A 53,585-nucleotide genomic window follows, 5' to 3' on the forward strand; every position below is an offset into this window, starting at 1 on the left:
GTGGCGAACCTCGACGCCATTGCCGAGCTGGCGCGCGATTACGACATCGTCGCCTTGCAGGAGGTTGACTGCGGCAGCCTGCGCTCGGGCTTTCTGAATCAGGCGAAATATCTGGCCACCCATGCCCGTTTTCCCTGGTGGCAGCACCAGGGCAATCGCAAGGTGGGCATCGTGGCCCACGCCGGCAACGGCCTGCTCAGCCGCATGGAACCCAATCACGTCGAGGAGCACCGCCTGCCCGGTGCAATTCCCGGCCGCGGCGCATTGGTCACCCGGTTCGGCGAAGGCGACCGTGCGCTCTGGTTGGTGGTGCTGCATCTGGCGCTGGGGCGTCGGGCACGTACCCAGCAGCTCGACTATGTCGCTTCGCTGGTTCGTCATTACCCGCACGTGGTCGTCATGGGCGACTTCAACAGCGGCCCGGGCTCGCGCGAGGTGCGCGGCTTCTGCGATAAAGCCGGCCTGGAGCGCCCCATGCATCCGGTGCTGACCTTTCCTTCCTGGCAGCCGCAGCGGGCGATCGACCATATACTGGTCTCCCCCGAAATGCGCGTCAGCGAGCTGCGCGCGCTGCCGGTCACTTTTTCCGATCATCAGCCGGTGTCGATGACCCTGGAGCTCGGCGACGATGTCGACCTGCCGGATGCTGCCGGCGACGGCCTGACGCATCACCGCTCCGAACATCCGGCCTGAGGGCCGGATGGAGCAAGGCAGGGCGTCGGCCGGGCCGTCGCCTGATAACGACTCCAGCCACGAGCCGGTGGTGCCGCCGAGACTTGTCAGAACCCCTGTATGACTGCAGGATGATGGCCATGATGAGAGCTTCCAGCACATGAAAGCCAAACTGCTGATATTTCTGGCCTTGCTGGCGTTGGCGCCCGTTGCCAATGTCGCCGGCTCGGAACGCGCGAGCGAGCGCGAGGTCTTCAGGGAAGGCTGGCAGGCGGCCCGGCGCGGCGACCAGGCCGGTATGGTCGCCGCCATCAAGGCCTTGCCCGACTATTCGCTTACGCCCTATCTGCAGTTCGAGCTGTTCCGGCAGCGCATCGACTCGGTGCCTTATCCGGTGATGACGCAGTTTCTGGCGCGCTATCGTGACTGGTCGTTTCATTCGCAGCTCGAAAACGCCTGGCTGCGCAGCCTGGGTGAAAACGACGACTTCGAGCACCTGCTCGCGCATGGTGCCGACAGCAAGGATGTGACGGTACGCTGCCATGTGGCGCGCGCCCGCCTTCGTGAGGGCGATACACAGGGACTGGCAGCATGGGTTCGCGATCTCTGGCTGTCGGGGCGCTCCCGGCCGGATGCCTGCGACGAAGCCTTCGCCTGGTGGCGGAGCGAAGGCCATCTGGACGCCGAAACCGCCTGGCAGCGTTTTCGACTGGCCGTGGATGCCGGCGAGATCGGGCTGGCGCGTTATCTCAAGCGCTTTCTGCCGCGTGATGAGACGCCCTGGGCCGATCGCTGGCTGGAGATGACACAGCGCATCCCGGCGACGCTGCGCGCGGCGCGAAAATGGCGCGACTCGGAAATGGCACGCCTGCTGATCCGTCGTGGACTGGAAAAACTGGCCCGCAGCAGTTGGGAAAGCGCGAGCGGGCTCTGGCACCCGCTGTCTTCCGGGTTTGCCTGGAGCGACGCCGACCGCGCGGCCATTGACCGCGAGATTGCGCTGTTTCGTGCGGTTGACCTCGATTCTTCCGCGCTTGCCGCCATTGACGCGCTGCCTTCAGCGGCGCGTGATCAGCAGATCCTGGCCTGGCGCGCCCGCGTGGCCATGGCACAGGACGACTGGTCGGAGGTGCTGGCGAGCATCGAGGCGATGTCGCTGCGCGACCAGGCCGAGGCAAGATGGCGTTTCTGGCGCGGTCGCGCCCTGGCCGAGCTCGAGCGCCCCGAGGCCATGATTGCCTTCACCTCGCTGAGTACCGAAGCGCATTACTACGGCTTTCTGGCCGCTGCCCATCTGGAGCAGCCGCTGAGCCTGTGCGAAGAGCGGCTGCGCGCCGACGATGCCATTCAGCGACGCTTGCTCGGCGACGCCGAGTTCGAGCGGGTGCTCGAGCTGTTCGAGGTCGGCCTGTCCTGGCATGCCCGCACGAGCTGGCGCCGGCTCTCGCGGCGCTTGATCGATCGCGAAATCGAGCAGGCAGCGCTGATTGCCGCCGGCCGCGGTTGGCATCATCTGGCGATTACCGCGCTCAATCAGGCCGGCCGGCGTCAGGCTTATCCCTGGCGATTTCCGATGGCGGTCAAGGGCACCGTATTGACCGAAGCCAAGCGCTATGGCGTCGACCCGGCGCTGGCCTACGGCCTGATGCGGGCCGAGTCGGCGATGCAGCCCGACGCCCGTTCGCACGCCGGTGCGCTTGGCCTGCTGCAGCTCATGCCGGGAACAGCCCGGGCGGTGGCGCGCCGCAACGGCCTGCGCTACAACGGTGCCGATTCGCTGACCGACCCCGAGGTCAACGTGCCCTTGGGCATTGCCCATCTGGGCGAGCTCTATCAGGAATTCGACGGCCACTGGATCCGGGTGGCCGCGGCCTACAACGCCGGTGCCAATGCGGTCGATCGCTGGCTCGACAAGCGTCCGGACAGCGCGCCGGACGTCTGGATCGAGACGCTGCCCTACTATGAAACCCGGGATTACGTGCCACGCGTTCTGGCTTTTGCCACGATTTACGAGTGGCAGCTGGCCCGTCAGCCGGAGCTTCTTTCCGGCCAGCTGATTCCCGGCGCCGGGCCGGCCGCGGGTTTTGCATGCCCGCCGTGACGGGTGGTCGGTAGAATGGGCGTCAGTTCACTGCTGGAGTAAGCATGAAGGTTCTGATTCTGGGCGGCTCTGGTTTTGTTGGTTCGCACCTGACCCGCCGGCTGGCGCGCGAAGGGCATCAGGTCACGGTGGCCACGCGCTACGCGCCGGGCTGCAAGCATCTGTGGGTGGTACCCCAGGCCACGATCCGGCAGTTCGATCCCTTCGATCCGGAGGCGCTGACCGAAGAACTGCGCGGCCATGATGTGGCGATCAATCTGATCGGCATTCTCAACGAGCGCGGTCGCGGCGGTGCCGGCTTCCGGCGCGTGCATGTCGAGCTGGTCGAAACCATCATTGACGCCTGCGTTGCCGCCGGCGTACCGCATCTGGTTCAAATGAGCGGCCTCAATGCCGGGCGGGGCGAGAGCCACTATCTCAGGACCCGCGGCGAGGGTGAGGCCCGCGTGCGCGCGGCCCAACGTGATGGACGTCTGGTTGGCACCATTCTGCGCGCCTCGACCATCTTCGGTCCCGGCGACAGCTTTCTCAATCGCTTTACCGGCCTGCTGAAGCTCAGCCCCGTACTGCCGATGGCCCGCCCGAATGCGAAGTTCGCCCCGGTTTTCGTCGATGATGTGGTCGAAGCCTTCCTGCGGGTGCTGCTCGACGAAGACAATGCAGGCCGGGTCTACGAGTTGTGCGGCTCCGAGGAATGGTCCCTGATCGATATCGTGCGCTGGCAGCGTGATCAGCTCGAGCTCAGGCGTCTGGTGGTCGGCCTGCCCGATTCGCTTGCCCGTCTGCAGGGCCTGATTTTCGACTTCGTTCCGGGCAAGCCCTTCTCCAGCGACAACTACAAGTCGCTCAAGCTCGACAGCGTCTGCGAGAGCAACGGGTTCAAGAAGCTCGGAATTCGTCCCTGGGGTCTGGCCGAGCGTGCGACCCAAATGCTCAGGCCGGTCGACAAGCAGTCGCGTTATGGACATTTCCGCCGTCAGGCCCGGCGTGAGCGGGGTTGATTCCGGCGCAAACCTGACGGCCGGGCTGAAGATCTATCGCGTGGGCGGTATCGTGCGCGACCGTCTGCTCGGCCGGTCGGCTTCTGACGCTGATTACGTCGTGGTCGGGGCCACGCCGGAGTGCATGCACGCGCGCGGCTTTCGTCCGGTGGGCCGAGACTTTCCTGTTTTTCTGCATCCGGATACGGGCGAGGAATACGCGCTGGCACGCACCGAGCGCAAGGCCGGCCGCGGCTACCACGGCTTCGTCTTTCGCACCGGGCCGGAGGTGACTCTGGAGGCCGATCTAGAACGGCGCGATCTGACCATCAACGCCATGGCCGAAGACGTCACAGGCCGGGTCATCGATCCCTTTGGCGGTCGCCGCGACCTGAAAGATCGCGTGCTGCGTCACGTCTCTCCGGCCTTTCGCGAAGACCCGGTCCGCATTCTCAGGCTGGCGCGCTTCCAGGCGCGCTTTCCCGACTTCGGCGTCGCCGCAGAAACGCTTGCGCTCTGCCGCCGCATGGTGGCCGACGGTGAGGTCGATCACCTGGTCCCCGAACGCGTCTGGCAGGAACTGTCTGCGGCGCTCATGGAAGCGCAGCCCTCGAAGTGCTTCGAGCTGCTGCACGACACCGGCGCGCTGGCGGTGATTCTGCCCGAGCTCGAGCGGCTGTTCGGGGTCCCACAGGTGGCCGAGCATCACCCCGAGATCGATGCCGGCGTGCACACTCTGATGGTGATTGACCAGGCCGCCAGGCTGGGTGGTGATCTGACAGCGCGCTTTGCTGCGCTGATGCACGATCTGGGCAAGGGGTTGACGCCGGCAGTCGAGCTGCCCCGGCATATCGGCCACGAAAAAACCGGGTTGGCGCCCATCCGCGCGGTTTGCGAGCGCCTGCGCGTCAGCGTTGAATGTCGCGACATGGCCTTGCTGGTCGGCGAGTATCATCTCCACGCCCACCGCGCGCTCGAGCTCAGGCCCGCAACGGTGCTGCGGCTGTTCGAGCGGCTCGATGCCTTTCGGCGGCCCGAACGCCTGGCGCCTTTCCTGCTGGCCTGCGAGGCTGACCGGCGGGGGCGGCTGGGTCGTGAGAACGAACCCTATCCGCAGGCCGATTTTCTGCGCCGGGCTCACGCCGCGGCCGCCGCCGTGAATGCCCGACCGTTCGTCGAACGCGGCCTCGAGGGGCCGGCAATCGCCCGGGCAGTTCATGCCGAACGCGTGAGGGAGATCACAAAGCTGAAGCAAGGAAGCTGATTTTGAGAAATCTGACGGCACCAATCGGACTTGCTGTTGTCCACCTGATCATCGACCCTGCGGGATGGCTCCCGCGAGCCGAACAATAAACATAGCGGAGAAACCCACTTGCCTTTGACTCGACTTGGCCTGAGTAATCCGGTGGCCGTGGCCGTCGGCTGCATTCTGCTGGTGATCTTCGGGCTTTTGAGCCTGTCTCGCCTGCCGGTGCAGATGACGCCCAATATCGAGCGCCCGACGATCTCGATCTTTACCGGCTGGCGCGCGGCTGCGCCTTCGGAGGTCGAATCCGAGATCATCGAGCCGCAGGAAAACCAGCTGCGCGACGTGCCGGGGCTGCAGCGCATGACCGCCACCGCCAGCCAGGGTCGCGGTTCGATCAACCTGGAGTTCGACGTCGGCGCAGACCTCAACCGCGCGCTCATCGAGGTCATCAACCGCTTGAACCAGGTGCCGCGCTATCCGGCCGACGTCACCGAGCCGACCGTGCGCGTGGGCTCCGACCGCTTCGGCGACACCGTGGCCTGGTTTGCCATCCGTCCGATGCCGGGCAACAACCGCCCGGTCATCGAGTACCAGGACTTCGTCGAAGAGATCGTCAAAGAGCGGCTCGAGCGCATCCCCGGCGTGTCCTCGGCCAATCCGCGCGGCGGGCGGCCGTTCGAGGTACGTATCACCTTTGATCCTTATCAGGCAGCCAATATCGGCGTGGATCTCACTCGGATCGGCCAGCGCCTTGGGCAGAACAACGATGTCTCCGGCGGCTTCCAGGAAGTCGGGCGACGCCAGTACACGCTGCGCTTTGCCGGCCAGTACGAGATTGCCGATCTCGAGGACCTGGTGCTTGACTGGCGCGAGGGTCGGCCGGTTTACTTGCGCGACGTCGCCCGCGTCGAACGGGTGATGCGCGACTCTTCGGGCGTGATGACGCAAAACGGTGGGCCGTCGATCGCCATGAATGTGATTGCCGAACCGGGCGTGAACCTGCTCGATGTCATGGCCGATATTCAGGCGACCGTCGACGAACTGCGCGACAGCCATCTCACGCCGGCCGGCCTGGAAATCGAGCAGTCCAGCGACGACACCATCTACATCCGCCAGTCGGTGAGCATGGTGGTCACCAACCTGATTGTCGGCATGAGCCTGGCGGTGCTGGTGCTGTGGTGGTTCTTCCGCAAGCTGCGCGCCACCCTGATGGTCGCGCTCGCCATCCCGCTGTGTCTGTGTTTCGCTTTCCTCGTGCTCGATGGGGTGGGCCGCACCCTCAACGTCATTTCTCTGGCCGGCCTGGCCTTTGCTACCGGCATGGTGCTCGATGCGGCCATCGTGGTGCTCGAGAACATCGTACGCCAGCGCGAGCACGGCCGCGACCCGCTCGAGGCCGCCGACCGCGGCACCGGCCAGGTCTGGGGCGCGCTTTTGGCATCGACGGCCACCACTGTGGCCATCTTCTTGCCGGTGATCTTCCTGCAGGACGAGGCCGGCCAGCTTTTCGCCGACCTGGCGGTGGTGATTTCGGCGGCCATCATCTGCTCCTTGCTGGTGGCGATTGTCGTGCTGCCCACGGCAAGCTACCGCCTGCTCGGCGATGCCCGGCTCGAAGATCGCCACGGCCACTGGTGGCGCCGGGCGAGTGACTTCATCATGACCCTGACCGACACGCCCCGCCGCCGCTGGGGCTGGGTCGCCGGGCTGACCATCATCCCCATTTTGATCGGCGTGCTGCTCGTGCCGCCGGCCGACTACCTGCCCGAAGGCAAGCGCAACTTCATTTCCGGTTTCCTGCAGACGCCGTCGGGCATGGGCCCCGATACCGCCGAAGAGGAACTGATCAAGCCGATCAACGAGCGCATGCTGCCCTATATCCGCGGCGACAAAGAGCCGGCGATCGCCACTACCTTTCTCGGGTTTTTCGGCACCGGGGCCTTTCTGGGCATGAGCGCCGTCGACGAGGACCAGGTCGACGAGCTGCTGGCGGTAGTCAACAACGAGATTCTCACCGGCTTTCCCGACACTTTCGGGCGCGCCAACCGCTCGCCGATTTTTGGCGGGCGCGGCAGTCGCCGCATTGATATCGATCTGCAGGCAGCCGATGTTGAGGAGCTGCTCGGGGCAGGACGACTCGCCTTCGAGCTGATTGAGCAGAAAATGCCCGAGGCGAACATCCGGCCACAGCCCGGCCTCGAGCTGGCCGAGCCGGAACTGCGTCTCAAGCCGGACGACCGGCGGATTGCCGAGCTGGGCTGGACCCGCGGCGATGTCGCCACCCTGGTGCGGGCCTTCGGCAACGGCGCGTATCTCGGGGACTACTTCGACGGCGACCGCCGCCTCGACGTGATCCTGCGCGGTCAGGAGTGGGTCACGCCTGAGGAGCTGATGAGCATGCCGCTTTCCACGCCTTCAGGCCGCATCGCCACCCTGGGTGAACTGGCCGATCTCGAACGCACCGCCGGGCCCAACCAGATTCGCCGCGTCGACCGGCAGCGCACCCTGTCCCTGCAGGTCACGCCGCCGTCGGGCATGCCGATGGAGACGGCCCTGGCCTTTCTGCAAGAAGAGGTCGAGCCGGCCATCCGCCAGGCCCTGCCGCCCGACGGCGTGATTACCTACCGCGGAACGGCCGAGGCCCTGGATGAGACCCTGTCGAACCTGATCGGCAGCTTTGTGCTGGCAATCGTGATTCTCTACCTGCTGATCTCGGCGCTGTTTCGCTCCTTCAGGGACTCGCTTCTGGTGCTCATGGCCATTCCGATGGCCACCGTCGGCGGCATTGTCGCGCTGCGGATTACCGGCTGGATTACGGGCCAGGCGATGGACATGCTGACCATGATCGGCTTCGTCATCCTGCTTGGCCTGGTGGTAAACAACGCCATTCTACTGGTCTACCGCGCCCGTGATGGTGAACGCGAGGAGGGGCTGAGCCGGCGTGAAGCGGTGGAAACGGCCGTGCGCCTGCGTCTGCGACCCATCCTGATGAGCACGACAACCAGCGTGTTCGGCATGCTGCCGCTGCTGGTATTGCCCGGTGCGGGCACGGAACTGTATCGCGGCCTGGCCGCGGTGATCGTCGGCGGCATGGCGGTAAGCACGCTGTTTACCCTGGTGCTGCTGCCCTCGCTACTGAGAGCCAACGAAGACCAGCACGCCACCGCCGAGGGCGAGGTGGTGCCGGCATGACAAAAGGACATCGAATGAGAAAATCGATCGCAGCGCTGGCCGCAATGGCGCTGGCCGCACTGATGCTCACGCATCCGGCTCGGGCGCAGTTCGGCGCCGCGCCCACCGTGGAAGTGGTGCCGGCCCAGCAGCGCGAGATGGCGCCGACCATGCAGGTGGCCGGTACCGTGCTGTCGCGCTCGGATGCCGGTTTGTCAGCCGAGGTTGAAGGCCGCCTCGTGGAAGTGGCCGACGTTGGCACGCGGGTGGCCAAAGGCGACGTGGTCGCGCGCATCGAAGACACCACGCTCAAGCTTCGCGTCGCCGAGCTCGCAGCCCAGATCGACCGCGGCGAGGCGCGGCTGGAGTATCTCGACACCGAACTCGATCGCGTACAGCGCCTGGCCGAAACCAACCTGGCAGCAATCAGCCAGATCGACCAGACACGCTCGGAGCGCGATATGGCCGGCAGCGACCTGGCTGTCGCCCGCGCCCGCCTGGCCCAGCTTGAGGACCAGATCGAGCGCACGCGGGTTCGCGCGCCCTTTGCGGGCGTCGTGGTCGAACGCGCGGCGCGGGCCGGCGAACGGGTAGGTGTCGGCACGCGCATCCTGCGCCTGGTCGACCCCGATCATCTGGAAGTGGTGGCGCGCGCGCCGCTGCGCTACTACCGCTATGTGCAGCCCGGTGATGAACTGAGGGTGGATGCCGAGGGCCAGGTCTTCAGCGCGCCGCTGCGGACGGTCGTCAGCGTCGGCAACGAGGATCTGCACGTTTTCGAGCTGCGTCTGGACATTGCCCAGCCGCTGCCGGTAGGCCAGACCGCCCGTTTGACGATTCCAACGGCCCGACTGCGTGAAGTGCTTGCCGTGCCGCGCGATGCGCTGGTGCTGCGCGGCACCGGCACGGCGGTGTTCGTCATCGAAGAAGACGGCACGGCACGGCGCGCCACGGTCTCGACCGGCATTGGTCAAGGCGACTGGATTGAAGTCGCCGGTCCGGTTCAGGCCGGTGATCAGGTTGTGGTGCGAGGCAACGAGCGTCTGCGTGACGGTCAATCAGTCGATATCCAGAAGAGCTAGTGTATCCCGCCACTCATTTTGTAGCATTCAGGCCGCCGGCGACCGCGAATACGCGCTGACGGCCATCGTCGACCAGGCGGACCCGACAGCGATACAGGCGCGACAGGTTTTCGGCAGTGAGCAATTTACTGGCGGGGCCAGCATCCCATTCGCCGTTGCCGTAAAGCAGTAGGACATGTGAGCAGTAGCAGGTAGCCAGATTGACCTCATGCAGTGCCATCACCGCCGACTTGCGCTGCTCGGCGACCTGGCGATGCAGGACGTTGAGAATGGTCACCTGGTTGGCCGGATCGAGGTGGTTGGTGGGCTCATCGAGCAGCATCACCTGCGGATTCTGTACCAGTACAGTAGCCAGCGCCAGACGACGGGATTCACCGCCGGAAAGGTCCATGCAGCTGCGTTCGGCCAGCGCGAGCATTTCCAGATCGGCCAGCGCGTCGCGGGCGCGCTCCTGGTCGGCGCGGGTCTCGCGGGCCCAGGGCTTGATATGCGGGTGGCGACCGACCATTGCCGTTTCCAGGCAGGTCGCATCGAAGGCGTAGTGGGTGTGTTGCGGCAGCATGCCCAGGCGGCGTGCGATATCGCGGCGGTGGCGCTCGTCCATGCGTTGTCCGTCGAGGCGAATGCCGCCGCGTTCGGGCTTGAATACGCCGGCCAGCGCCTTGAGCAGCGTGGTCTTGCCGACCCCGTTGGGGCCGAGCAGGCCCCAGAACTCACCCCTTCCGACGGCCAGGTTGAGATCGCGTACGACGCTGACCGAGCCAATGCGCAGGTCGAGATCCTCGACGACCAGCGGGCTGTTGCTCGACGGATAGATGGTCATCTGATCCTTGCTGCACGATAGAGTAGAAGCAGAAACAGCGGCACGCCGATCAATGCAGTAAGCACACCGACGGGCAGCTGGCGTGGGCCGAGCAGGCTGCGTGCAGCCGTGTCGGCCAGTACCAGAAATCCACCTCCGAACAAGGCCGAGGCCGGCAGCAGTACCCGGTGGTCGGCACCGACCAGCAAGCGCATCAGATGCGGCACGATCAGGCCGACGAACCCGATGGCACCGGCCAGGGACACCGCCAGCGCCGTCAGCAGCGAGGCGACCACATAAATTTCCCAGAAGCGCGCGCGCGCGGACTCGCCCAGCAGGGCGGCCTGCAGCTCGCCGCCGCTGAGGACGTTGAGGCTACGCGCGCGCAGCCATAGCAAGCCGATTCCAGTCACCAGTGGCAGCAGCCACCAGGCCGACAGGCTGGTGTAGCTCAGATCTCCCATCAGCCAGTAGAGCATCGAGCGCAGGCTGCCGTCCGGCCCGGTTGCCAGAATCAGCGAAATGACTGCACCCCAACCGGCGGCGACGACCACGCCGGTCAGCAGCACGCGCGTTGTGCTCCAGGCGCCGCGACCGCGCGCGAGCACGAATACGATGATCATGGTCAGCAGCGAACCGGCAAAAGCCAGCACCGGTATCGGTAGAAAGCTCAGGCCCAGGCTCATCCCGATCAGGGCAAATGCCGCCGCGCCGCCGGACAGGCCGAGCACGTAGGGATCGGCCAGGGGGTTGCGCAGCAATACTTGCATCAGACAGCCGGCCTGGGCAAGCAGGGCACCGGTGACCAGCGCCGCGATCGCCCGGGGAATGCGCAGCTCGCCGATGACGCGCTGCATGGCCTCGTTGGCCGCGAAAGGCCAGACCCAGCCGCTGCTGCCCCAGCTGGCAGCCAGCAGCAGGGCCGCCGGCGGCAGGGTAAGCAGCGCTGCCCAGGCGATCAGCTTTTTCGTGACTGGTGCGCGCGCCATGAATTGATTACCATTCGAGACAGTTGAATACTTTAGCGGCCCGGTATGATAGCTGGCCGCGCGGACCATCACCATGATCGATCCGGACGGTTTCAGGCCCAATGTGGGTATTGTGCTGGCTCGGGAAGATGGGCGTGTCTTCTGGGCGCGCCGTGCCGGCAAGGATGGCTGGCAGTTCCCGCAGGGCGGCATGAACACCGATGAGACGCCCATCGAGGCAATGTACCGTGAGCTGGAAGAGGAAACCGGGCTCTTGCCCGATCACGTCGAGTTGCTAGGGCAGACGCCGGGCTGGCTCCGTTATCGCTTGCCAAGACGTTACCGGCGGCGTCATCAAAGACCCGTGTGTGTCGGGCAGAAGCAGGTCTGGTTCCTGCTGCGCTTTCTGGCCGGAGATGAGGCCTTTGATCTGGAAGCAGCGGACAAGCCAGAGTTCGACCGCTATCGCTGGGTCGATTTCTGGTATCCGGTACGCCACGTGATTCCGTTCAAGCGTCGGGTCTATGTCCGCGCGCTTGAACATCTCGAGCCGCTGTGGTCGGAAATCCCCAACCTTCGGCAGCGGGTTTGAGGCCGGGTCGAGTGGCCGGGACTGGCGGCGTCGCCATCGCCCGCGACGCCCGAATTTGCTCTGGATATTGATCCGGCCCGCGGCCCCCGATCGTCTGCCAATTGATTGTTACCCAAGGAGTTGTTGACATGAAACGCATGCTTTGCATGACCGCGGCATTGTTGCTGGCCGGTCCGCTCGCCGCCGAAACCTTTTCCGGGCAGGACCTGGCCGTCGCCGCCGAGCTGCGCGAGGCCGGTCTGGCTGGCGACGGCGGTTTCGAGATCGTGGCCGACCTGACGACGCGCATTGGCCCGCGCATGGCCGGCAGCGATGCCGACGCCCGCGCGGTCGAATGGGCCGTGGACCTGTTCGAAAGCATGGGTTTCGACCGAGTATGGACCGAGCCGGCGAGATTTCCCGTCTGGCGCCGCGGCTTCGAGCGCACTGAAATCGTCTCACCGGCACCGCAGCAGCTGGTCAGCCTGGCGCTGGGCTTTTCACCGGCCACGCCAGCCGGTGGCGTCGAGGCCGAGGTGGTGATGTTCGATGACCTCGCCGCGCTGCAAGCGGCCGATCCGGCCGAAGTGGCCGATCGCATCGTGTTCATTCGCAATCGCATGGAGCGTACCCGCTCGGGCGCGGGCTACGGTCCCGCCGTGGCTGCGCGCTCGATGGGCAGTCGCGTGGCCGCCAGCAAGGGCGGCAAGGCCCTGGTCATCCGTTCGATCGGCACATCGGACAACCGCTTCGCTCACACCGGCATGCAGCGCGTTGACCCGGATGAGCCGATGCTGCCCGCGGTTGCCGTCTCCAACCCCGATGCCGATCAGCTCGAACGCCTGATGGCGGGCACCGAGCCGGTGCGCCTTCGCGTCGAAGTCGAGGCCGAGACCGCCGATTCATATACTTCGCAGAACGTTTTTGCCGAAATCACCGGCGCGAAGCACCCCGAACAGATTGTGGCCCTCGGGGCGCACCTGGACTCCTGGGACGTGGGCACCGGCGCGATTGACGACGGCGCGGGCGTGGCCATCGTGACCGAGGCCGCGCGGCTGATCATGGCCGCCGATGCGCAGCCCGACCGCTCGATTCGCGTGATCCTGTTTGCCGCCGAAGAAATCGGCCTGTGGGGCGGTCGCGCCTGGGCAAAAGCGCGCGAGGACGCCATCGCCGATTACCAGCTTGTTGCCGAGTCCGATTTTGGGGTCGGCGAAATCTACGCCATCAGCGCCCGGGTGAAGGAAGCCGCCTGGCCGGTCATCGAAGCCATTCAGGCCGAGCTGGCGCCGCTGGGAATCGAGCTCGGCGGCCGTCAGGCTTCCGGCGGGCCTGACTTCTCGCCCGCCAGCCCTCTGGGGGTGGCGGCGATCGATCTGCACCAGGACGGCACCGACTATTTTGACTACCACCACACCGCCAACGACACGCTCGACAAGATCGACCCTGAAGCGCTGGCGCAGAACGCTGCGGCCTATGCCGTACTGGCGTGGCTCGGCGCGCAGGCCCCGATGAGCTTCGGTTCCGGTCAGACCATTCTGTCCGAACAGGGCGAAAGCGCGGAATGAAAACGAGCGCTTGCCCTGATCGACGCGGTTGATCCATGTCTCGACTGCTTCTCAACCTGCGGAATGTGCCCGAGGATGAAATCGAGGACGTGCGCGAGCTCATGGCCGCGCACGGCATCGAGTGCTACGACACCCCGCCGGGCCCGCTGGGCATCACCGCCGGTGGCATCTGGCTGCGGCATGCCAACGACTACGCTCGGGCGCGGGAGTTGATGGATGACTATCAGGCGCAGCGCCGAGTCCGCGCCCGGTCGGAATGGCAGGCGGCGCAGGCACAGGGCAGGGCCGATACGCTGCTCTCGGCGATCCGGCGCCATCCACTGAAGGCGCTGCTGGTCATTGCCGGCAGCGTGTTCATTCTGATGGTGCTGTTTGCCCCGGTGGTGGTGTTTTCCCGCGCCGGAGGCTGAGAACGGGGGGTTGAGTGCCGTCAGCTGACGGTCGCCAGCGTTTCGATCACCGCTTCACCGTAGCGGGCGAGCTTGTGCTCGCCGACCCCGCTGATGCTGGCCAGCTCGTCAAGCGTTTGCGGGCGCGACTCGACGATGGCCGCCAGCGTTGCGTCGTGAAAGATCACGTAGGGCGGCACTTCTTCCGCGCGGGCAGTTTCCAGACGCCAGCGCCTGAGCGCCTGCCACAGCGGTGATTCGGTATCGATATCGACCGGCTTGCTCGAGCGGCTTTTGCGGCGGCTGGAGGGCACCGTATCGCGTCGCATCTCGATGCTGGTCTCGCCGCGCAGCAGCGCGCGGCAGTCAGGGCCGAGCTGAAGCCCGCCGTGACCTTCCGGATCGGGCACCAGATGGCCGGCGGCCAGCAGCTGGCGCAGCACCGAATGCCAGGTGGCGCGGTCGATGTCGCTGCCGATACCCCAGGTGCTGAGACGATCATGGCCAAGCTGCTCGATGCGTTCGCTGGTTTTGCCGCTGAGCACGTCGATCACGTGGCCGGCGCCGAAACGCTGTCCGGTACGGAAAACGCAGGACAGCGCCATGCGCGCCGGCTCGGTGGCGTCCCAGGTCTCCGGCGGGTGCTCGCAGTTGTCGCAGTGGTTGCAGTTGCCGGGATGAGCTTCGCCGAAGTAGCCCAGTAGAGACGGGCGCCGACAGTCCGCCTGCTCACAGTAGGCCAGCAGGGCTTCGAGTCTTTCACGTTCGAGCTTTTTCTTGTCGTCGCCAGCGCTGGACTGGGCCAGGAGTTGGCGGATGCGCACCACATCCGACAGGCTGTAGACCATCCAGGCATCGGCCGGCAGTCCGTCACGGCCGGCCCGGCCGGTTTCCTGATAGTAGGACTCGATGCTTTTGGGCAGGTCGAGATGGGCGACAAAGCGCACGTCGGGCTTGTCGATGCCCATGCCGAAGGCGATGGTAGCGCAGATGATCAGGCCGTCTTCCTTGATGAAGCGATCCTGCGCCGCCTGGCGATCACTCGATTCCATGCCGGCGTGATAGGCCAGGGCGTCCAGTCCCTGCTGCGCCAGCCAGCGGGCAGTTTCCTCGCTCTTGCGGCGGGAAAAGCAGTAGACAATGCCGGATTGACCGGGATGGCGGCGCTGGATGAAAGTCAGCAGCTGCTGGCGGGCGTTGCGCTTGAGGCCCACCGTGTAGCGGATGCCGGGCCGGTCGAAGCTGTCGACAAAAACGCGCGCGCTGCGGCCAAGCAGCTGCGCGACGATTTCCTCACGCGTGCGCTCATCGGCAGTGGCCGTCAGCGCAATTCGCGCAACCTCCGGAAAGCGCTCCGCCAATATGCCCAGCTTCAGGTATTCGGGGCGGAAGTCGTGGCCCCACTGCGAAACGCAATGCGCTTCGTCAATGGCGAACAGGTTGATCCGGCAGCGTGCGAGCAGGTTCAGGGTGGATGCGCGCAAAAGACGCTCGGGCGCGATGTAGAGCAGATCGAGACGGCCGTCGACCAGCGCCTGTTCGGTTTGTTGACGGGTCTCGGCGTCGAGCGAGGAGTTGAGCACCGCGGCCGCCACGCCGTGATGGGTCAGCGCCTCGACCTGGTCGCGCATCAGCGCAATCAGGGGAGAAACCACGATCGTGGTGCCGGGCTGCATCAGCGCCGGAATCTGATAACACAGCGACTTGCCGCCGCCGGTGGGCATCAGTACCAGCGCGTGCCCGCCGACGCTGACGTGTTCGATGATCTCGCGCTGACGGCCGCGAAACGCCTCGTACCCGAAGACCTGGCGCAGCAGCTCCTCGGGCGAATGCGACGAGGCTTCCCGGGCGACGATGCTCATCGATTGATGTGCGAACAAAAAGTGATCATGCTGACTGACAGCCTGCCACAAAGCACGGCGTCGAGGGCTGGCAGTTTTCCCCGCCGCGGGGTGCGATTCCGACGCGGTCGAACGTCAGCCTTGCTGGCGAGTCAGGCCAAGCCGCTCGGCTGCCTGTCCGGCGCGTTCGATGCGCGCGGCCAGTTCCGATTCGCCGGCGTCCCGGCCGCCGGCGAACTCCGGCCAGCCCTGACCGTGACGGCGACACAGCTCGGCAAGCGCCTCGACGTGTCCGGATGACTCATTGAGGCAGGGAATGTAGTCCAGCGACTCGCCCCCGGCGGCAATGAATTCCTCGCGTCCTTCGAAAGCGATTTCATCCAGCGTTTCAAGGCAGTCGATCGAGAAGCCCGGGCACACCACCTGCAGCTTCTTGACGCCCTGTTGGGCAAGCCTTTCGAGCGTCTTGTCGGTGTAGGGTTTGAGCCATTCGGCACGTCCCAGCCGCGACTGGAAGCTGACCTCCCACTCATCGTCAGGCAGCTGCAGTCGCCGGGCAATCTCGCGGGCGCTGGCCTGACACTGGCAGTAATAGGGGTCGCCGGCCAGCAGGTTGCGCTTGGGAATGCCGTGGAAGGAAAACAGCAGCTTGTCGGCTTTTTCATTGCCTGCCCGAAAGCGGCGAATCGACTCGGTCAGCGCCGACAGCCAGCCCTCATCGTGGTGGTAATTGTTGATGAAGCGCACTTCCGGCAGCCAGCGCAGACGCTTGAGCGAGTCGGTGACCTGATCAAATGCGGCCGCGGTGGTGGTCGCCGAATACTGGGGATACAGCGGCAGAACCAGCAGGCGCTGAATGTTCTGACGCCGCAGCTGATCGATCGCCGAATCGATATCGGGCTGACCGTAGGTCATGCCCAGCAGCACCTTGACGCGCGGCAGGTCGCTCTGGAACCGGGCCGCCAGGGCGTCGGCGAGCTTGCGGTTGTTGATCAGCAGGGGCGAGCCCTGATCCGTCCAGATACGCGCATAGGCTTGCGCCGACCGCGGCGAGCGAAACGGCAGGATATAGCCGTGCAGGATGAGCCACCAGAGCAGCTTCGGTGCTTCGATCACGCGGCGGTCGGAGAGAAACTCCTTGAGATACGGGCGCAGCGCCGCGGCCGTGGGCGCTTGCGGCGTACCCAGATTGACCAGCAGTACCGCCGCGCGCGCGGCCTCGCGGTGGGCATTGACCTGGCGGGTCGCATCGATCGTGTTGACCAGTGAATCGGTGGCTGGGGGCATGGCCTTTTGCGAATCCTTTGATGAAAAGCTTTGGCGAGATTGTAACTTTTGCCGCGTGAGGAGGAGACAAGCCGTGCGTGCCGGGACGTCGTGGCAGGTATCGACGCGGTTCAATTAAGGTCGCTGCCGCGTGACAGATATAGCCATAAAAATATGCTTTTGAGATTAGGTGTGCAGATTAAATTGGGGCTGTCGGCACTTGCAGAGGGGGCGGCAGGAATCGGCTTTATCCGCGCAAAAGCCCGTAGTGACGGGGGTTGAGGGAAATTGAAAGTCGCCCTTGCGTTCTCGGATCAGACCTGCGTAGAATGTTTTCCCTTTCGGGCACCCCTATTGGGCAGCCTTTCGAATCTGTCAACTCAAACCACACGATGATCTGGGCATGAACATACTGAGCAAACGATATTTCCCCGGCCTCGGCAGCGCCATCACCGGAGGCCTCCTCCTGCTGGCAAGCCTCAGCGTTTTCGCGCAGGAGGTCGAGCCGGTAATCGAGACCAGCCGCCAGATGGCGCAGGCGACCAGCCAGTCTCAGGAGCGCATCGACGACATCGACGAACGCACGCAGGAGTTGATGAATCGCTACCGCGCCAGCCTCAAGCAGCTTGAGCAGCTCGATCGCTATAACGAATCGCAGCGTCGCCAGGTCGAGGCGCAGCGGCGGGAGATCGAGTCGTTGACCAACGATATCGACAACATCGCCAGCCTGCAGCGCGCGGTACAGCCGCTGATGGAAGACATGGTCAAGGCGCTTTCCAGACTGGTGGCCGCTGACCTGCCTTTCCTCAGAGACGAGCGCCATGACCGCGTCGAGCGCCTCGAGGAAATAATGAACAGCGCGTCGCGCTCGCCGGCGGAGCGATATCGCCTGATCGTCGAGGCCTACCAGATCGAGAACGAGTACGGTCGCACCCTCGAAGCCTACCGTGACGACATCGAAATCGACGGCACACAATACGAGAACGTCGAGTTTCTCAAGGTGGGCCGGGTGCTGCTGGTCGTGCGCAGTGATGATTGGCAGATGCTCAAGCGCTATGACGCCGATAGTGACAGCTGGGTCGATCTCGACAAGTCCTATCAGCCCGCGATTCGTGACGCGATCCGCATCGCCAACGAGCAAACCCCGCCGGACCTGATGTTCATTCCGGTCACCGCGCCCCAGGCCGCAGAGTGAGGGAGGCAGACTCAATGTATTCCGACGACAAACAAGCCAAATCCGTAGAAACCGGCAGGGACACCATGATTTCCAGATTCACGAATCGCACGGCCAGGCTCGGCATGGCCGCACTGATCGCGCTGGTCGGCCTTGCCCCGGCCGTGACGATGGCGCAATCCGGGCCGCAGACGCTTGATGACGTGCTGCGTACCATGCAGCAGGAACGTCAGCAGGTGGCCGAGGCCAACCGCGAGCGCGAACAGCGCTTCCGCAACATGCAGGCCAATCGCGAGCAGGAGCTCAACCGGGCGCAGAATCAGGTCGCCGAAGCCGAAAACGAAGCCAGCCGCCTGGAGCGTCTGCGCAACGAGCTCGACCGTGAGATCGATGAGCTCCGTGCGCAGCTCAACGAGCGTCAGGGCGAGTTCGGCGAGCTTTTCGGTGCCGCGCGTGCCGCGGCTGCCGACATGGACGAGCAGCTGGCCGATTCGCTGATTTCCACGCAGTTCCCCAATCGTGGCGAAGAGCTCAGCGAGATCGCGCAGGCCGACTCACTGCCCACCATCGAGCAGCTCGAAGGGCTGTGGTTCACCATGCTTCAGGAAATTGGTGAGCAGGGTAAGGTCGTGCGCTATGACGCCTCGGTGATTGGCAACGACAACCAGTCCAGGCAGGAAGAGGTGGTCCGTATCGGCCCGTTTGCGGCCTTTACCGAGCAGGGTTACCTGATCAACAACAACGAGGCCTTGCGTTATCTGGCGCGCCAGCCCGGCGGCGGCGCCGTAGCCGCTGCCAAGCGCGTCTACAACCACAGTGGCTCCGGCGTGGTGCGCGGCATGGTCGACCCCTCATTGGGCAGTCTGCTGGGCCTGGTCATCGAAACGCCCACCCTGCGTGAGCGCGTCGATCAGGGTGGCTGGATCGGCTACATCATCATCTTCGTGGCCATCTTCGGTATCCTGCTGGCGCTGGTGCGCTGGGGCATGCTGATGATCACCTCCATGCGGGTCAAGGCCCAGATGCGTTCATCCGAGCCGTCCAGCGGCAACCCGCTGGGCCGCATCATGGAGGTCTACCAGCGCTACAAGGGCGAAGATCTCGAAGCGCTTCAGCTGCACCTCGACGACGCCGTTCTCAAGGAGATTCCCAAGCTCGAGCGTGGCCTCAACCTGATCAAGGTGCTGGCCGCGGCCTCCCCGCTGATGGGGCTGCTGGGTACCGTCATCGGCATGATCGTCACCTTCCAGGCCATCACCCTGTTTGGTACCGGCGATCCCAAGCTCATGGCTGGCGGTATCTCGCAGGCGCTGATCACCACGGTTCTGGGTCTGATTGCCGCGATTCCGCTGCTGCTGCTGCACGCCTTTGCTGCCGGGGCATCGCGCCGCCTGTCGCAGACCCTCGAGGAACAGTCGGTCAGCTACGTGGCCGAAGCCGGCGACCGCAAGTAACGCAGTCAACAGAGAGGTTTCTGAACCGTGTTTTCTGAACTGCTGAATCCCGCTACCGCCCTCGAGGTGCTCCGTGAGTACCTCGAGGCCGGCGGGCCTGTGGTGCTAGCGCTGCTGATCAGTACCCTCGTGCTGTGGCTGTTGATCAGCGAGCGCTTCATCTATTACTTTCTGACCGCGCCGCGCTACTGTCGCAGCCAGGTCCAGCGCTGGCAGGATCGAAGCGATCGCAGCAGCTGGAGCGCTCACATGTACCGTGAACGGCTGGTGTCCGAAGTTCAGGTCGAGAACGAACGCAACCTGAGTGTGATCAAGGCGCTGATCATGATCACCCCGCTGCTCGGCCTGCTCGGTACCGTCACCGGCATGATCGAGGTGTTCCAGGTGATTACCGACACCGGGGCATCGAACGCGCGCTTGATGGCGGCCGGTATTTCGCGAGCCACCATCCCGACCATGACCGGACTGGCGGTATCGCTGACCGGTGTGTTCGCGATGAGCTATATCGATCGCCGCAACGAGGCCGTGACAACCAACATCTCCGAAGACCTGAATGTGGATTCGGCGATGGGGCTGGGCTCCTCGCGACGCCTGAGTGGCGAGGAGATGGACGACGCGGAAGTCGATATCACCCCGCTGCTCGATATCGTCTTCATTCTGCTGATCTTCTTCATCGTCACGACCACGTTTCTGGATGAGTCGGGCCTGAGCCTGCAATCACCGCAGGACAATCCGCCCGATGAGCCGACGCGACCGCCGCCAACCTTGCTCCTGAGCGTGCAGACCGACGGCTTTGTGCGGGTGGACGATGCGCGCACCATCGACCCGCGATCGGTCAAGTCGGTGATCGAAGCGTTCAAGGCTGAAGAGCCCCGCGGCGTGGTGCTGCTCAATGCCGCACCGGAGTCGGAAGTCAGCACGACGGTACTGGTGCTCGATCAGGCTCGCCAGGCCGGTGTGGATCCCGCCATCGCCATTCAGGGCGCCAGCCAGTAGATCAGGTGAGATTTTATGAGTAGACGTACACGCAGGGCCGGTTCCGGTGGTGATGATGACGTCAACGTCACGCCGCTGCTGGATATCGTGTTCATCATGCTGATCTTCTTCATCGTGACGGCAACCTTCATCAAGGAGCCGGGCGTTGAGGTAGAGAAGCCGTCAGCCCAGACGGCCGAAGACCAGCGCCTGGTCTCCGTACTGGTCGCGATCAACGAAAGCAATGAAATCTGGATCAACAACAAGGAAGTGCCCCTGGACGGGGTGCGCGCGGCCGTCGAGCGGCTGCGCCGCGAGAACCCGCGCGGCAGTGCGGTGATCCAGTCCGACGGCGCTGCTCACAGCCGGTACCTGGTAGAGGTGCTGCAACAGCTGCGAGCCGCTGGTGTTGACGATACTGTTGCAGTTTCGACAAAGAAGTCATGAATAACTTCCTACGCATTGCGATCGGCTCGCCGGTTGCCATTCTCGTCACCGTAGCGCTGTTCCTGCTGCTGGCCTCGGTCATTTCGACCCAGCAGGACGTTCAGCTCAGCGAAGACAAATCGGTGCAGATCAACATCACGCGTCAGATCAAGGACACGATCCAACAGGCGCAGCAGGACATCGAACGTCCGGTGCTCGATCAGCCGCCGCCGCCGCCGCCGATGGTGACGGATCAGAGCTTCCGCCCGGAAATTTCCGGCCAGGTCGGCGAGCTGCCCGATCTTTCGAACGTCGACGTTGATATCGGCAGTGGCGGCTTCAACCCCGACCGCGACGCTCAGCCCCTGGTGCGCATTCCGCCGCAGTATCCGCAGCGCTGCATGGCGCGGGCCGATGCAAGAGAGACGGTGGTGGTGGAGTTCGACGTGACCCCGGAAGGCCGCGTGGTTAACGCCGAGGTGATCGACAGCACCAATTCGTGCCTGAATCGCGCCGCCGTGCGAGCGGTCGAGCGTTGGAAGTATCAGCCGAAGATCGTGGATGAAGTAGCGCAGCCGCGTTTTGGCGTGCGTACTGCACTCGATTTCACTCTGGAGGAATAGCGTGAGCTTGCTATCGAAAGGACTGGCGCGCTGCACCCTGCTGTGCATCGGGCTCATCATGCTGGCCAGCCCGGTCTGGGGGCAGGAAAAGCAGACCCTCAACCCGCGCGTTGCCCAGGCGCTGTCGGATGCGTATGAATTCTTCACTGAAGAGGAATACGATCAGGCGCTGGAAGCCCTGAACAAGATGATGAGCCGCTTCGAGGACATGAAGCCCTTCGATCGGGCGACCGTGCTTCAGGTGCGTGGCTCGACCAACATCAACCTCGAGAATGTCGACGCCGCTCTGAGTGATTTTTCCGAAGCGCTGCGCCTGGACGCCCTCAACGCGGAAACGCAGAATCAGCTGCGCTTCAACGTGGCCCAGCTCCATTTCGTTTCCGAGCAGTATGAGGAAGCGATTCGCTATTTCGAGGAGTGGATGGCCGGTGAAGGTGTGTCGCCAAAGCACAGCGCGTACTTCATGCTCTCTGCCGCTTACTACAACACCGACCAGACGCGCGAGGCGCTGCCGCACATCAGCCGGGCGATCGACATGGCTCCGGAGCCGGAAAAGCGCTATTACGATCTGAAGAACGTGCTGCTTTCGCGCCTGGACATGCCGGCAGAACGAGCCGATCTGCTGCAGGAAATGGTTTCGATCTGGCCTGACAGCCTTTCCTACTGGCGTCAGCTGGCTTCGATCTACACCGAGCAGGGAGAAGACGAGAAAGCCTTTGCTACGCTCGAGGCCGCCTACCTCAACGGCTTGATTGAAAGCGAAAGCGACATCATCGTTCTGGCGCAGTACTACTCGACCTTCCAGAATGCGTATCGGGCCGGGACGCTGCTGGAAAAGGAAATGGAAGCGGGCAATGTCGAGGAAAACGTCGACAACCTGGAGCTGCTTTCCCAGCTCTGGGCGCAGGCACGAGAGCACAAGAAGGCCATTCCGGTGCTGCGCCGGGCGGCGCGCATGTCGGAAGACGGCGATCTCTATTTCCGTCTGGGGCAGTCGCTGCTCGCCAGCGAGGACTATGAAAAGTCCGAAAACGCTCTGGTTCAGGCCCTTGACAAGGGCGGGCTCGACGCTGACAAACGCGCAGAGGCGTGGTTGCTGCTGGGCACGGCGCGCTTCAATCAGGCCGAGCCGGGCGAGCGGGCACAGCGCATGCGCGCTGACGAAGCTTTCGCGCAGGCGGCAAAAAGCCAGTCCACCCGACGGCAGGCGCAGGAATGGCGCACCTATATCGATGCCATCAACAAGACCGAAGCGCGCCAGGCGTCGCTGGAAAAAGAACAGCAAGCAGAGATCGCGGCCAGCGCTCGCGAGCGCCGGATTACCGGCTGCCGTGCCCGCCAGTTGGCCGGCAATGAGTTGAGCCAGTCCTGCAAGGAGCTGCTTGCCGAAGTCGAAGCCGAGGAAGAAGCCGAACGCAACGGCAACAATGAGGATTCAGAGTCCGACAACGACTGATTCCCCAGCGTTTACTCTGCCGGCTTCAAGTTCCACTGATGTAAGCGAGAAAGGCCCGATCCGACACCGGATCGGGCCTTTTTCTTGTATCACCCCCGCAGACCTGATAGTCCCTGAACCGCCGGGGCCGTATTCGCCTGGCAGACTTGACTTGGACATACGGTTGCTGGTGGTATGGCGCCATGTTGGCGTACAGGCACCCGAACCCCTTGACTTCATTTTGTGGCGTCGTCAGATGCTTCGCACTGACGCTGCTGGTCTGGTCGGCGTCGGTCGGCTGGGTCTGGGCCGTGCAGCAGGGGCCGGTCTTTCGCAGCCTCAGCGTCAACGAGGGCCTGCCGGATCGCTCGGTCGAGGCCATTGTCCAGGACGCTCATGGCTTCATCTGGATTGGCACCCAGGGGGGGCTGGTGCGCCTGGAGGGCGGGCAGATACGCGCGATTCCTGGCGACCCCGAGAACCCCGCGCCGTTGCCGGGCCGCAACATCATGTCGATGATGGCTCACAGCGATGGCTCGATCTGGGCTGGCGTGGAACATCGCGGCCTGACCCAGATCGGGCCGGACCTGGCGCGGCTGACCCATCTGGATACGCGCAGTAATGGCGGGCCCCTGCCTGATGAGCATATCTGGTCACTGGCGGAAGACTGCAGCGGCCGGGTCTGGATGGCGTTCATGCGCGGCGGAGTGGCGGTCTACGACCCCGCCAGCGAACGGCTGCACCACTACCCTCAAGGCCCTGAGGCCGGTCTCAGCCCTGACGGCTTTCAGTTGCACCTGGAAGTCGATTCCAGCTGCCGGGTGTGGCTGGTCCAGACCAGCCAGATCGCCAGTTTCAATACCGAGACCGACCGCTTCGAAACCCGGCATACGCCCCGCGAAGGCGTGTTTACCATCTATCTGACCGAAGCGAGGGGCCGCATCTACTTTACCGAAGGCATGCGCTTGTATGACCTGGGCCCCACCACCAGCGCCAACCGTGCACAGCCTCGGGAGCTGGTCGACATTGGCTACGGCATTACCAGCGTAGCGGCTGATCCCAGCGACGAGTATCTGATCATCAGTTCCGTCGGAGGTCTGCACTGGATGGAAGCTGAATCCCCTGATTCGCTGAAGGTCGCCCGTCATCTCCCCGGGCTCACCGACAGCGTACCCTCGAACACCCTCACCAGTCTGCTGGTCGACAATGAAGGCGGCTTGTGGGTGGCCAGCAGCCACAGTGGCGCAAGCTACCTTCCCCCCGGCTTTGATGCCTTTGAAAGGTTTCAGCCCATCCCGGGGGCAACGTCGCCGCTGGCACGCAGCCTCGATCAGGTGATGAGCCTTGCCTGGGATCCCGCGAGAAAGGGCTTCTGGCTGGGTGGCCAGCGTTCGGCGTTCGGGCTTCTCGGAATCGATGGAAAACCGGTGGAATCAGCCGGTCTGCCTGACGATGCCCGGCAGGTGCTGTACCAGACCGCCATCGTCGACCTTGTGCATGAACCCGACCGCCTTTATCTGGTGGCGCATGAAGCCGTTCTGCGTCTCGACCCCGAGCAACCCGAAGACTATCAAATCGTGGTGCGCCGCGAGAATCCGGGTGCCGGTAGCTACCGTGGCGTGCAGCGCAAGGCAGACGACGAGCTGTGGATCCTGACGCGGGACGCCGGCCTCTGGCGGCACGATGAGAAAAGCGAGGAGTCGGAGCAGTTTCATTCCGCCGGCGAGGGGCGTCGGCATCTGCCGCTGGATGCGCCCCGCGACCTGTTCCAGGACGGCCAGGGCCGATGGTGGCTGCTGGGGCCCGACAGCCTGTTTCTGTGGAGCGAGAAGCACGGGTTCAGGGAACAGTCAATCCAGTCGGAACAGCCATTTGTCACCGGGCTCTGGCGGCGCGGGGACCTCTGGCTGGCAACGACTGACGGCCTGCAACAGTGGCGGCCGGAGGCGGACGGATTGCGTCGACAGCGGGTCATTTCATTGCGCGAGCGCGCCCAGCCGGGATACGTCATGGACATTCTGCTTGATCAGCATGACGACCTCTGGATGGTGCGTTCCGGCGGCCTGTCGCGCTATCGCCCGTCCGCAGAGAGCCTGCGCCATTTCTCGCGACACGACGGCCTGGCGGCAGTCGAGTTCGGCAAGGGCGCCTCGGCCCTGCTCGGCGACGGTCGCCTGGCATTTGCCGGCCGGGGCGGCATTGTCCTGGTGGACCCGCAAAGGCTCACTGACGTTGACCAGCCGCCAAGGGTGCATGTCACCGCGCTTGATGACGGCCAAACCAGCTACCGCTTTCATCCCGGCGAAGCGGCTGCGGTTGTGCTCGCACATGACCGTAACCATGTTGACTTCGACTATCTGGCTACCAGCTACCTGGCGCCGGAACGGACTCGCTATCGTGTCCGACTGGAAGGCTGGGACAGCGCCTGGCTGCAGCTGGTCGGACAGACTCGCCAGCATTATTCCAATTTGCCTCCGGGGGACTATCGCTTCCGGGTCCAGGCGGCCGCGCCCCAGGGGCCCTGGAGTCCGCAAGGCGCCGGCGTCGAGGTGACGGTGCGCCCGCCTCCGTGGTTGACGCCCTGGGCCATGGGCGGCTATGTGCTTGTAGCACTGATTGTACTGGTCGCGGCCCTGCGAGCGTATCGACGAACGAGCCAGCGTCGGCGCGACATCGAAGAAGCGCGTCAGAAGCGCGCGCAGGCCGAAGAACAGCGACAGATCATCGATCGCCTGAATCGCAGTCTGGAGCCGATGCCCCTGGCCCGCACCATCGCGCAGGAGATTGCCCGGCTGACCTCTGGTCGCCGCGCCTGGCTCGGCTATCTGGACGAGCATCTGCCCCGCGAGCTGATCTGCAGCGACCCGAAGGCCGACCGGCTCACGCGAGAGCAGTGGCGGCGTCGGCTGGACGCCAGCGCAAACAGCGACGATATGGCCGTGACCCTGCGTGTGGCCGACCGCAAGGTGGCCCGAGTGCTCGTCGAGGCGGCGGCAGACGAGCTGCCCGAAGCCGGCCGGGAGCGTCTGCACTTGCTCGAAGAAATGGCCGGTCAGGTTCTGCACAATGCCCTGCTGCTTCAGCGGGTGCGCACCCTTGCCGAGCGCACCGAGCAGGCAAACCACGCCAAGTCCGAGTTTCTGGCTACCATGAGCCATGAGATTCGCACCCCCCTGCACGGTGTCCTCGGCATGGTCGAGCTGCTCTACGAAACCGAGACCGAGCCGGGTCAGCAGGACATCCTCGATACCCTGCAACAGTCCGGCCTTCAGCTACAGCGAATCATCGACAATGTGCTCGATATCTCGCGCATCGAGGCCGGTCGGCTGAGCTTGAATGCCCAGCCTTTTGATCTGGCGGCGACGCTCGAGCAGTTGATCGACCTGCACGCCGCCAATGCCGCCCGTAAAGGCCTGGATCTGCGCCTGAGAATCGCCGCTGACCTGCCGCTTGCCGCCTGCGGTGACGCCGATCGAATCTCCCAGGTCGCCGGCAATCTGCTCAACAATGCGGTCAAGTTCACCGCGCGGGGCGGCGTTGAGCTCAGCGCCGCACGCGGCAGTGACGGCTGGCTGGTGCTGGTGGTTTCCGACTCGGGCCCCGGCATCAGCCGTGAGGATCGGGAGCGCCTGTTCGAGCCGTTTACTCAGCTCGACGCGTCCATTACCCGCTCTCACAGCGGCTCGGGTCTGGGCCTGGCCATCTGCCGGCGGCTGGTCACCGCCATGGGCGGCAGTCTGGACTTGCTCGAATCCTGCCACGGCGGCAGCCATTTCCGCATTCGTCTGCCGATCCTCCAACCCGAAGACGGGCGTGATCACCCACCGCTTTCCCGCCTGCTCGAGGGCTGCCTGGTGGCGGCCAGCGTGACCCCGCCGACGCGGCGTGTTCTCCAGGGCCTGGCTCGGCGCTGGGGCTTCGAGGTCATCGATGCCCGTCGCCGGCTACAGGCGTGCGATCTGTTGCTGATCGATCCGCGCACGCTTGAACAGCCCGGTGCCGTGGAGATTGCTCGCTGGCGGCCGCTGGCAGCCGAACTCGCCTGGCTGCAGTCACCGTTTCCGTCACGATGCGGGTCGGGCACCATGATTCCGGACGATGCCCGGTTCTTGCGCTGGCCGCTGGTGGAAAGCCGATTCATCGGGCTGCTGTTCGATCTGCATATCGGCGCACCTGACGAGACCGCACGGAGCGAGTAAACTGGCTCCAGGCCATCACCCGGGAGGCATGGGTCCATGAAGTGGGTAATCCTGATCATCCTGATCGCGGCGGCATTCTTTGTCGTCACGATCTACAATCGCCTGATTGCCGCGCGCAACCGCTACAAGAACGCGTTTGCCCAGATCGACGTCCAGCTCAACCGGCGCCATGACCTGATTCCCAACCTGGTCGAGGTTGCCAGAAAGTACATGAGCCACGAGCGCGAAACGCTCGAGGCCGTTATCCAGGCCCGTAACGGCGCGCATCAGCAGCTGGGCAGGGCCGCCGCCGACCCTTCTGACCCGGACGCCATGCGCAAGCTCTCCGAGGCTGAGCAGGGGCTCTCGGGCGCGCTGGGCCGGCTGTTTGCGCTGTCGGAGAACTACCCCGACCTCAAGGCCAATCAGAACATGATGCAGCTGTCCGAAGAGCTCACCAGCACCGAAAACAAGGTCGCCTTTGCCCGTCAGGCCTTCAACGACTCGGTCATGAACTACAACACCCTGCGCGAGAGCTTTCCGGCCAACATCATCGCCGGCATGTTCACCTTCAAGCCGGCGGAGTTCCTCGAGATCGACGACCCGCAGAAACGAGAAGCGGTTCAGGTCGACTTTGGATGAGTTCTTGAAGTGTGAAGTGTGAAGTGTGAAGTGTGAAGGGGGCCGGATGGGTTCTTGCATGTTTTCGAACGCATGGTGCCGTCCGTTCTGTGGGCGGCTCAAACGAAGTCGTTGCGGTGTGTTTTCTTCACACTTCACACTTCACAGTTAACAGTTAACACTCGAAAACCCGATCGCCATGAACTTCTTCGAGCACCAGGACAGAGCCCGCCGCCAGAGCACCTACCTGGTGGTGATGTTCGCCCTGGCGGTGCTGGCGATCATCGTCGCCGTCGACGCGCTGGTCTTTTTCGCCGTTGGCCCCGATCCGTTCGCCCTGTTCTGGGCGACGCTAGCCACCGGCGGCATCATCCTGGGGGCGAGCACGGTGCGGACTTTGCAGATGCGCGGCGGCGGTGGCGAGGTGGCCCAGTCCCTGGGCGGCACGCGCATCGATGCCTCGCCGTCGGATCCGCTCAGGCAGCGGCTGCGCAACGTGGTCGAGGAAATGGCCATTGCCGCCGGCGTGCCGGTGCCCGAGATCTACGTGCTCGAACACGAGCAGGGCATCAACGCCTTCGCCGCCGGGTTTTCTCCCGCCGACGCGGCAGTCGCGGTTACCCGCGGCACGCTCGAACACCTCGACCGTGACGAGCTGCAGGGCGTCATCGCCCACGAGTTCAGCCATATTCTCAACGGCGACATGCGCCTCAACATCCGCCTCATCGGCTTCCTGTTCGGTATTCTGGTGATCGCCATCATCGGCCGCAAGCTGCTTTTTTCGGCGCGTTATGCCCGCGATAGCCGCAACGCTGCGCCGGCGGTCATGGCCGGCCTCGCCGTCGTCGTGCTCGGCTACGTCGGCCTGTTTTTCGGCCGCTGGATCAAGGCCGCCGTCTCGCGCCAGCGCGAATTCCTGGCTGACGCCTCGGCGGTGCAGTTCACCCGCAATCCCGAGGGTATCGGCAACGCCCTGAAGAAGATCGGCGCGCTGCATGCCGGCTCCTTTCTGAGTACTGACAGCGAAGAGATCGGCCACATGCTGTTTTCACCCGGCATGGGCTACCAGATGTTCGCCACCCATCCGCCGCTGGAGCAGCGCATCAAGGCGATCGATCCCTCCTTCCGGCCCGAAGAGCTCAAGCAAATCGCGCGCCGGCTCGATCGCCACGCCCAGGCGCGCCGGGCCGAAGCCGAAGAGGCCTTGCGGCAGCGTCAGGCCCGCGAGGCGGCCGAGGGAATCGATCCGGCCCGCCTGGTCACCGACCTGGGCGGGCTGGCCGAGCAGATCGGCCAGCCGGGTCTGGAGCAGGCGCTGACCGCAGCCATGGTGGCGGTCGCCATTCCCGCTCCGCTCGAGCGCGCCGCGCATTCTGACGAATGGGCGCAGGAGCTGATCTGCAGCCTGCTGTTGAGCTCCGACGACGAGGTGCGCGAGCACCAGCTGCTGCAGATCGCGCGCAGCCTGGGTGGCGACAGCGAGGCGCAGGTGCGTCAGCTCCGCGCGGTGCTTGTCGATCAGCCGCGCTCGATGCGGCTGCCGCTGGTCACGATGGCTTTTCCCCAGCTTCGCCGTCGGCCCGAGGCCGAACTGCTGGCCTTCATGCGCCTGCTCGAAGCTCTGGCCGAGGCCGACGGCAGGGTAAGCCTTCACGAGTACGCGCTGACCCGGCTGGTCAACGCGATGGTGAGGGATGCCCTGCGCCCGGCGCGATCAGCCGCCGCCGGGCGCCGCAAGCTGGCCTCGCGCAGGCGCGAGGCAACCGAGCTGATGGCGGTACTGGCGCACTACGGCCATCCCGACGACCCAGCCGGCGCCGAATCCGCTTTCGCTGCCGGCATGTCCGAGCTGAGCGGGCAGGTGCCGCCGATGCCGCCGGTTGCGGCCGGGGTGGAGCGCCTCGACGAGCTGCTCGGGCGCCTCGATGAACTGCGGCCCCAGTCGAAGCACGCCCTGGTCGCCGCCCTGCTGTGCTGTGCCGCCGACGACGATCAGGTTGTCGACGACGAACTCGACCTGCTGCGCGTGATCTGCGCCCTGCTGCACGTGCCGCTGCCGCTGATGCACTAGCCGGTCAATGGGTGCGCTTGCCTACAGCCGTGAACCGCAATCACAGTCGATGCAGCTGGCCCATCAGCTCGAATCCTTCCAGGCGGGTATCGAGGTTGCGGCTCATTGCGATGACCTTGAATTTCTCGCCCATCTCGCCGGGCAGGGTCAGGCGCTTGAGCTCGCCGGCAAGCTGCAGGCGGACGGCGTCGTCTTCGGCCTGATCCACGGCTTCATGGGCGCCCAGCGCGAGCAGGAAACCCGCCTGAGTGGTGAAGCCGGCCACTTCCAGCCCGGCTGCGTGGCCGGCGTCGGCCACGGCGGTGAAGTCGACGAAGGCCGACAGGTCGGTCAGGCCGGGCCAGATGAAAGGGTCGAAATGAGCGCGATGGCGATAGTGGCCCACCAGCGTGCCTTCGGCGCGGTCGAGGTGGTAATACTCGGCGCGCGGGTAGCCGTAATCGACAAACAGCACCAGTCCGTGCGCCAGCGACCGGGTGACGGTGTCGACCCAGCCGGGCAGGTCGACGGCGATTTCGCTGGCGTAGCCCACAGGCAGCGGCTGGGAGAGCTGCCGCTGGAGATCACTGATCGCCTGGCCGACCCGCGGTTGCGGTGGGCGATGGGTCCAGCCGAAACGTTCGCCGTCAAAGCTCACGCACTGCTCGAGCGGGCCGTCCGGGCCGATCTCGAATCGGCTCACGGGCAGGGCGTCGATGACTTCGTTGCCGACAATCATGCCCGCAAACGACTCCTCGGGCGGGGCGTCGATCCAGCGCACTCGCTCGCGCAGTTGTTCCGGCAGCTCGGCCAGGGTTTCGCGCTGCACCTCGCGCAGCGGCGCGCTCGGCTCCAGAATCAGATACTCGCGCGGTGGCGAGCGCAATCCAGCGAGCAGGTCACGCGCCAGAGCACCCGAGCCCGGGCCCAGTTCCAGCAGGGTCCAGTCTGCACCGGTTGCGTTTGCAACCTGGTCGCACTGGCGTGCCAGCGCGGCAGAGAACAACCGGCCCTGTTCCGGCGCGGTGACGAAGTCGCCTGCCTGCCCGAACTTGTGCAGTCCGTTGACGTAGTAGCCCAGCCCCGGTTCGTACAATGCCATCGACATGAAGCGATCGAAAGGCATGGGGCCTTCACGCTCGATTTCAGCGATGATCCGGCGGCACAATCGTTCGCTCAGGGCCGCCAGCTCGGCGGGCGGCTCGGGCAACGACAGACAGGGAGTTCGGGATGACGGCAAGGGTAGAGGCACAGCGTGGACGTGTGGCAATTGTAACCGGCGCAGCGCGCCGTATCGGCGCGGCCATCGCGCGTGAGCTGCATGAACGCGGCCTCGATGTGGTCATCCACTATCGTGATTCAGGCGACGAAGCCCGCGCCCTGCGTGATGAGTTGCTCGAACTCCGGCGTGGGTCAGCCGCCCTGGTGCAGGCCAACCTGGCCGACGACGCGGCGCCGGAACGTATCCGCGATGCGGCCCTGGAAGCGTTCGGACGTTTCGACATCCTCGTCAACAATGCCTCGGCTTTCTATCCGACGCCGTTTGATTCGGCCTCACGGGTGCAGTGGGATGAGCTGATGGCCAGCAACCTGCGCGCGCCGTTTTTCCTGGCCCGGGCCTGTGCAGAAGAGCTGGCGGTGCGCGAAGGTGCGATCGTCAACATGGTCGATATTCACGGCCTGGTGCCGCTGCGCAACCACCCGATCTACAGCCAGGCCAAGGCCGGCCTGATCGCTCAGACGCGCTCGCTGGCGCGTGAGATGGCGCCGGCAGTGCGCGTCAATGGGGTGGCGCCCGGCGCCATTCTGTGGCCGGAAAATGAGCTGTCGCCGGAGGCCGGCCGGGAGATCCTCGAGCGCGTGCCGCTGGGGCGCCAGGGCCGCCCCGAAGACATCGCCGGTGCCGTCGCCTTTCTCGCCCTCGACGCCCCCTACATCACCGGCCAGATCCTCGCTGTCGACGGCGGGCGGCTGCTGAACATGTAGCTTGCCTGGACAAGCTCCTGCTGGGTGGGACGATCTCAGGGCCACCGCGATCAGAAACGCATCAGCCTCTACTTCAACAGCCGGGCAACGTCGCGAAAGCGCGGGTGCTTGGCGTCGCCCATGAGCTCGAACAGCGCCATTTCGACGTTGCTCAGGTGCACGCCGGCGGTTGCCATGCGGCGCAGGGCGATGTCGCGGTTGAACGCCGAGCGCGACGAGATCGCGTCGGCGATGACGTGCACCTCGTAGTTTTCAACGCGCAGGGCGGCCGCGGTCTGCCAGACGCAGACGTGGGCCTCGATGCCGGCCAGCAGAATGCGGTTACGTCCGGAGTCGCGGATGGCCTGGCGCAGCTGCGCGTCGCCCCAGCAGCCAAAGCTGCTCTTGGCACCGGGCGTGAACTCATCCAGCTTTTCGGCCAGCTCGGGCACGGTCGGGCCCAGCTTGTCGGGCAACTGCTCGGCCCAGACAACGGGAATATCGAGAATCCGGCAGGCCTCGACCAGAATGCCCTGCTGGCGGATCATCGCCTCGGATTCGTGCATGATCCGCGCGAGTTTGCCCTGAACATCGACGAGCAGGAGCAGGGCGTTCTCGGGAGTGGGGTGATCGATAAGAGGTTGCTTCATATCCTGTATGTCTGCGGGTGCCGGGCTGAATTATCAATGGCCAGGAATCAATGACCCAACAAGAATCAATGATCCAATAATGGTCAAAACGCGCCGGCGGTGGCTGTATCTTCCGTCGGGGGGGGTGATCATTGCATCAATGAAAATTGTCTGGTCATTGAGAATTGGTGATTGACAGCTCCATGCGCTGCAAGGTGCGATCGCCCTCGAACGCTTCCCAGTGCTCGGCAAAGGTCTGGCCCGTTTCCGGGTGCTCGACTTCCGGGGCGAGGTCGGCCAGGGGTTTGAGGACGTGTGCGTATTTGAGGATTTCGCCGCGCGGCAGCGTCAGGCCGTCGAAATCCCCGACCTTGTCGTCGTGCAGCAGAATGTCGATATCCAGCCTGCGGTCGGAAAACTTCGGCTGGCTGCGGTCGCGGCCGTAGGCGTCCTCCAGCTCGGTCAGCCAGCGCTTGAGCGCGGTCGGCGAGAGCCGGGTTTCGATGCGTGCCGCGCAGTTGAGGAAATCCGCTCCGGAAAAGCCGACGGCGGCCGAGCGGTACACCGGCGAGATCGCAGTGGCGGCAAAGTTGCGGTAAAGCTCGCGAACGCCGGCGCGGATGTTGGCCTCGGCGTCGCGGTTCGAGCCCAGGCCCAGATACACGATGCTCATGGTTGTCGCCCCCGCTCGATGCGTATGCCGACCGACTTCGAACCCCTGACCGCGCCCGGCTTGTCGAGTTCGAGGCGCAGCCACTCGACCGGAAACTCGGCCAGCACGATTTCCGCACAGCGCTCGGCCAGGGTCTCGACAAGCTGGAAGCTGCTCGATTCGACAAAGCCGATCAGCCGCTTGGCCACCGCCTTGTAGTCGAGCGCATCGTCGATCCGGTCGGTCGCGGCCGCCTTGCGATTGTCGCTGCTCATTTCCAGATTGAGCCGCACCGTCTGGCGAATCTTGCGCTCCCAGTCGTAGATGCCGATGACGGTCTCGATGTCGAGATCCTTGATGAAGACGATGTCCATGGGAATTAGTGTTCAGTGTGAAGTGTGAAGTGTGAAGTGTGAAGTGGGGGGTGCTCGGAGGTGGGTGCCTGTGTTTAGGGGCTGGTGTTAGGTGCTAGGTGCTAGATGGCAGATGATGGGCTATAACCACTTGTTTTATTAACACTTAACACTTAACACTTCACACTGAACACTTCACACTTCACACTTCCCCAGTTGCTCGATCGACCACCTCGGCTTGACTGCGATGATCCCGTCTCTCGTCGCCTCCCCCCGCCGATACCACCCGGCGTGGGCAATCATGGCGCCGTTGTCGGTGCACAGCTTCAGCGACGGATAATACACCTGCCCGGGCATGCGCCGCTGGAGTTCGGCGCGCAGGCGGGTGTTGGCGCTGACGCCGCCGGCGATCACCAGACGCTGCATGCGCGTATGCTTCAGCGCCCGCTGGCACTTGATGGCCAGAGTCTCGGCCACGGCCTGCTCGAAGCCAGCGGCGACGTCGGCAAAGTCTTCCGGCTGCAGGCGGGCAGCCAGCTCACGGGTGTGCGTCTTGAGCCCCGAAAAACTGAAATCCAGGCCGGGGCGGTTGACCATCGGTCGGGGAAAGTCGAAGCGGTCCGGATTGCCATCTGCGGCCAGGCGGGCCACTTCCGGCCCGCCCGGATACCCCAGGCCCAGCAGGCGTGCAGTCTTGTCGAAGGCCTCGCCGGCGGCGTCGTCAAGGGTTTCGCCGAGCAGGCGATAGTCGCCGAAGCGCTCGACGGCGACCAGCATGGTGTGCCCGCCGGAGACCAGCAGGGCGATAAAAGGAAACTCCGGCGCCGGCTCTTCCAGCAGGGGCGAGAGCAGGTGGCCCTCCATGTGGTGGACGGCAATTGCGGGTACATCCAGCGCTGCAGCCAGCGCCACTCCGGTGGCCGCGCCCACCAGCAGCGCGCCGGCCAGGCCCGGGCCGGCGGTGTAGGCCACCGCGTCAAGCGCAGCGGCAGGCATGCGTTCGCGGTCGAGCAGCTCGCGGATCATGCCGGGCAGCTTGCGGATATGGTCGCGCGAGGCCAGCTCCGGCACCACGCCGCCGTAGGCGGCATGGTCGGCCTGGGTGTAGACCAGGTCGCCAATCAAGCCGCGAGAGCCGCTGTAGAGGGCTACCCCGGTTTCGTCGCAGGACGTTTCGATGCCAATAATGTTTTGCACGTTGGGGAGTTGCCGGCTTATAATGGTCAGCTTTCCACAAGTTATGGACAGAGGATTTTAATGCCCAATGTAAAGGTCAAGGAAAATGAGCCCTTCGAGTACGCCCTGCGTCGCTTCAAGCGCTCCTGCGAGAAAGCCGGCGTGGTGTCCGAAGCGCGCCGCCGCGAGTTCTACGAAAAGCCCACGCAGGAACGCAAGCGCAAGAAGGCTGCAGCCGTCAAGCGCCACCTGCGCAAGATCTCGCGTGAGCGCGTGAACCGCAAGCGGCTCTACTGAGTCCATTGTAAGCAACTTCTCGGCAAAGCGGGCCGGTCATGTCGCTGAAAACACAGATCAACGATGACGTCAAGCAGGCGATGCGTTCCGGTGAAAAGGAACGCCTCAAGACCCTGCGCATGGTGACCGCTGCGATCAAGCAGCGCGAGGTCGACGAGCGCGCCGAGCCTGACGACACGCAGGTTCTGGCCCTGATCGAGAAGATGATCAAGCAGCGTCGGGAATCGGCCGCGCAATACCGCGCGGGTGATCGCCCCGACCTGGCTGAGGTCGAAGAGGCCGAGATCCGGATTCTCGAGCCTTATCTGCCCGAGCAGCTTTCCGACGACGAGCTGGCCGGGATTGTCGATGCCACCATCGCCGAGGCCGGGGCCACCGGAATGAGTGCCATGGGCCAGGTCATGGGCCTGCTCAAGCCCCGCGTGCAGGGTCGCGCGGACATGGGCGAGGTCTCCAGGCTGGTGCGCTCGCGACTGGCAGGCTGAGCGCGGCGCTGCCGTGGCCGGCCGGATCCCCGAAGAATTCATCGAATCCCTGCTGGAGCGGACCGATATCGTCGAGATTGTCGGCGCCCGCGTTGATCTCAAGCCCGCCGGGCGCGGCGAGCACAAGGCCCTTTGCCCCTTTCACGACGAGAAGACGCCGTCTTTTACGGTCAGCGCCGACAAGCAGTTCTACCACTGTTTCGGCTGCGGCGCGCACGGTTCGGCCATCGGTTTCATGATGCAGCACGACGGCCTGGAGTTTCCGGCCGCGATCGAGGAGCTGGCGCACATTGCCGGCCTCGAAGTGCCCCGTGAGGGCGGTCATGTTCCGGTCAAGAAAAACGATCGTCTGTATCAGGCGCTGAATCAGGCGCAGGCCTGGTTTCGCCGCCAGCTCGGGCACAGCGAGCCGGCGCGCCACTATCTGAAATCACGCGGTTTCGACAAGGCCAGCGTGGATGAATTCGGCATCGGCTACGCGCCGGATGCCTGGCAGGCTCTGGCCGACTTTCTCATCAGCGAGGGGTTCGGGCCGCAGGAGCTCGAGGAGGCCGGTCTGGTGACCCGCCGTGACGGCCGCGTGACCGACAAGTTTCGCGACCGCGTGATGTTCCCGATCCACGACCGCCGCGGCCGCGTGATTGCCTTTGGTGGTCGCAGCCTGGGTGAGCGCGGGCCAAAGTACATGAACTCGCCCGAGACCCCGGTCTTTCACAAGGGCCGTGAACTCTACCGGCTGTTCCAGGTGCGCCGCGGCGGTCTGCCGTCGCGTATTCTGGTGGTCGAGGGCTACATGGATGCCGCCGCGCTGTTCCAGTTCGGCTTCGACAACGCCGTTGCCACCCTGGGTACCTCGGTGACATCCGAGCACATGAGCCTGCTGTTTCGCGCCTCCCCGGTGGTAGTGTTCTGTTTTGACGGCGACCGGGCCGGGCGCCAGGCAGCCTGGCGCGGCCTGGAAGCAGCGCTGCCCGAACTCAAATCCAACCGTGAGGTGCGATTTCTGTTCCTGCCCGAGGGCGAAGACCCGGATTCGCTGCTGCGCAGCCGCGGAACGGATACCATGGCGCGGTTACTTGATGAGGCGCGGCCGCTGTCGACGTTCTTTTTCGACCACCTGGCCGAGCCGCTGGACATGACAAGCATTGACGGTCGCGCGCGCCTGGTGGCGCTGGCCGAGCCTTATCTGGCCAAGCTGCCGTCGGGCGCTTTTGCCGATATGATGCGCGACGAGCTGGTTCGCCGGGCAGGCCACGGCGGGCGCATTCAGCCTGAGCCGCCGGTACCGCCGCAGGCCCCGGGCGCGGGCAGCGGCTCGAATGATCGACCGCTGACGCCGGTGCAGTACGCCGTGGCCCTGATTGTGCACCGTCCGAGCCTGGCCGCCGAGGTTGAAAAAGAGGCGTTGGCCGGGCCGGCGACGCCGCGCGGAGTGGAATTTCTGCGCGAATTGATTGACTTTTGCCGTCACAAGCCCCAGTTTTCTACGGCTATGCTTCTGGAGGCCTGGCGAGATCGTCGAGAAGCACCCTGGATGGCCCGTCTGGCGGCCCGGGATGTGCGTGGCGTGATCGCCGATCCGGATGAAATGTCGATGGCGCTGGCGCAAACTCTAGCCAGAATACGTCGTCAAATGATACAGACACGAATACGAGAGCTTCAGCAGGCCCAACTGAATGAAGGGGGGCTCGATGAAGACCAGACCAGCGAGCTGCGCCGGCTGCTGATTGAGCGCACCCAAGACAGATGAATCATGAAAGCCGAAACCGTACCAATGGAAAACGCACCGCGACCGTCCCAGCTCAAGCAGCTGATCCAGCAAGGCCGTGATCAGGGCAACTGGCTGACCTACACCCAGGTCAACGACCATCTGCCCGGCGATATCGTCGATCCCGAACAGATCGAGGATATCGTCAACATGATCAACGACATGGGCATCAAGGTCTTCGAGGAAGAACCCGAAGATGCCGATGCGCTGATCCTCAACGACTCGGCCAGCACGGACAGCGACGATGAGGCCGCCCAGGCAGATGCCGAGGCCGCGCTGGTGGCAGTGGAAACCGAGCTGGGAAGAACCACCGACCCGGTGCGCATGTACATGCGCGAAATGGGCTCGGTTTCCCTGTTGACCCGCGAAGACGAAATCGACATTGCCAAGCGCATCGAGGACGGCCTCAACCAGGTCAACCAGGCGCTGGCGCGATTCCCGGGCACCATCGAGACCCTGCTCGAACACGTTGATTCCTGGAAGGAAGGCAATCTGCGCCTCAACGAGCTGGTCAGCGGCTTCATCAACCCCACTTTGCTGGCGGAAATGGAGCTCATTTCCGACGATGCGATGGAAGCGGCGGTCGAGGAAGAGGCCGAGTTCATCGACGAAGACGAAGAGATCGACGAAGACAAGCCGGCGCCGACGGTCAATACCATGCCCTCGCCCGAGCAGGTCAGCCAGTTCTTCGACGAGATGCGCAAGCTGCACGAGCGCTTCGTCACGCTCTATGACCGTTATGGCGCCAACAGCCCCAAGGCCTCGGAGCTGCGCAACCTCATCGGCGAGCAGTTCATGCGCCTGAAGCTGCCGCCGCGCCTGTTCGATTACCTGATCGACCGCATGCGTTTTCAGGTGGCGCGCACGCGCGATCTGGAGCGCTCGATCATGCGCATCTGTGTCGAGCGCTGCGGCATGCCGCGCAAGGAGTTCATCACCAGCTTCCGCGAAAATGCAGGCGATCCGGAGTGGCTCGAAGGCCTTCTCCGACGCCGCAGCAAGTGGGCCCAGGCCATCAAGGAGCACGCCGAAGAAATTGCCGGCCTGCAGGAGCGCCTGGCCCGCTTCGAGCACGACCAGCGCATTCCCGCCGGGGCGCTGCTCGAGGTCAACCGCGCCATGTCCATCGGCGAGGCCAAGGCCCGGCGCGCCAAGAAGGAAATGGTCGAGGCCAACCTGCGGCTCGTGATCTCGATCGCCAAGAAATACACCAACCGCGGCCTGCAGTTCCTGGACCTGATTCAGGAAGGCAATATCGGTCTGATGAAGGCTGTCGACAAGTTCGAATACCGCCGCGGCTTCAAGTTCTCGACCTATGCCACCTGGTGGATTCGTCAGGCCATCACTCGTTCGATTGCCGACCAGGCGCGTACCATCCGCATTCCGGTGCACATGATCGAGACCATAAACAAGCTCAACCGCGTCTCGCGCCAGATGCTGCAGGAAATGGGCCGCGAGCCCACGCCAGAAGAGCTGTCCGAGCGCATGGAAATGCCCGAAGACCGGGTGCGCAAGGTGCTCAAGATCGCCAAGGAGCCGATCTCCATGGAGACGCCCATCGGTGACGACGAGGATTCGCATCTGGGTGATTTCATCGAAGACGCCAATATTCTCTCGCCAGTCGATACCGCAACCACCACCGGCCTGACCGATACGGTTCAGAAGGTGCTTTCGGGTCTGACCCCGCGCGAGGCCAAGGTGTTGCGCATGCGCTTCGGTATCGACATGAACACCGACCACACCCTTGAAGAGGTGGGCAAGCAGTTTGATGTCACCCGCGAGCGCATCCGGCAGATAGAGGCCAAGGCGCTGCGAAAGCTGCGCCACCCGACGCGCTCGGAACAGCTCAGGAGCTTCCTCGATCTCGAATGACGCGGCGTCGCGTCACGCCGGCGCCTGCGCTTTCCCGCCCGCATTTTGCGGGCGTTTTCCTGCACTTGACCGGCTCGCTGCCCGGGGGTACGTTGAACAGCCCCATTCCCCAAGCAGGAAAGAACGATGTTCAGCAAGCGTGATCAGAAGAAGTCCGAACCCAGGCCTGAACGCAGCAGCGCCGAAGCCGCTGATGCACCGCGCCCGGCGCCACGCGCTGCCAGCGCCAGCGGCACGGCCATGATCGGCCCGTCGATCCATGTCGACGGCAAACTCAAAGGGGAAGAGGATCTGGTCATCGAAGGCCAGGTCAAGGGGACCGTCGAGCTCAAGAGCAACAGCGTGACCATCGGCAGCCAGGGGGATGTTGCCGCTGATATCTACGCTCACTCGATCTTTGTCGACGGCAGCATGGACGGCAATCTCGTTGCCTCCGAGCAGGTCGTGATCCGCAAGTCGGCCCGCGTCAAGGGCAGCATCGCCGCCCCCAGGGTGAGCCTGGAAGACGGCGCTCAGTTCAACGGCTCGATCGACATGGACAGCCAGGGCGACACCCTGGGCAAGGCCTTTTCAGGCCAGAAGTCCGGCGCCGGTTCGGGGGCAGGCGCCAGCGCCGGGGGGGCGCATTCGGGCACGAGTGCCGATACCGCCGACTCCGGCAAGGCAGCGGACAAGCAGGCAGCCAGTCGCTGAGGCCCGACCGGGAATTTACCTGAATGCACAGCAGCAACGCCGCCGGGCCGCTTGAAGAGAGCGGCCCGCAGCCGATACGCGCGCCGCTTTTTTCCATGGCCGTGGAGGCCTTCGAGGACGATCGCCGGCACGTGGTGCTCGACCTGGGCCGGGCGCGGGCCGGCACCGTGGAGCTGTTCAGCAACTATCGCTGTCGCCTGGACGTGGCTGACCTGCCGGCCCGGCTGCCGGCACTGCCGGACCCCGACGACGACGCGCAGGGCCCGGACGCCGTCGAGCGCTGGCTTGATGGCCTGCTGCCGCCGGCGCGCGGCGAGGCGGTCGATCTGGTGCTGTGCTGGAATCTGCTCAACTACCTGTCACCCGGCGTCATCGAGGCGCTGGGCCGGCGTCTGGCCGAGCGCGCCTCCGGGCAGGCGCGGCTGCACGCCCTGATCGAGTACCAGGCCAGGCACATGCCGGCCGTGCCGGCTTCCTTCGCTCCGGCCGGGCTCGAATTGCTCGCCGATTCGGCCGCAGCGGATGACGCCACGGTCCCCGCGCCGCGCTACAGCCCCAACGAGCTCGAAAAACGGCTGCCCGGTTTTACCTCGGAAAAGACCATGCTGCTGGGCAACGGCATGCAGGAATATCTTTACCGGCGTTGAGTGCTTGTATACTGGCTCCCTGTCATCAGTCTTGATCTGGAGGTTTTGTAGATGAGCGATGTGCGACTGGCAATAATTTATTACAGCACCTATGGCACCAACCACGCCATGGCAGAGGTTGCCGCCGAAGCTGCTGAGCAGGCCAATGCGCAGGTACGCTTGCGCAAGGCTAGGGAAACCGCACCGGCCGAGGTTGTCGCCGGACAGCCTGCCTGGCAGGCGCAAGCTGACAAGACCGCCGAAATTCCCGAGGCAAGCCTGGACGACATGGAGTGGGCCAACGCCTATCTGTTCAGCGCGCCGACCCGTTTCGGAACGATGGCCAGCCAGATGCGCGCCTTTATCGACACGCTCGGCCCGCTCTGGCAGAAGGGCGCGCTGGCCAACAAGGCGGTCAGCGCCATGAGCAGCGCGCAGAACATGCACGGCGGCCAGGAAACCACACTGATGGGAATGTACACCACCTTCATGCACTGGGGCGCCATCATCGTGCCGCCAGGCTATGCCGATGAGGTCATCTATGCCTCCGGCGGCAATCCTTACGGGGCCAGCGTCACCGCAAGCAGTGAAGGCCTCGATAATGAATTGAAGGCATCCATTGCCTTTCAGAGCAAGCGACTGGTCGAATTCGCCGCCAGAATTGCCGGCTGAGCCAGGCCGCGCCGCGCCTGCCGGCGCTTTCGGCAGGCGCGCTCCCGCTCAGCCGCCGTCGACGGGAACGGCTTGTGCCAGATGGGTGCGAAGCTCGGCTTCGTCCATGGCCGCCAGCATTTCCCGGGCCTCCGCCAGGTCGGCGGCATACAGATCCCCTTTCAGCACATCCGTCGATCCAAGCCGGCTGAAAATCAGCATGACGCGGCCATAGGAGGCATCGAGCACCGCGGCCTGCCACGTCTGGCCATGCTCGTCTTCGAAGCTGTGCATTGCATTACCTGAAGCTTTCCAATCAGGTAAACGTTAGCACGCCAGGCGCAGCAAGGATGTGGCGCGTTTGACCGGCATCAACACCCGGCGTCGTCCAGGCAGTAGCATGGATGCGACGGGGTGATTGCCCGGCCGCGGTAATCAACGTGGATTCAAGCAACCCAAGGAGAGGACATGAGCCTTCTGACTCAGGAACAGACCGAGCGCCTGACCGAGCTGATGGACGAGCGCTACGAGCGCGAGCTCGAAGAAATCAACGCGATTGCCGCGCGCACCAAAGACGAGCGCCGCCAGCAGGCGCTCGCCAGCCGATCGGCAGACAGCGTCGACAGCGTGCTGGCCCAGATCGTGCGGGCCTCCGATTACGCCGTCGTGCAGCAGGATATCGAAGACGTGCGCGACATCATCGCCGCGCGCAAGCGCCTGGCCGACGGCGTCTACGGCATCTGCATCGACTGCGATCAGGGCATCCGCTACGTCCGCCTGCTGGCTCACCCCACGGCCAAGCGCTGTATCGACTGTCAGCGCGAGCACGAGAAAAGAAAGCAGGCATAGTGTTGCCGATTCAGCCGGGTCGGGAAGCACTTCCTCAAACCACGAAGCGCAAGAAGAGCCGGCAAGACCGGCCTTCTTGAGCTTTTTCACCTCTTCGTGTGTTTCGCGACCTGCGTGGTGAAATCCTGGCCCCGGTCACGCGCGCGCTGCCACAGGTGCGCGCTGGTCAGCGGCGCCGTGGCGAAACCCCGAGATGATGCGATCTAGCTGCTGCTGTTCCTGTTCGATCAGGAAGGCGTCGTGGCCCTGCGGTGCTTTCAGCCAGGCGAGCTCGGCGCCTGGCAGGGCGTCAGCCAGGGCCTGTTGATCGCGCGGTGGGTAGAGCAGGTCGGAGGTAATGCCCACGATCAGCGTGCGCGCGCGGACCGACCTCAGCGCCTTGCGCCAGCCCCATCGGCCGCGGCCGATATCGTGGCCGTCCATGGCGTCCATCAAGCGCCGATAACTGACTGCATCAAAGCGCTCATCGAGCGCGCGGCCGTGGTAGTCGAGCCAGCCCTGCGCGGTACGCTGGTTGCCGGCCTCGGGGCCGAAGCGCGCATCCAGATTGTCCCAGTGCCGATAGCTGAGCATGGCGATCATGCGCGCCAGCTGCAGGTCGCCGTGGATCTCCAGCGCCCGGCGCTGGGCGTGGTTGAGCGCCGCCGCCCAGGCGCTCTGGCGCGCCGGCGCGGCGATCGCAATGGCCGCGGCCACCCGCTCGGGATGGCCAACCGCCCATTCAAGCACTTGCATGCCGCCGAGCGATCCGCCGATCACCATCTTCAGGCGCGCAATCCCCAGGGCATCGAGCAGCAGCCGCTGCACCTTCACCATGTCGCGCACCGAAACGGCCGGAAAGCCGCTGGCCTGCAGGCGGATGTTGTCGCCGCTGGCCGGCCCGGTGGTGTCGCCGCTGCCGCCGAACACGTCGGCGGCAATGATGAAGTCGGCGTCCGGATCCAGGCTGCGCCCGGGGCCGAACAGGCCGGGCCACCAGCGGTCGACGTGGCGATCACCGGTCAGCGCCGGGCAGACCAGCACGGCGTTCGAGGCGCCGGCATTCAGCCGGCCCCAGGTCCGAAAGGCAATATCCAGGCGCGACAGGCGGCCGCCGCCCTCCAGCGGCGGCGGGTTCTCGATGGTGATGACGCGATTGCTGCTGTTCATGCCGCAACTGCCAGCCCGGCGCGCTCGAACGCCGTGGCGAAGTCGTCGATGATGTCGTCGATATGCTCGATGCCAACCGACACCCGGATCAGCTCGCTGGACACGCCGGCGGCCCGGCGCTCGTCCTCGCCAAGCTGCTGGTGGGTGGTGCTGGCCGGGTGAATCACCAGGGTCTTGGCATCACCGACGTTGGCCAGGTGGCTGGCCAGCTCGACGCTGTCGATAAAGCGGCGTCCGGCCGCCTCGCCGCCGCGAATGCCGAAAGTCAGCACCGCGCCGAAGCCGTGCCTGAGGTAGCGCCTGGCGCGCTCGTGCGAGGGGTGTTCGGGCAGGCCGGGGTAGTTGACCCATTCCACCGCCGGGTGCTGCTGCAGCCACTCGGCCAGCGTCTGGGTGTTGTCGACGTGGCGCTGCACCCGCAGCGACAGGGTCTCGAGGCCTTGCAGCAGCAAAAAGCTGTTGAACGGACTCTGCGAAGGCCCGAGGTCGCGCAGGCCCTCGACGCGGGCACGGACGGCAAACGCGATATTGCCGAAAGGGCTGTCGGGCCCGAAGGCTTGCCAGAAATTCAGACCGTGGTAGCCGGGCGCCGGCTCGGTAAACAGCGGGAAGCGACCGTTGCCCCAGTCGAAGCTGCCGGCATCGACAATCACGCCGCCCATCGAGGTACCGTGCCCGCCGATCCACTTGGTGGCCGAGGCCACCACGATATCGGCGCCGTGGTCGATCGGCCGGGCCAGATAGCCGCCGGCGCCAAAGGTGTTGTCCACAATCAGCGGCAGGCCGTGCTTTTTGGCGAGCGCCGACAGGCCCTCGAAATCCGGAATCCGGAATCCGGGGTTGCCTATCGTTTCGACAAAGATCGCGCGCGTGCTCTCATCGATCTGCGCCTCGAAAGCGGCCAGATCTTCGTCGGCAACCAGGCGCACGTCGATGCCCAGCCGCGGCAGGGCGACCTTGAACTGGTTCCAGGTGCCGCCGTAGAGCGATGCTGCCGCCACGATGTTGTCGCCGGCCTGAGCCAGCGTGGCAATCGCGATCAACTGCGCCGCCTGACCCGACGCCGTGGCCAGAGCGGCCACGCCGCCTTCGAGCGCGGCGACGCGCTTTTCGAATACCTCCGTGGTCGGGTTGGTGATGCGCGCGTAGATGTTGCCGAACTCCTCGAGCGCAAACAGCCGCGCGCCGTGTTCGGTGTTGTTGAAGGTATAGGAGGTGGTCTGGTAGATCGGCACCGCCCGCGCGTTGGTGCCGGGCGCGGGCTCCTGGCCGGCGTGCACCTGCAGGGTCTCGAATCGTCTTGGTTTTTCGTTGCTCATGGTCTGTCTCCTCGTTGCGTGTCGTCGTTTCAGCCGGCCCCGAAGCGTTCGGGCCGGCCGGATGTCCGCAGCGGAAAGACAGATGAAGGCAATGGACAAGAAAAAACCCGCACCGGCCAGGCCGCTGCGGGTTTTCGTGAAGCGCTTGTTCTCGAGCTTTCAGAACACAGCCGTACACGCATCCGCAGCAAAGGCTTGCAGACACATGCACATCGGGCAGCTGTAATTCCGTAAGAAGGGCTCGTTCATGCGTTTATCTTATGCTCGAAACACCGACGGCTGTCAAGCCCGCCCGCACACGGCATAATGAAAGCCTTGGGTAAGAAGCACCGTTGAATACGCATGCCGCGTTACATTCTCGATCTGTCGATCAGTACTGAAACGCTTCTGCGCCATTACCGCGGGCAGGCGGTTTCGGTGACCGCCACGGATCGCCACGGACGCCGCGTCCGCTTTCCCGCCGCTGCCCTGCGCGCGCACGTGACCGACGCCGGGATCCGCGGAACCTTCTGCCTGGAAACCGATGACGAGCATCGGTTGATCGGGTTGTACCGGTTGGCCGGGCAGGGTGCATCCGGCGGGAATGTTCCGGGAGCAAGTCAATGATCATCGACCCGGCCGCTGGCAGACCCGCCGGCGGCGGCAGCTTGGGCCTGTTCCGGTTTCTGCGGGAAGCTTTTTGCTGAACGTCAGGTTATTGGGGGTCTCATGACAGTCTGGATGGTGCGATCGGCTTCCGGCGGACGCCATCGGCAGCAGGAAAGTCCGCAACCTGGTGGGCGGCCGCCACACCAGCGACAAGGGTTTTTCGCGTCCGCCGACGGGTTTGCCAAGGACCCTCGCCACGAGCCCGAGCGCCCCGATATCCCGCTGATGCTGTGGGACCTGGACGATCTGGTTCAGGCACTGGTCGAGAACTACGACCATGCCGATCAGGTCCCGGGATTCTTGTGCGGAGGTTTACTTCTGCTGGGAATCAAGTGTTCCGTCAGCCTGTGCCGCCTTTTTACCCCGGAGTCTTGATGGGTTCGCACGGGCCAGATATCGAATATCGAGTTTTTCACGATAGCCGTCCAAGGGCGCCGGGCTGTTCCTGCTGAACCGCCTCAATGTTCGAGCCAAGGGCTGACGCTGGCCCTGATGGCCACCCTGGCTATGGTGTTGACCACCAGGCCCCTTCCAGCAAGCGTATGACCCCATGGGTCGAGATCAGTACATGAAACAAGTCACCCTTGTGGATGTGACAGTTGTCAGTATTGTGCTAGGCTTTCAGTAACGGGCTTATGCTCGAGACGCCATGGAGGCCATGACCATGTTGAACACAGCCATTCCTGCCGACACCCTGCGCGAATCCATGCCCGCTGCTTTCCGCGTGGCCATTCGCACTCTGGCTGCGTGGGGGTTTACCCACGACGAAATGGCCGCGACATTGGGCCTGGAGTCTCGCACTCTGTATCGCTATAAGCGCCAGGGGCTTCCGACACGGGCGATTTCGCCCGGCCTGATCGAACGAACCTCCTATGTCCTCGGTATCGAGAAGGCGCTGGAGATTCTCCTCGCCGGTGAGCCTGAACAGGAGGAGCATGACATCCGGCGGTGGGTCAACTCGCCGTCAGATGCCCCGCTTTTCGCCGGCCATCCTCCGAAAGGACGCCTGACCACCGGTCGCGCGGCGGATCTGTTTCAGGTGCGCCAGTATCTCGATGGCTGGCGGGGCGGAGATTTTGCCTGAACGTCTGCCCGATCACTTTCGACAAGCCCTGCCCGAAACCCGGAACTGGTATCGTGTCGTCCCGTCGCGCTTTCCACCTGTTCAGCTTTGGGATCGCCTGGCCAGCCGCGAGGAATTGAACGCCGTCGCTGCCGTGGAAAGCGCAACGAACGCGCGTCTCATTGAGAGTGTGGGCGACATCAGTCGGGTCCCGGAACACGACTGGATTTTTGGCCCGGGTGCCAGCCCGGTCATGGCCGCGTTTTGCCATCCTTCACCCCAGGGCAGTCGGTTCTCGAGCGGAGAATATGGCGTCTACTACGCGGCTGATTCGGTTGATGCCGCGGCGACTGAAGTCGCCTACCACCGCCGTCGGTGGTTTATGGATAATCGGATTCGGCCGCGCACGGATACCTACCGCTGCTACATCGGATCCGTTGCCAAACCGCTGGTGGATATCCGTGAGGAAGCTGCCCCGCGCGTGTTGCACGATACAGGCAGCTGGCAGGCATCCAGGAGTTTCGGAGCCGCATGCCGTCGGAACGGGCGCTGGGGGATTCATTTCGCCAGTGTTCGCTCAGAGGGCGCTGAATGCGTTGCCCTCTTCCGGCCACCGGCCTCGTCACCTGTCATCCAGGGGTGTCACCTAACCATGGAATGGGATGGCGAGCATGTTCTGGGTTGGGAAAGAATGGACCGATGAGTTGCTGACAATAAGACAGTTGCCGGGGGCAACGACCGCAAGCCGCGGTGGAGTGGCCGCTTTATGGCTTCTACGGCCCCCTCTAGGGCCTAAACCATAACATGTCCGCCTTTTATCCCATAAGCTGTCCGAAAGTCAACCTTTAGCGCTATGGAGTGCGCGTTGCGGGCGTCCCCTCCCCAATTTCCACCCCCCAGACTCCTCGATCAGGAGTGCTAGGCGCCACCCGGAGCCCATGCTCGCCTTTCGCCACCCTTGCAGGGAGCTCGCCCCCAGGCGCTCCAATCCATCGCGGGCCGCACGTGCCCGTTGCAACGGGTGCGGTGCCCAATTAATGGAAAGGGCAGGCGCTCGTTTGTGCCGACGAGGCTTGTTTGACTATCATTCGATCTGTGTAGCACGTCTAATGACGATATCGTGGAGGGCTGCGTCATGGCTGGTCCAACCGAATACGAACAGTTCGCCATGTCTGGCCGGGATTTTCGGTTCTACGCGTTTCAAGCCCTTGGCGGCAGCCACTCGATCACCGACATGCTCCAGATGATCAGCCGCGGCTTTCCCTCCGGCAAGGTGATCGGGCTGGTCGCGGAGTACGGGATTCCGGAGGCCCTGCTGCAAAAAGCGCTCCATATGTCCCCCAGCACCTTTCAGCGGCGAAAACGCGGTGGCGGTTTTACCGCCGACGAATCGGATCTCGACCGTGAACGCCGTCACGAGGCGTTCTGTGGGCCCGGGCTGGTGTGTTGGGGGGAGAATTTGGGCCGGCACCTGAGTTAAGCTGACGCGGGCACAATAGGGGCAACCGATGACCCAAGACGACATCAGAAAGCTGCTGTGGGAAGCGGCCGACAACCTGCGCATCCATCTGGATGCCGCCACCTACAAGCACCCGGTGCTGGGGCTGATCTTCCTCAAGTACGTCTCCGACCGCTTCGAGCTGCGGCGCAGCAACCTCGACCGCTGGGCCCGGGACCCGGAGAGCGAGTATTTCGTCGGCGAGGATCAGGCCGAGTACATCGTTGAGGATCGCGACGCCTACGACGAGGCCAATGTCTTCTGGGTGCCTCAGGAGGCGCGCTGGCAGCATATCCGCGATAGCGCCAAGTCGCCGCAGATCGCCAAGCTGCTGGATGAGGCCATGCGCGCCATCGAGCGCGAGAACGACTCGCTCAAGGGCGTGCTCTACAAGGATTTCGCCAAGCTCGAGGTCGAACCGCACGTCTTCGGCAAGCTCATCGATATTTTCTCCGGACTGAGCTTCGACGCCGACGAGCACCACGCCCAGGACGTCTTCGGCGAGGTCTACGAGTATTTTCTCGGCCAGTTCGCGCTCAAGGAAGGCCAGAAAGCCGGCCAGTTCTACACTCCGCGCTCGGTCGTGCGCCTGATGGTCGAGATCCTCGCGCCCTGGAAGGGCCGCATCTACGACCCCTGCATGGGCTCGGGCGGGATGTTCGTCTACTCGGAGAAGTTCGTCGGCGCCCACGAGGGCCAGATCGACAATCTCTCGGTCTACGGCCAGGAGTCCAACCCGGCCACTTGGCGTCTGGCCTGCATGAACCTGGCCATCCGCGGTATCGACTACAGCTTCGGCAAGGCCGCCGACACCTTCCGCAACGACCAGCACCCGCACTTGAAGGTCGACTACATCCTCACCAATCCCCCATTCAATGTGAAGGCCTGGGGCGCCGACGTGCTGGCCGACGACCCGCGCTGGCAATACGGTCTGCCGCCGGCAAATAACGCCAACTACGCCTGGCTGCAGCACATGCTCTCCAAGCTCAACGCCAACGGCCGCATGGGTACGGTACTGGCCAATGGCTCGATGACGTCCACCACCGGCGGCGAGGGCGACATCCGGAAAGCCTTGGTCGACAACGACCTGGTCGAGTGCATGGTCGCCCTGCCGGGCCAGCTGTTCACCAACACCCAGATCCCCGCCTGCCTGTGGTTCCTGGCCCGCAACAAGGCACCACACACCGGCCAGGACGGCGAGTTTACGGGCGACGTCACCGGCAAGGTGCTGTTTATTGACTGCCGCAAGCTGGGTGGCAAGCAGCTTTCCCGCACCCAGATCGCCTTTACGGAGGAAGAGCTCGAGAAGATCGCCCGGACTTATCACAACTGGCGCGGCAGCCCTTGGGCCGACGGTGGCTACGAAGACGAGGAAGGGTTCTGCAAGTCCACCACCCTCGAGGATATTGCCGAGCACGGCTACGCGCTGACGCCGGGGCGGTATGTCGGTGCTTCGCTGGACGAAGATCCGGATGCGGAGCCGTTTGAGGAGGCGTTTCCCAAGCTGGTTTCGGAGATTGGAGACTTGTTTGCTCAGGGCACCAAGCTTGAGAGTTCAATCCTGAAGCAGCTCACCGAGATGCAGAATGAATGAATTTGATTGGCCAAGCGTCCGCTTCAGTGATTTGCTTGAAGGTGGAACTCGAAACGGTATTTACAAGAAAAAGGAATTCCACGGTTCGGGTGTGAAGGTCGTAAATATGGGGGAGTTGTTCGCCCATCCCCGCTTGTTCAGTGTTCCGATGAAGCGCCTTGAGCTAACCGAAAAGGAGTTACAGAAGTCTCAGCTTGCGCAAGGAGATTTGCTCTTTGCCCGACGCTCTCTAACTGCTGAAGGCGCTGGCAAATGCTCTATCGTCATGGATGTCGACGAGCCCACTGTGTTTGAATCATCCATTATTCGTGCGAGACTAGCCCCAAGTCGAAGCGACAGCCTTTTTTATTATTATTTCTTCAACTCACCCCAAGGAAAGAGTGCGCTAGAGTCGATCAGAAGGCAGGTGGCTGTTGCCGGCATTACCGGCGGTGACTTAGTCAAGTTAGAAGTGCCTGCCCCACCGTTGGATGTTCAGCGGGGTGTATCGACAGCATTGGGGCTCTTTGACGAAAAGATCGAACTTAACCGCTTAACCGCCCGTACATTGGAGGAACTGGCCCAGCGCCTGTTCAAGAGCTGGTTCGTGGACTTCGGCCCCGTCCGCGCCAAAATGGCCGGCCGCCAGCCCGCCCACACACCCCCAGAAATCGCCGACCTCTTCCCCGACCGCCTCGTCGACTCCACCCTCGGCCCGATTCCGGAGGGGTGGGATGTGGCGACATTTGATGATATTGCCGAGAACGTGCGAGATTCTGTAAAGGCAGAAGAGATTCAGCCGGATGCGATCTATGTGGGCCTGGAGCATTTTTCAGCAAAGAGCTTGACGCTGGCTCAGGTCGGAATTGGAGAAGAAGTAACAAGCAATAAATCGCGGTTTCAAAGGGGAGACCTGCTCTTTGGGAAGCTGCGCCCCTACTTCCACAAGATCTCAGTAGCTCACACAGATGGCATTTGTTCTACCGACGTATTGGTAATCCGACCAAAAACTGAAGCACTCAAAGCGTACTGTTATCTCGGTTTTTTTCAGGAATCCGTAGTCGATTACGCGACACAGAGAAGTACCGGCACAAGAATGCCTCGAGCCAACTGGAAAACTCTGAGCGAATTTCCGGTTGCGCTCCCTCCTATAGAGCTCCAGCATGCGTTCAATGCGCTAGTCCTGCCAATGATTGAGAGAATGTTCATTATGGTGAATGAGTCTGAAACGCTCGCCCAGCTCCGCGACCGCCTCCTTCCCAAACTGATCAGCGGCGAGATCCGAGTGTCTGAAGCACAGGAAATTGCCGAAGAGAGCGTTTCATGAGTATCGATACATCCCGCAACTACTGGTTCGTCGGCGCCTCCTGGGGTGGCACCGAGGACAAGACTGACGAGCTGATCGAGCAGGGTATCTGGCGATTCTGGCCCGGCCCGGAAGGGAAGAACGCCTACGAAGACAAGATCCGCTCGATGAAGCCGGGCGATCTGATCGCCATCAAGTCTGCATACGTTCGCAAGCATGACCTGCCCTTCGATAACCAGGCGAACCCCGTTTCAGTGATGGCGATCAAGGCGATCGGCGAGATTACAGAGAATCTGGACGACGGCCTGCATGTGAAAGTAGACTGGGAGGAGCGCTTCGATCCGCCCAAGGAGTGGTTTTTCTATACCGCGCGTTTTTCGGTCTGGAAGATGAAAAAGGACGACTGGGCAGCTCAGGGTCTTATCCGTTTTGCTTTCGAGGATGAGCCGCAGGACATCGAGCGCTTCCTGCGACACCCCTATTGGCAGCACCGTTACGGATATTCCGGTGGCAGCTCGCGCTTTGCCTGGACGCAGTTCTACCAAGCCTTTGCCGATCGCCTTGCCGAGTTTCATGACCGTCGAGGAGACTTGATCAAGGGCCTAGAGCGGCTGTCACAACGTTTCCATTGGCTGAATTACCTTCGTGAGCCCGATTCTAGTCGCGAGAGCGGGTTCTTGGATGATATTTGCCCGTTTACGTTCATGGGTGCCTTCAATCGGGGAATGACCGTTGAGAATCGCCGCAGCGTTGCGGCCGCTCTAGCCGAGCTGATCGGGGTCGAGGCGGAAGTGCCCGAGTCCTTCGATGGCATTCCAGTGATGAACAATCAGAGTGCTTGGTTCTTCGCTTTCAAGAAGCGACGCCAGCCAACTGATATCGATGGTCTGTGGGATATGTTCCGAACGGCGCTGCAATATGCCGATGCCGCTGAGGGCGAGCAGGATGCCGGTGGGTTTGCCGAGGCGTTTGATCGCACGATCTCCCAGCGCAAGGTTGCCTGGACTCTCACGATGGGCCTCTACTGGATACGCCCCTGGGAGTTCGTGCCCCTCGATCAGAATACGCGTCAGTACCTAAATGCGAGCTTTGGGATTACGCTCCCGCGAAAGATCGGAACCGATCACTTTGCTGGCCAGGACTACCTCGATCTAACCGAGGATCTCAAGGCCCGTTTCGAGGAGGATTCTTCCCCGGTTCACAGCATCCCGGAGCTTTCCTATGCCGCCTGGGGACAGGGCCGGGTGGCGGAAGAAACTCATGATGGTTACGAGGCCGATGATGCCGAGGAGCTGTCCAAAGAGGCAGCGCGGCTTGAAACAGAACCCTATGGCATTGGCGACATTGAGGCGGAAGGTTGTTTCCTGCCTACAGAGGAGCTTGAGAGTCTAATCAAGAGGATCATTCAAAAGAAGAATATCATCCTGCAGGGTACGCCCGGGACCGGCAAGACCTGGCTGTCGAAGCGCTTGGCCTACGCGCTGATGGGGCAGCGTAACGAGCATTGCCTGACGGCCGTTCAGTTCCATCCCACCCTGTCCTACGAGGATTTCGTTCGCGGCTGGCGGCCCGCTGCCGGTGGTCGGCTGACGCTTAGTGATGGGCCGCTGATGCAGGCGATTCGCCGGGCCGCCGAGAAGCCCGATTCAATGCAGGTGGTGGTTATCGAGGAAATCAACCGCGGGAACCCGGCCCAGATCTTCGGGGAAATGCTCACCTTGATCGAGGGCGACAAACGCAAGCCCGAGGACGCGCTTCGCTTGAGCCATATGCACGAAGGGGAAGCGCCAGTTCACGTGCCCCCGAATCTTTATCTGATCGGCACCATGAATATCGCCGACCGATCCTTGGCGCTTGTCGATTTGGCACTGCGGCGAAGATTCGCATTCATCGACCTGGCGCCGCAGTTCAATCAAGCTTGGGCAAATTGGTTGGAGAATGAAGGTGGCATTGATCGACGACTGGTGGATGATATCGGTATGCGCATGCGAAAACTCAATGACGCCATTGCTGCTGATGGGGCGCTTGGTGCCAATTTCCGCGTGGGGCACAGCTACGTGACGCCCGGTGCCGGCGATCGCGTTCGCGATCCCGTCTCCTGGTTCCGTGCTGTGGTCGAGACCGAAATCGGGCCGTTGCTAGAGGAATACTGGTTCGACCGCCCCGAGCGCGCCCAAGAAGAGACGGCGCGGCTGCTGGCGGGCTGGTAGGGCTGATTTGATGCTTGAAGCGGCGGTCAGAGACGGCATCCCGGTCCGCAACCTGTGGTTGCTGATGTTCTACGCCTCCGACCTACGCCATCTGGGTGAACAAAGGGCTGGCACGGAGAAAACGCCGGATGAGTTGCCCGATATGGTGGCCGAAGTGCTTTGCCACTACGTTGCTCGCCGTCTCCGCAAGAACCTGAGCCGCAGCTATGTTGGCCGGGAAGCCGAACTAGCGCGCGTGCGAGGGCAGATCGACCATCTCGAGACTGCCCGAAAGCGCCTGTTTGAAAGGGGGCGCGTGGCCTGCCGTTTCGAGGAGTTGACGCTCAATACCTCGCGCAATTGCTACGTGCGTGGCGCATTGGGGCACCTGGCCAACCTGGTGGCCGACCGCGAACTCGGCAAGAACTGCCGGATGCTGGCCGGGCAGCTGCTGCAGCTGGGCGTGACCGACCCGGTGCCGACGCGGGCGCAGATTCTGAAGGAGCGCTTCGGCCGGCACGATGCCGAGGACCGGCCGATGGTTTCCGCTGCGCGGCTGGCATTCGATTTGAAGATACCGACCGAGCAGGCCGGCGAGCACCGGCTCTTGAAGCCCCATGACGACATGCACTGGTTGCGTCGACTGTTCGAGAAAGCGGTTGCAGGCTTCTACAAGGTCACTCTTGAGCCGCATGGCTGGAGGGTGCGCAGCAGCCAACAGCATCAGTGGCCGACTGAGGATGCCACCGCCGGCATGGCCGACATTCTGCCCGGCATGGAGACCGATATTGTTCTGGAGCAACGGGAAAGCGGGCGTCGGATTATTATCGACATCAAGTTTGCGTCCGTCCTCCAGCGCGGCCGATATGACGTTACGCGGCTGAAAAGCCGCTACCTCTACCAGCTCTACGCCTACCTGCGCACCCAAGAAGATAGCGATTCCATGGCGGACAGCGCTGAAGGCATGCTGCTGCACCCGGCTATCGACTTCGACCTGGATGAGGCGGTCACTGTCCAGGGTCACCGAATGCGCTTCGCGACAGTCGACCTGGCCGCGGAAACCGCAGAAATCCGACGCACCCTGCTGCGAGCTACGATCAAATCTGGTGTATGAGCTGACTTGAAAGCGGCGGCAACCCCTGCTGAAATTAGAGATGACGAAGTCACTGATTTCAGACAAGGAGAATGCCGCCATGAGCAACGATACGACAGTTCCATTCCTGAATCC

At 63.7% G+C, this 53,585-nt stretch carries 48 protein-coding genes (1 of these 48 cut by a window edge); 36 read left to right on the forward strand and 12 right to left on the reverse strand.

Features of this window, described 5'->3' with window-relative positions; all coding sequences use genetic code 11:
* The 6 genes from ACEWQZ_RS08560 to ACEWQZ_RS08585 form a co-directional block, all read left to right on the forward strand.
* Positions 1–693: the 3' portion of an endonuclease/exonuclease/phosphatase family protein gene (locus ACEWQZ_RS08560; RefSeq protein WP_476482660.1), read on the forward strand. It extends 102 nt beyond the left edge of the window; only the last 693 of its 795 coding nucleotides appear in the window; the start codon falls outside the window, past its left edge; the stop codon is at positions 691–693.
* A gap of 139 nt (positions 694–832) precedes the next feature.
* A complete protein-coding gene (locus ACEWQZ_RS08565) occupies positions 833–2,773 on the forward strand; it encodes a transglycosylase SLT domain-containing protein (protein ID WP_476482661.1) in 1,941 nt (646 codons plus the stop codon).
* Between the two features lie 44 nt (positions 2,774–2,817).
* The gene (locus ACEWQZ_RS08570; protein WP_476482662.1) at positions 2,818–3,774 is read left to right on the forward strand and encodes a complex I NDUFA9 subunit family protein; all 957 of its coding nucleotides are present in this window, start codon (positions 2,818–2,820) and stop codon (positions 3,772–3,774) included.
* Between the two features lie 25 nt (positions 3,775–3,799).
* Positions 3,800–5,017 (forward strand): multifunctional CCA addition/repair protein, encoded by a 1,218-nt coding sequence (locus ACEWQZ_RS08575; protein WP_476482713.1) that lies wholly within the window; start codon positions 3,800–3,802, stop codon positions 5,015–5,017.
* A gap of 108 nt (positions 5,018–5,125) precedes the next feature.
* Positions 5,126–8,194: an efflux RND transporter permease subunit gene (locus ACEWQZ_RS08580; RefSeq protein ID WP_476482663.1), complete on the forward strand. Its 3,069-nt coding sequence runs from the start codon at positions 5,126–5,128 to the stop codon at positions 8,192–8,194.
* Positions 8,195–8,208: 14 nt separating this feature from the next.
* Positions 8,209–9,255 carry an efflux RND transporter periplasmic adaptor subunit gene (locus ACEWQZ_RS08585; RefSeq protein WP_476482664.1) on the forward strand — a complete coding sequence of 349 codons (1,047 nt, stop codon included), beginning with the start codon at positions 8,209–8,211 and terminating at the stop codon, positions 9,253–9,255.
* A gap of 13 nt (positions 9,256–9,268) precedes the next feature.
* On the opposite strand, the gene ACEWQZ_RS08590 is transcribed toward ACEWQZ_RS08585, so the two are convergent.
* Positions 9,269–10,078, reverse strand: coding sequence for an ABC transporter ATP-binding protein (locus ACEWQZ_RS08590; RefSeq protein WP_476482665.1), 810 nt, complete (start codon positions 10,076–10,078; stop codon positions 9,269–9,271).
* Complete coding sequence (locus tag ACEWQZ_RS08595; RefSeq protein WP_476482666.1) at positions 10,075–11,046, reverse strand: FecCD family ABC transporter permease; 972 nt, start codon at positions 11,044–11,046, stop codon at positions 10,075–10,077. The genes ACEWQZ_RS08590 and ACEWQZ_RS08595 overlap by 4 nt, the downstream gene beginning before the upstream one ends.
* Positions 11,047–11,119: 73 nt before the next feature.
* On the opposite strand from ACEWQZ_RS08595, the gene ACEWQZ_RS08600 reads away from it, so the two are divergent.
* From ACEWQZ_RS08600 to ACEWQZ_RS08610, 3 genes are all read left to right on the forward strand, one after another.
* A complete protein-coding gene (locus tag ACEWQZ_RS08600) occupies positions 11,120–11,617 on the forward strand; it encodes an RNA pyrophosphohydrolase (RefSeq protein WP_476482667.1) in 498 nt (165 codons plus the stop codon).
* 128 nt (positions 11,618–11,745) lie between these two features.
* Positions 11,746–13,164, forward strand: a complete 1,419-nt coding sequence (locus tag ACEWQZ_RS08605; protein WP_476482668.1) for a M20/M25/M40 family metallo-hydrolase — start codon at positions 11,746–11,748, stop codon at positions 13,162–13,164.
* 35 nt (positions 13,165–13,199) lie between these two features.
* Entirely contained in the window at positions 13,200–13,574 is a 375-nt protein-coding gene (locus ACEWQZ_RS08610; protein ID WP_476482669.1) for a DUF6164 family protein, read from the forward strand.
* A 20-nt stretch (positions 13,575–13,594) separates the two neighbouring features.
* On the opposite strand, the gene recQ is transcribed toward ACEWQZ_RS08610, so the two are convergent.
* Positions 13,595–15,415 (reverse strand): DNA helicase RecQ, encoded by a 1,821-nt coding sequence (recQ, locus tag ACEWQZ_RS08615; protein WP_476482670.1) that lies wholly within the window; start codon positions 15,413–15,415, stop codon positions 13,595–13,597.
* Positions 15,416–15,529: 114 nt separating this feature from the next.
* On the reverse strand, positions 15,530–16,681 hold the full coding sequence (gene hemH, locus ACEWQZ_RS08620; RefSeq protein WP_476482671.1) for a ferrochelatase: 1,152 nt from the start codon (positions 16,679–16,681) through the stop codon (positions 15,530–15,532).
* A gap of 382 nt (positions 16,682–17,063) precedes the next feature.
* Between hemH and ACEWQZ_RS08625 the strand changes: the two genes are divergently transcribed.
* The 9 genes from ACEWQZ_RS08625 to ACEWQZ_RS08665 all read left to right on the forward strand — a co-directional run bounded on the left by ACEWQZ_RS08625 (position 17,064) and on the right by ACEWQZ_RS08665 (position 29,617).
* On the forward strand, positions 17,064–17,855 hold the full coding sequence (locus tag ACEWQZ_RS08625; RefSeq protein ID WP_476482672.1) for a DUF3450 domain-containing protein: 792 nt from the start codon (positions 17,064–17,066) through the stop codon (positions 17,853–17,855).
* 65 nt (positions 17,856–17,920) lie between these two features.
* Positions 17,921–19,288 (forward strand): MotA/TolQ/ExbB proton channel family protein, encoded by a 1,368-nt coding sequence (locus ACEWQZ_RS08630; RefSeq protein ID WP_476482673.1) that lies wholly within the window; start codon positions 17,921–17,923, stop codon positions 19,286–19,288.
* A 27-nt stretch (positions 19,289–19,315) separates the two neighbouring features.
* The gene (locus ACEWQZ_RS08635; protein WP_476482674.1) at positions 19,316–20,284 is read left to right on the forward strand and encodes a MotA/TolQ/ExbB proton channel family protein; all 969 of its coding nucleotides are present in this window, start codon (positions 19,316–19,318) and stop codon (positions 20,282–20,284) included.
* 15 nt (positions 20,285–20,299) lie between these two features.
* A complete protein-coding gene (locus tag ACEWQZ_RS08640) occupies positions 20,300–20,710 on the forward strand; it encodes an ExbD/TolR family protein (RefSeq protein ID WP_476482675.1) in 411 nt (136 codons plus the stop codon).
* Positions 20,707–21,312 carry an energy transducer TonB gene (locus tag ACEWQZ_RS08645; RefSeq protein ID WP_476482676.1) on the forward strand — a complete coding sequence of 202 codons (606 nt, stop codon included), beginning with the start codon at positions 20,707–20,709 and terminating at the stop codon, positions 21,310–21,312. The genes ACEWQZ_RS08640 and ACEWQZ_RS08645 overlap by 4 nt, the downstream gene beginning before the upstream one ends.
* 1 nt (position 21,313) lies before the next feature.
* The gene (locus ACEWQZ_RS08650; protein WP_476482677.1) at positions 21,314–22,768 is read left to right on the forward strand and encodes a tetratricopeptide repeat protein; all 1,455 of its coding nucleotides are present in this window, start codon (positions 21,314–21,316) and stop codon (positions 22,766–22,768) included.
* A 209-nt stretch (positions 22,769–22,977) separates the two neighbouring features.
* A complete protein-coding gene (locus ACEWQZ_RS08655; protein ID WP_476482678.1) occupies positions 22,978–26,946 on the forward strand; it encodes a sensor histidine kinase in 3,969 nt (1,322 codons plus the stop codon).
* Between the two features lie 36 nt (positions 26,947–26,982).
* Entirely contained in the window at positions 26,983–27,567 is a 585-nt protein-coding gene (locus ACEWQZ_RS08660; RefSeq protein WP_476482679.1) for a LemA family protein, read from the forward strand.
* A gap of 178 nt (positions 27,568–27,745) precedes the next feature.
* Positions 27,746–29,617 carry a M48 family metallopeptidase gene (locus tag ACEWQZ_RS08665; RefSeq protein ID WP_476482680.1) on the forward strand — a complete coding sequence of 624 codons (1,872 nt, stop codon included), beginning with the start codon at positions 27,746–27,748 and terminating at the stop codon, positions 29,615–29,617.
* A 40-nt stretch (positions 29,618–29,657) separates the two neighbouring features.
* Here ACEWQZ_RS08665 and ACEWQZ_RS08670 read toward each other — a convergent pair whose 3' ends face one another.
* On the reverse strand, positions 29,658–30,806 hold the full coding sequence (locus ACEWQZ_RS08670; protein WP_476482681.1) for a class I SAM-dependent methyltransferase: 1,149 nt from the start codon (positions 30,804–30,806) through the stop codon (positions 29,658–29,660).
* A 20-nt stretch (positions 30,807–30,826) separates the two neighbouring features.
* Between ACEWQZ_RS08670 and ACEWQZ_RS08675 the strand changes: the two genes are divergently transcribed.
* On the forward strand, positions 30,827–31,582 hold the full coding sequence (locus tag ACEWQZ_RS08675; RefSeq protein ID WP_476482682.1) for a pteridine reductase: 756 nt from the start codon (positions 30,827–30,829) through the stop codon (positions 31,580–31,582).
* A gap of 68 nt (positions 31,583–31,650) precedes the next feature.
* On the opposite strand, the gene ACEWQZ_RS08680 is transcribed toward ACEWQZ_RS08675, so the two are convergent.
* The 4 genes from ACEWQZ_RS08680 to tsaD form a co-directional block, all read right to left on the reverse strand.
* Positions 31,651–32,211 carry a hydrolase gene (locus tag ACEWQZ_RS08680; protein WP_476482683.1) on the reverse strand — a complete coding sequence of 187 codons (561 nt, stop codon included), beginning with the start codon at positions 32,209–32,211 and terminating at the stop codon, positions 31,651–31,653.
* A gap of 154 nt (positions 32,212–32,365) precedes the next feature.
* On the reverse strand, positions 32,366–32,863 hold the full coding sequence (folK, locus tag ACEWQZ_RS08685; RefSeq protein ID WP_476482684.1) for a 2-amino-4-hydroxy-6-hydroxymethyldihydropteridine diphosphokinase: 498 nt from the start codon (positions 32,861–32,863) through the stop codon (positions 32,366–32,368).
* Positions 32,860–33,216 (reverse strand): dihydroneopterin aldolase, encoded by a 357-nt coding sequence (gene folB / locus ACEWQZ_RS08690; RefSeq protein WP_476482685.1) that lies wholly within the window; start codon positions 33,214–33,216, stop codon positions 32,860–32,862. The genes folK and folB overlap by 4 nt, the downstream gene beginning before the upstream one ends.
* Before the next feature lie 174 nt (positions 33,217–33,390).
* The gene (gene tsaD / locus ACEWQZ_RS08695; RefSeq protein WP_476482686.1) at positions 33,391–34,392 is read right to left on the reverse strand and encodes a tRNA (adenosine(37)-N6)-threonylcarbamoyltransferase complex transferase subunit TsaD; all 1,002 of its coding nucleotides are present in this window, start codon (positions 34,390–34,392) and stop codon (positions 33,391–33,393) included.
* A 60-nt stretch (positions 34,393–34,452) separates the two neighbouring features.
* On the opposite strand from tsaD, the gene rpsU reads away from it, so the two are divergent.
* The 7 genes from rpsU to wrbA all read left to right on the forward strand — a co-directional run bounded on the left by rpsU (position 34,453) and on the right by wrbA (position 40,784).
* The gene (gene rpsU, locus ACEWQZ_RS08700; RefSeq protein ID WP_476482687.1) at positions 34,453–34,668 is read left to right on the forward strand and encodes a 30S ribosomal protein S21; all 216 of its coding nucleotides are present in this window, start codon (positions 34,453–34,455) and stop codon (positions 34,666–34,668) included.
* A gap of 38 nt (positions 34,669–34,706) precedes the next feature.
* A complete protein-coding gene (locus ACEWQZ_RS08705; RefSeq protein ID WP_476482688.1) occupies positions 34,707–35,153 on the forward strand; it encodes a GatB/YqeY domain-containing protein in 447 nt (148 codons plus the stop codon).
* Between the two features lie 13 nt (positions 35,154–35,166).
* A complete protein-coding gene (dnaG, locus tag ACEWQZ_RS08710; protein WP_476482689.1) occupies positions 35,167–36,903 on the forward strand; it encodes a DNA primase in 1,737 nt (578 codons plus the stop codon).
* 24 nt (positions 36,904–36,927) lie between these two features.
* Positions 36,928–38,793 (forward strand): RNA polymerase sigma factor RpoD, encoded by a 1,866-nt coding sequence (gene rpoD / locus ACEWQZ_RS08715; protein WP_476482714.1) that lies wholly within the window; start codon positions 36,928–36,930, stop codon positions 38,791–38,793.
* Between the two features lie 126 nt (positions 38,794–38,919).
* Positions 38,920–39,486 carry a bactofilin family protein gene (locus tag ACEWQZ_RS08720; protein WP_476482690.1) on the forward strand — a complete coding sequence of 189 codons (567 nt, stop codon included), beginning with the start codon at positions 38,920–38,922 and terminating at the stop codon, positions 39,484–39,486.
* A gap of 23 nt (positions 39,487–39,509) precedes the next feature.
* A complete protein-coding gene (locus ACEWQZ_RS08725) occupies positions 39,510–40,133 on the forward strand; it encodes a hypothetical protein (RefSeq protein ID WP_476482691.1) in 624 nt (207 codons plus the stop codon).
* A gap of 51 nt (positions 40,134–40,184) precedes the next feature.
* Positions 40,185–40,784: an NAD(P)H:quinone oxidoreductase gene (wrbA, locus tag ACEWQZ_RS08730; RefSeq protein WP_476482692.1), complete on the forward strand. Its 600-nt coding sequence runs from the start codon at positions 40,185–40,187 to the stop codon at positions 40,782–40,784.
* A gap of 48 nt (positions 40,785–40,832) precedes the next feature.
* On the opposite strand, the gene ACEWQZ_RS08735 is transcribed toward wrbA, so the two are convergent.
* Positions 40,833–41,057 carry a hypothetical protein gene (locus ACEWQZ_RS08735; RefSeq protein ID WP_476482693.1) on the reverse strand — a complete coding sequence of 75 codons (225 nt, stop codon included), beginning with the start codon at positions 41,055–41,057 and terminating at the stop codon, positions 40,833–40,835.
* A gap of 174 nt (positions 41,058–41,231) precedes the next feature.
* Here ACEWQZ_RS08735 and ACEWQZ_RS08740 point away from each other — a divergent pair, with 174 nt between their 5' ends.
* Entirely contained in the window at positions 41,232–41,612 is a 381-nt protein-coding gene (locus tag ACEWQZ_RS08740; protein ID WP_476482694.1) for a TraR/DksA family transcriptional regulator, read from the forward strand.
* A 135-nt stretch (positions 41,613–41,747) separates the two neighbouring features.
* Here ACEWQZ_RS08740 and ACEWQZ_RS08745 read toward each other — a convergent pair whose 3' ends face one another.
* Entirely contained in the window at positions 41,748–42,761 is a 1,014-nt protein-coding gene (locus tag ACEWQZ_RS08745) for a homoserine O-acetyltransferase family protein (RefSeq protein WP_476482695.1), read from the reverse strand.
* A complete protein-coding gene (locus ACEWQZ_RS08750) occupies positions 42,758–44,080 on the reverse strand; it encodes an O-acetylhomoserine aminocarboxypropyltransferase/cysteine synthase family protein (RefSeq protein WP_476482696.1) in 1,323 nt (440 codons plus the stop codon). The genes ACEWQZ_RS08745 and ACEWQZ_RS08750 overlap by 4 nt, the downstream gene beginning before the upstream one ends.
* A 342-nt stretch (positions 44,081–44,422) precedes the next feature.
* On the opposite strand from ACEWQZ_RS08750, the gene ACEWQZ_RS08755 reads away from it, so the two are divergent.
* From ACEWQZ_RS08755 to mcrC, 9 genes are all read left to right on the forward strand, one after another.
* The gene (locus ACEWQZ_RS08755; RefSeq protein WP_476482697.1) at positions 44,423–44,686 is read left to right on the forward strand and encodes a DUF2835 domain-containing protein; all 264 of its coding nucleotides are present in this window, start codon (positions 44,423–44,425) and stop codon (positions 44,684–44,686) included.
* Positions 44,687–44,788: 102 nt separating this feature from the next.
* Positions 44,789–45,103 carry a hypothetical protein gene (locus ACEWQZ_RS08760; RefSeq protein ID WP_476482698.1) on the forward strand — a complete coding sequence of 105 codons (315 nt, stop codon included), beginning with the start codon at positions 44,789–44,791 and terminating at the stop codon, positions 45,101–45,103.
* A 283-nt stretch (positions 45,104–45,386) separates the two neighbouring features.
* On the forward strand, positions 45,387–45,812 hold the full coding sequence (locus ACEWQZ_RS08765) for an antitoxin Xre-like helix-turn-helix domain-containing protein (protein ID WP_476482699.1): 426 nt from the start codon (positions 45,387–45,389) through the stop codon (positions 45,810–45,812).
* Positions 45,805–46,494, forward strand: coding sequence for an RES family NAD+ phosphorylase (locus ACEWQZ_RS08770; RefSeq protein ID WP_476482700.1), 690 nt, complete (start codon positions 45,805–45,807; stop codon positions 46,492–46,494). Before ACEWQZ_RS08765 ends, ACEWQZ_RS08770 begins: the two co-directional genes overlap by 8 nt.
* A 432-nt stretch (positions 46,495–46,926) precedes the next feature.
* Complete coding sequence (locus ACEWQZ_RS08775) at positions 46,927–47,271, forward strand: antitoxin Xre-like helix-turn-helix domain-containing protein (protein WP_476482701.1); 345 nt, start codon at positions 46,927–46,929, stop codon at positions 47,269–47,271.
* A gap of 28 nt (positions 47,272–47,299) precedes the next feature.
* Complete coding sequence (locus ACEWQZ_RS08780) at positions 47,300–48,883, forward strand: class I SAM-dependent DNA methyltransferase (protein ID WP_476482702.1); 1,584 nt, start codon at positions 47,300–47,302, stop codon at positions 48,881–48,883.
* Positions 48,876–50,189: a restriction endonuclease subunit S gene (locus tag ACEWQZ_RS08785; RefSeq protein ID WP_476482703.1), complete on the forward strand. Its 1,314-nt coding sequence runs from the start codon at positions 48,876–48,878 to the stop codon at positions 50,187–50,189. Before ACEWQZ_RS08780 ends, ACEWQZ_RS08785 begins: the two co-directional genes overlap by 8 nt.
* Positions 50,186–52,378, forward strand: coding sequence for an AAA family ATPase (locus ACEWQZ_RS08790; RefSeq protein WP_476482704.1), 2,193 nt, complete (start codon positions 50,186–50,188; stop codon positions 52,376–52,378). The genes ACEWQZ_RS08785 and ACEWQZ_RS08790 overlap by 4 nt, the downstream gene beginning before the upstream one ends.
* A 10-nt stretch (positions 52,379–52,388) precedes the next feature.
* On the forward strand, positions 52,389–53,471 hold the full coding sequence (mcrC, locus tag ACEWQZ_RS08795; RefSeq protein WP_476482705.1) for a 5-methylcytosine-specific restriction endonuclease system specificity protein McrC: 1,083 nt from the start codon (positions 52,389–52,391) through the stop codon (positions 53,469–53,471).
* Positions 53,472–53,585 lie beyond the last annotated feature (114 nt).

The organism is Wenzhouxiangella sp. YN1 (genome assembly GCF_056324145.1).

Bases quoted from the DNA above. Each gene is read 5' to 3' on its own strand.
- ACEWQZ_RS08720 (WP_476482690.1), top strand. From the start codon at position 38,920: ATGTTCAGCAAGCGTGATCAGAAGAAGTCCGAACCCAGGCCTGAACGC.
- mcrC (WP_476482705.1), top strand. From the start codon at position 52,389: ATGCTTGAAGCGGCGGTCAGAGACGGCATCCCGGTCCGCAACCTGTGG.
- recQ (WP_476482670.1), bottom strand. From the start codon at position 15,415: ATGAGCATCGTCGCCCGGGAAGCCTCGTCGCATTCGCCCGAGGAGCTG.
- ACEWQZ_RS08785 (WP_476482703.1), top strand. From the start codon at position 48,876: ATGAATGAATTTGATTGGCCAAGCGTCCGCTTCAGTGATTTGCTTGAA.
- ACEWQZ_RS08630 (WP_476482673.1), top strand. From the start codon at position 17,921: ATGATTTCCAGATTCACGAATCGCACGGCCAGGCTCGGCATGGCCGCA.
- ACEWQZ_RS08660 (WP_476482679.1), top strand. From the start codon at position 26,983: ATGAAGTGGGTAATCCTGATCATCCTGATCGCGGCGGCATTCTTTGTC.
- ACEWQZ_RS08775 (WP_476482701.1), top strand. From the start codon at position 46,927: ATGGCTGGTCCAACCGAATACGAACAGTTCGCCATGTCTGGCCGGGAT.
- ACEWQZ_RS08640 (WP_476482675.1), top strand. From the start codon at position 20,300: ATGAGTAGACGTACACGCAGGGCCGGTTCCGGTGGTGATGATGACGTC.
- rpoD (WP_476482714.1), top strand. From the start codon at position 36,928: ATGGAAAACGCACCGCGACCGTCCCAGCTCAAGCAGCTGATCCAGCAA.
- ACEWQZ_RS08565 (WP_476482661.1), top strand. From the start codon at position 833: ATGAAAGCCAAACTGCTGATATTTCTGGCCTTGCTGGCGTTGGCGCCC.
- ACEWQZ_RS08740 (WP_476482694.1), top strand. From the start codon at position 41,232: ATGAGCCTTCTGACTCAGGAACAGACCGAGCGCCTGACCGAGCTGATG.
- folK (WP_476482684.1), bottom strand. From the start codon at position 32,863: ATGAGCATCGTGTATCTGGGCCTGGGCTCGAACCGCGACGCCGAGGCC.
- ACEWQZ_RS08675 (WP_476482682.1), top strand. From the start codon at position 30,827: ATGACGGCAAGGGTAGAGGCACAGCGTGGACGTGTGGCAATTGTAACC.
- ACEWQZ_RS08765 (WP_476482699.1), top strand. From the start codon at position 45,387: ATGACCATGTTGAACACAGCCATTCCTGCCGACACCCTGCGCGAATCC.
- ACEWQZ_RS08645 (WP_476482676.1), top strand. From the start codon at position 20,707: ATGAATAACTTCCTACGCATTGCGATCGGCTCGCCGGTTGCCATTCTC.
- ACEWQZ_RS08680 (WP_476482683.1), bottom strand. From the start codon at position 32,211: ATGAAGCAACCTCTTATCGATCACCCCACTCCCGAGAACGCCCTGCTC.
- ACEWQZ_RS08750 (WP_476482696.1), bottom strand. From the start codon at position 44,080: ATGAGCAACGAAAAACCAAGACGATTCGAGACCCTGCAGGTGCACGCC.
- ACEWQZ_RS08705 (WP_476482688.1), top strand. From the start codon at position 34,707: ATGTCGCTGAAAACACAGATCAACGATGACGTCAAGCAGGCGATGCGT.
- folB (WP_476482685.1), bottom strand. From the start codon at position 33,216: ATGGACATCGTCTTCATCAAGGATCTCGACATCGAGACCGTCATCGGC.
- ACEWQZ_RS08585 (WP_476482664.1), top strand. From the start codon at position 8,209: ATGAGAAAATCGATCGCAGCGCTGGCCGCAATGGCGCTGGCCGCACTG.
- ACEWQZ_RS08735 (WP_476482693.1), bottom strand. From the start codon at position 41,057: ATGCACAGCTTCGAAGACGAGCATGGCCAGACGTGGCAGGCCGCGGTG.
- ACEWQZ_RS08570 (WP_476482662.1), top strand. From the start codon at position 2,818: ATGAAGGTTCTGATTCTGGGCGGCTCTGGTTTTGTTGGTTCGCACCTG.
- ACEWQZ_RS08780 (WP_476482702.1), top strand. From the start codon at position 47,300: ATGACCCAAGACGACATCAGAAAGCTGCTGTGGGAAGCGGCCGACAAC.
- ACEWQZ_RS08790 (WP_476482704.1), top strand. From the start codon at position 50,186: ATGAGTATCGATACATCCCGCAACTACTGGTTCGTCGGCGCCTCCTGG.
- ACEWQZ_RS08745 (WP_476482695.1), bottom strand. From the start codon at position 42,761: ATGAACAGCAGCAATCGCGTCATCACCATCGAGAACCCGCCGCCGCTG.
- ACEWQZ_RS08610 (WP_476482669.1), top strand. From the start codon at position 13,200: ATGTCTCGACTGCTTCTCAACCTGCGGAATGTGCCCGAGGATGAAATC.
- ACEWQZ_RS08605 (WP_476482668.1), top strand. From the start codon at position 11,746: ATGAAACGCATGCTTTGCATGACCGCGGCATTGTTGCTGGCCGGTCCG.
- rpsU (WP_476482687.1), top strand. From the start codon at position 34,453: ATGCCCAATGTAAAGGTCAAGGAAAATGAGCCCTTCGAGTACGCCCTG.
- ACEWQZ_RS08755 (WP_476482697.1), top strand. From the start codon at position 44,423: ATGCCGCGTTACATTCTCGATCTGTCGATCAGTACTGAAACGCTTCTG.
- ACEWQZ_RS08590 (WP_476482665.1), bottom strand. From the start codon at position 10,078: ATGACCATCTATCCGTCGAGCAACAGCCCGCTGGTCGTCGAGGATCTC.
- ACEWQZ_RS08725 (WP_476482691.1), top strand. From the start codon at position 39,510: ATGCACAGCAGCAACGCCGCCGGGCCGCTTGAAGAGAGCGGCCCGCAG.
- hemH (WP_476482671.1), bottom strand. From the start codon at position 16,681: ATGCCCCCAGCCACCGATTCACTGGTCAACACGATCGATGCGACCCGC.
- ACEWQZ_RS08665 (WP_476482680.1), top strand. From the start codon at position 27,746: ATGAACTTCTTCGAGCACCAGGACAGAGCCCGCCGCCAGAGCACCTAC.
- ACEWQZ_RS08600 (WP_476482667.1), top strand. From the start codon at position 11,120: ATGATCGATCCGGACGGTTTCAGGCCCAATGTGGGTATTGTGCTGGCT.
- ACEWQZ_RS08625 (WP_476482672.1), top strand. From the start codon at position 17,064: ATGAACATACTGAGCAAACGATATTTCCCCGGCCTCGGCAGCGCCATC.
- ACEWQZ_RS08595 (WP_476482666.1), bottom strand. From the start codon at position 11,046: ATGGCGCGCGCACCAGTCACGAAAAAGCTGATCGCCTGGGCAGCGCTG.
- wrbA (WP_476482692.1), top strand. From the start codon at position 40,185: ATGAGCGATGTGCGACTGGCAATAATTTATTACAGCACCTATGGCACC.
- ACEWQZ_RS08760 (WP_476482698.1), top strand. From the start codon at position 44,789: ATGACAGTCTGGATGGTGCGATCGGCTTCCGGCGGACGCCATCGGCAG.